Here is a 56,915-nt window from a genome sequence, read left to right as displayed (position 1 = left end):
CGGCCACGAGGACAGTGCCGCAGGCCCGGGGAGGGGATCGCGGCGCTGGTGACAGCCCCCAACGAGCGAGCCGACATGACCGAGAAAAAGACTGGAAGTCCCCTGATAGGTGCTGCTGAAAGCGTGGGTGCCTTCGAGGCCCTGCAGCGGGGTGTGTCGCGGCGCGATGCGCTCCGCCTGCTCGGCGCCGCCGGGCTGCTGGCGACCGGCGTGGGCAGTCTGCTCGGCCGTGATGGTCAGGCCTTCGCCGCAGAAGATGCGGTCACCGGCACCCCGCGTCGCGGCGGTCGGGTGCGCGCCGCGGCGGCGGGTTCGTCCACCGCCGATACCCTCGACCCGGCCCGCGGCGCCTTTTCCGGTGACTACGCGCGCCACTATTTCTTCTACAACGGCCTGACCGTGTTCGACAGCCATCTGGAGCCGCAGATGGCCCTGGCCACCAGCTTCGACACCCAGGATGCCCTGACCTGGACGATCAAGCTGCGCCAGGGCGTGCAGTTCCATAACGGCAAGACCTTCGACAGCGCCGACGTCGTCTACTCGCTGCTGCGCCACAAGGACCCGGCGGTGGGCTCCAAGGTCAAGGCGCTGGCCGACCAGTTCGCCGAGATCACCGCGGTGTCATCCGACGAGGTGCGTATCCGCCTGGTGTCGCCGAATTCTGAGTTGCCCGCCGTACTGGCCATCTCGCCGTTCCTGATCATCGCCGATGGCACCAAGGACTTCTCCACCGCCAACGGCACCGGCCCCTTCAAGGTCAAGGAATTCAAGCCGGGGGTGCGCACCGTCGGCACGCGCAACGAAAACTACTGGAAGTCCGGCAAGCCCTATCTGGACGAGATCGAGCTGATCGGCATCGGCGACGAACCCTCGCGGGTCAATGCGCTGCTGGCCGGTGACGTCCAGCTGACCGTCTCGGTGGATCCGCGCTCCGCCGACCGCCTCAAGCAGAGCGGCAAACTCAAGATCGTGGCCAACACCTCGGGTGGCTACACCGATCTGATCATGCGCATCCCTAATCGGCCGTTCAACGATCCCAATGTTGTCGAGGGGATGAAGCTGCTGTTCGACCGCGAGCAGATCCTCAAGTCGGTGTTCTTGGGCTACGGCACCATCGGCAACGACCAGCCGATCATGCCCGGCACTCCCTATCACGCCGCGGACCTGCCGCAACGGCCCTATGATCCGGACAAGGCCAAGTTCCTCTTCCAGAAAGCCGGGATCGCCGGTGCGCGGATGCCGCTGGTGACCTCCACCGCCGCCGACAACGCCAACGAGATGGCCCTGGTGTTGCAGCAATCGGCACGCCAGGCCGGACTCAACCTGATGGTCAACCGGGTCAGTGCCGACGGCTACTGGGACAACCACTGGATGAAGGATCCGCTGGGCTTCGGCAATATCAACGCCCGACCCACCGCCAACATCCTGCTGTCGCAGTTCTTCAAGTCCGATGCACCCTGGAACGAATCGGGCTGGAAGAACGAGCAATTCGACCAGTTGCTGGTGGCTTCCCGTGGCGAGACCGACCTGGCTAAGCGCAAGCAGATGTACGCCGACATGCAGTTGCTGATCCACCAGCACGCCGGCATCGGCTTGCCGATCTTCACCAGTTCCATCGATGCCCATTCGCCCAAGCTTGGCGGCTACGGAATCATCCCTATCGGGGGCTTCATGGGCTACATGTTCGCCGAACACGTCTGGCTGGAGGCCTGACGCCCGGTGCCTGACGGCGAGTCGGTCCGCAGGGACAGGACTCGCCACTCCACGCTCAAGCAGGAGGTGGCTTTGGATCTTTCCGTGTTTTCCCTCATCGCCAGACGCCTCGGGGGCGGGTTGCTGACCCTGCTCATCGTCTCGTTGCTGGTGTTCTTCGTCTCGGCGCTGTTGCCGGGCGATGCCGCGCAGCAGGCCCTGGGCCAGTTCGCGCTGCCCGAGCAGGTCGCGGCGCTGCGCGCCCAGATGGGCCTCGACCAACCCGCGCTGCTGCGCTACTTCCACTGGCTGAGCGGCCTCCTGCACGGCGATCTCGGCCAGTCCCTGGCCAGCCAGATGCCCATCGCCACGATGATCGGTGACCGGCTGGGCGGCTCGCTGATGCTGGCCGGCGTCACCGCCCTGGTGTCGGTGCCCCTGGCGCTCGGCCTGGGAATCGCCTCGGCGATGAACGCCGGCGGGCGGCTGGACCGGGCGCTCAATGTCTTCACCCTGGGCATCGTCGCGGTACCGGAATTCCTGGTGGCGACCCTCGCGGTGCTGGTCTTCGCCGTGCACCTGCAGTGGACCTCGGCGCTGACCTTCGCCCACGACATCGCCGGCCCCCTGGACTTCCTGCGCGCCTATGCCTTGCCGGTGGGCACCCTTTGCTGCGTGATCGTGGCGCAGATGGCGCGCATGACTCGGGCGGCCCTGGTGGAGCAGCTGCAGAGTCCCTATGTGGAGATGGCCCGGCTCAAGGGCGTCGGTCCGGTGCGCGCCGTGCTGCGTCATGCCTTGCCCAACGCCGTGGGGCCCATCGCCAACTCCATCGCCCTAAGTCTTTCCTACCTGATGGGCGGGGTGGTGATCGTCGAGACCATCTTCAACTACCCGGGCATCGCCCAGCTGATGGTGGACGGCGTCGCCAGTCGCGACCTGCCGCTGATCCAGGCCTGCGCCATGCTGTTCTGCTGCGCCTACCTGGTGCTCATGACCCTGGCGGATCTCTGCGCCATCCTGTCCAATCCGAGGCTGAGAACGCTATGACCCGACCCGTGACTCCCGTACGTGCCGCGTCCGTCCTGCCGGTGGACGGCAAGACGCTCGACGCCCAGCTGTCGCCGCCGCGCACTCGTCGCCGCACGCGTTGGTCACTGACCGGACTGCTCGGTGGCATCCTGGTGGCCTTCTGGCTATTCCTCGCCGTGTTCGGCGCCTGGCTCGCGCCCTATGACCCAGGCGCCCTGGGCGACAGTGCGGTGCTGGCCGGCTACAGCGCCGTCCATCCGCTGGGCACCGATTACTTGGGCCGTGATGTGCTCAGCCGTATCCTCGACGGCGCCCGCTTCACCGTGGGCCTGGCGTTGATCGCGGCCGTGCTGGCCTGCGTGCTCGGCACCGGTCTCGGTCTGCTCGCGGCGCTGTCCGGGCGCTGGGTGGACGAGCCGCTGTCGCGAATGATCGATGCGCTGATCTCCCTGCCGAGCAAGATGCTGGCGCTGGTGATGGTCTCGGCTTTTGGCTCCTCGGTGCCCTTGCTGATCGTCATGGCGGTGGTGGGTTATGCCCCCGGCTGCTATCGGATCGCCCGCAGCCTGGCGATGAATCTCATCGAGCTGGAATACGTCCAGGTCGCCCGCACCCGTGGCGAAGGCCGGCTGTATATCGCCCTGCGCGAGATTCTGCCCAACATGCGCCTGCCGTTGCTCACCGACCTGGGCCTGAGATTCGTCTACATCGTGTTGCTGCTCAGTGGCATGAGCTTTCTTGGTCTTGGCGTGCAGCCGCCCAACGCCGACCTAGGCTCCCTGGTGCGGGAAAACATCGGCGGTCTGGCCGACGGCGCCCCGGCGGTGCTGATGCCGGCGCTGGCCATCGGCACCCTGACCGTGGGCGTCAACCTGCTCATCGACCGGTTCGGCGCGCGACGCCGGGGAGGGCGCTGAGATGGAACTGCTGGTAGAGGTCAAGGACCTGCGCGTGGTCGCCCAGGGCGACGACGGCAGCGAAACCCCCATCGTCAAGGACGTCGGCTTCAACCTGGCCAAGGGTGAGGTGCTGGCGCTGATCGGCGAATCCGGCTCGGGCAAGACCACCATCGCCCTGTCGCTGCTCGGCTATGCCCGTGAGGGTTGCCGACTGGCCGGCGGCTCGATCCGCGTCGGCGATACCCAGGTGCTGGAGCTGGACGCCGCTGGCCTGCGCCGCCTGCGCGGTCGCACCGTGGCCTATATCGCCCAGAGCGCCGCGGCGGCCTTCAACCCATCGCGGCGCCTGATGGAACAGATCATCGAGAGCGCCCTGATCCATGGCGTGCTGACGCGCCAGGAAGCCGAAGCGCGGGCGCTGCAACTGTTCAGGGAGCTGGCGCTGCCGGATCCCGAGCACATCGGTCAGCGCTATCCGCACCAGGTCTCGGGCGGTCAGTTGCAGCGGCTGATGGCGGCCATGGCGCTGATCACCGATCCGACCCTGGTGATCCTCGACGAACCCACCACGGCGCTGGACGTGACCACCCAGATCGAGGTGCTCCGGGTGTTCAAGCAGGTGGTCCGCGAGCGGGGCGTGACCGCCATCTACGTCTCCCACGACCTGGCGGTGGTGGCCCAGATGGCCGATCGCATCCTGGTGCTCAACGGCGGCGAGGTCTATGAGAACCGCCGCACCGAACGGCTGCTGGCCAGCGCCCGCCATCCCTATACCCGCAGCCTGCTGGCGGCGGCCCGGCCGGAGCCCCTGACGGAGCGTGGCCTGCCCACGGTCGAGACCGCGGCGCCGGTACTGGAAGTGAAGGACCTGGTGGCCGGCTATGGCCCCAGCGGCGCCGATGGCCTGCCACGTTACCGGGTGCTGGAGGGTATCGATCTGCGCATCGCCGCCGGCCAGGCCCTGGGGGTGATCGGCGAATCCGGCTCGGGCAAGTCGACCCTGGCGCGGGTCATCGCCGGCTTGCTACCACCGGCCCAGGGCAGCGTGCGCCTGGGCGGCGAACTGCTGCCACCGGGCCTGGAAGGCCGCACCCGCGAGCAATTCCGCCGGGTGCAGCTGGTCTACCAGAATGCCGACACGGCGCTCAATCCGGCCCACAGCGTGGAGCGCATCCTCACGCGCCCGCTGGAGACCTATCATGCCTTCGACAAGGCCACACGCCAGCGCAAGGTCCGCGAGTTGCTCGACCGGGTACAACTCCCGGCCAGCCTCGCCAGCCGGCGTCCGGGCGAGCTTTCCGGTGGCCAGAAGCAGCGGGTCAACCTGGCACGCGCCCTGGCCGCGGAACCCGAGCTGATCCTCTGTGACGAGGTCACCTCGGCACTGGATACCGTGGTCGGCGCGGCCATTCTCGACCTGCTCGTCGAGTTGCGCCGTGAGCTGGGGCTGGCCTATCTGTTCATCAGCCACGACATTTCCACGGTGCGCAGCCTTTGCGACGAGGTACTGGTGCTCTATGCCGGGCAGCCCGTGGAACTGGGCACCCCTACCACCCTGCAGCATCCGCCGCTGCACCCCTACACCGAATTGCTCACCGCCTCGGTACCGGCGCTTCGCCAGGGCTGGCTGGAAGAGCAACCCATCCGCACGGCGGTCCCTCTGGTCTCGTCGCCGCCCGCCAGTGGTCGGCTCTGCAGCTTCCTGCAGCGCTGCCCGGTACGGCTCGAAGGCCGCTGCGACCGGGTGCCGCCACGGCCCCAGACGCTGGCCGGCGGCAACCGCATCCTCTGTCACCATGATGGCGAGACCCTGCAGCGGCTGCAGGGCGGCGCCGTGCTGCATTCCCAAGGAGTTCGCGCATGACTTCCCGCTTCCAGCGACTCGCCGAAACCGGCCGGCCGCAGGTCAGTCTCACCGTCGACGGGCTGCCGGTCACGGCCCTGGTCGGCGATACCTTGATGGTCGCCTTGCTCGCCAACGGTCCAGCGCTGCGGCGTTCCGAGTTCGGTGACGAGCGCCGTGCCGGCTTCTGCCTGATGGGCGCCTGTCAGGATTGCTGGGTGTGGACCGCCGAGGGCGAGCGCCTGCGCGCCTGCGGCACCGAGGTCCGCGAAGGACTGCAGATCCTCACCGCGCAACCGGAGGCAGCATGGAATCTGGTCTAGCCCAACCGGGCAAAAGCACTCCGCGGGTGGTCATCGTCGGTGCCGGTCCGGCCGGCGTGCGGTGCGCCGAGACCCTGCTGGCCGCTGGCATCAGCCCGGTGGTGATCGACGAGAATCGACGCGACGGTGGCCAGATCTATCGCCGCCAGCCCGAGGGCTTCCAGCGCGCCTATGCCACCCTCTATGGCAGCGAGGCGGCCAAGGCCAAGGACCTGCACCGCACCTTCGATGGTTTGCGCGGACGCCTCGATTACCGCCCCGACACCCTGGCCTGGCACCTGCACGAGCGCACCCTCTACACGGTGCAGGGCAATCGCCAGCGGACCCTGGATTTCGACGCCCTGGTGCTCTGCACCGGCGCGAGCGACCGCCTGCTGCCGGTACCGGGCTGGAACCTGGCCGGCACCTACACCCTGGGCGGCGCCCAGATCGCCCTCAAGGCCCAGGCGGTGTCCATCGGCCGGCGGGTGATCTTCATGGGCAGCGGTCCCTTGCTCTATCTGGTCGCCAGCCAGTACCAGCAGGCCGGGGCCACGGTGGCGGCGGTGCTCGATACCGCGCCCCTGCGCCTGCGCGCCCTCGCCACGCCCAAGCTGCTGGCCCGCCCGGCTGTCGCCTGGAAGGGCGTGCAGCTCATGGCCTCGCTCAAGCGCGCCGGGGTGCCCCTGCACCTGGGCGTCACCCCGCTGGAGATCCTCGGCGATGCCGAGCAGGGCGTGCGTGGCGTGGCCTTCGCCGATGCCCGCGGACTGCGTCAGGAGGTGGTCGGCGACGCCGTGGGACTGGGCTACCACCTGCGTCCGGAAACCCAGCTGGCCGATCTGGCCCGCTGTGCCTTCGAATTCGAGCGAGCCACTGGCCAATGGGTGCTGCAACTGGATGGGGAGGGGCGAACCTCCACGCCGGGCGTCTATGCCGCGGGCGATGGTGGCCGGGTGCGCGGCGCCGACGGGGCCGAACTGGCCGGCCGACTGGCCGCCTGCGCGGTGCTGGCGGACCTCCAATTCACGCCGCCCACGGGGCTCGCCGAGCGCTGCCGCGAGGGCCTGGCGGTGCAGGAGCGCTTTCGCCTGGGCCTCGCCGAAGCCTTTCCCTGGCCGGCCAGGCAGATGGCCAGCCTGCCGGACACAGCGGTGGTCTGCCGCTGCGAAGGCATCACCGCCGGCGAGTTGCGCGCCGTGGTCCGTGAGAAGGGCGCTCGCGAGGCCAATCGCGCCAAGGCCTTCAGTCGCGTCGGCATGGGGCGCTGCCAGGGTCGCTATTGCGCCCAGGCCGGTGCAGAGATCATCGCCGCCGAATCCGGGGTGCCGGTCGAGACCGTTGGCCGCCTGCGTGGCCAGGCGCCGGTCCGGCCATTGCCGCTGGGGATCATTACCAGCGAAGAGGAGGTGTCATCATGAGCCAGAATGCCGCCAACCAGGCCGACGTCATCATCGTCGGCGCCGGCATCATGGGCAGCGCCAGCGCCTTTTTCCTGCGGCGCCGGGGCTTGTCGGTGCTCCTGCTGGAGCGTGACCAGGTCGGACGCTTCGCCAGTGGCACCAATTTCGGCAATGTCCGCCGTCAGGGCCGCTACCTGAGTCAGGTCGCACTGGCCACGCGGTCGCGGGGGATCTGGGGGCGGCTACCGGAGCTTATCGGTGACGATCTGGAATTCATTCCCGGCGGCCATCTGCGGGTGGTCTACGATCCGTCGCGCATCGCCGTGCTGCACGAGTATGCAAAGGCGCCGGAGACCGCCGCCCTGGAGCTGCAGGTGCTCGAAGGCGCGGCGCTGCACGAGAAGTTTCCTTACCTGGGCCCCGAGGTGGTGGCCGGCTCCTATGCGCCCCACGATGGCCACGCCAATCCGCGCCTGGCCGCGCCGGCGTTCGCCCGCGCCGCGGTGTGTGAAGGCGTCGATCTCCAGGAAGGGGTCGAGATCACCCAGGTCACCAAGCCGGGCGGTGACTTCCTGGTGCAGGCCGCCGATGGCCGGCGCTATCAGGCGCCACGGTTGCTGATCACCGCCGGGGCTTGGGGCAGTCGGCTGTCGAGCCAGTTCGGCGAGCCGGTGCCCATCGAGACCCACGGGCCGCAGATGGGCGTTACCGAGCCCTTGCCCTATGCCTTCAAGGAAGCGGTGGGCGTGTCTTCGCCGCTGATGAGCGAAACCATCTATTTCCGCCAGATCCCGCGGGGCAACGTCATCTTTGGCGGCTGCTTCCGCACCCGACCGGATCTGGACACCCGTCTGGCCCGCGCCGAACCCCACGGCCTGCTCAATCAGCTCACCCAGCTGCGCCGCCTGGCGCCGGCGCTGGGGCGGGTCAACGTGATCCGTACCTGGAGCGGGGTCGAGGGCTACATCGCCGACGACCTGCCGATCATGGGCCCCAGCAGCCAGGTCGAGGGGCTCTACTACGCCTTCGGCTTCTGTGGCGCCGGCTTCCAGCTCGGCCCGGGGGTAGGGGACACCATGGCCGAGCTGATCGCCACCGGCCGTACCGACACCCCCCTGGCGGCTTTCGACGTGGCCCGTTTCGCGCAACCGCGCCGGGAGAGCCTCGCCGGATGAACAGCCAGGATCTGCTGCGCACCCTGATCGGCTTCCCCACCGTTTCCGCCGACTCCAACCTGGCGCTGATCAGGCATGTACAGGGCCTGCTGGAAGGCGCCGATATCGCCTGCCGGCTGGTGCTGGACGAGAGCGGCCGCAAGGCCAATCTCTTCGCCAGCGTGGGGCCTGCCGACGTACCGGGGGTGCTGTTGTCCGGGCATACCGATGTGGTGCCAGTAGAAGGCCAGGCCTGGACCTTGCCACCCTTCGTCGGCACCCTGCAGGACGGCCGGATCTACGGGCGAGGTGCCTGCGATATGAAGGGCTTCGTCGCCTGTGCGGTGGTGGCCCTGCTGGACGCCGCTCGCGGTGAACCGCTGAAACGACCCCTGCAGCTGGCGCTCTCCCACGACGAGGAGATCGGCTGCGTCGGCGTACGGCGACTGCTGGATGTACTGGAAATGGCACCCGTGCGACCTTTTCTCTGCATCGTCGGCGAACCCACGAACATGCAGGTCGCCCTCGGCCACAAGGGCAAGGCCGCGTTGCGCGCCCACTGCCATGGTCAGGAAGGTCATTCCTCCTTGGCCCCGCTGCACGTCAACGCCATCCACCTGGCCAGCGATCTGGTCACGGCCCTGCGCACCAGCCAGCGGCGCCTAGCGGAAGAGGGCGCCCGTGACGCGGCCTACGACATTCCCTACACCACCCTGCATGTCGGCCGGATCGATGGCGGCAAGGCGCTGAATATCGTGCCCAATCTCTGCACCCTGGATTTCGAGATCCGCCATCTGCCGGCGGACGATCCCGCAAGCCTGGTCGCCGCACTGCAGGACACGGCGGACCGCCTGGTCAGGGAGGCGCGGCAGACGTCCGCCAAGGCCGCCATCGACATCGAGACGGTCAACGCCTATCCCGGACTGGATACCCATCCCAGCGTCGAGGCCGTGCGCTTCCTGCAGACCCTGGTCGAGCCCGGCACTGCCCAGCTCAAGGTGGCCTTCGGCACCGAGGGCGGCCTCTTCGCCAATCGTCTGGACACCCCGGTGGTGGTCTGCGGGCCCGGCAGCATCGAGCAGGCGCACAAGCCCGACGAATACGTCGAGATCAGCCAGCTGGAAGCCTGTGATGCCTTGCTCGGACGGTTGCGAGTGGCCTTGGGCTAAGGCCACCCCCGCCTCTCGACTAGTACCCTCGCTGCCGATCCACCAAACCCTGCATAGGCTCACCGCGCTGATGGCGCCGGATATTGTCCAACAGCACGGTGAAAGCCGTTTCCGGCACCGTCATGGCGCCCACATGCGGCGTCAGCCAGATGCGCGGATGCTGCCAGAAGGGATGGTCGGCCGCGGGCGGTTCCGGCTCCACCACGTCCAGCACCGCCTGGCTCAGCTGACCACTGTCCAGGGCCGCCAGCAGATCAGCCTCCACCAGCTGGGCGCCACGTCCCAGGTTAATCAGGCTGGCGCCACGAGGCAGGGCGGCGAACAGTTCGGCATCGAGAATTCCACGCGTCTCCCGGGTCAGCGGCAGCAAACAGATGAGAATCTCGCAGTCGGCGAGAAAGTCGGGCAGCTGATCGGGGCCGGCATGACAGCGTACCCCTGGCAGCTCATGGGGCGATCGTGACCAACCCAACAGCGCGAAGCCAAAGCTCGTCAGGCGCTCCAGCACCGCCTGGCCGATCTGGCCAAGGCCGAGCACCCCGACGCGTCTGTTCTCCGCCGTCACCAGGGCATGTTCCTGCCAGCGCCCTGCACCTTGCTGGTCGAGGTAGCGCGGCAGCTGGCGATGCAGCGCCAGGACCATGAGCGTCGCGTACTCCACCATGCCGGCGACGATGCCGGGATCGAGCATGCGCACCACCGGCAGGTCGGCAGGCAGCAGGCTCAGGTTGAACTGATCGACCCCGGCCGAGGTGGCGAACAACACCTCCAGGTTGGGAAAGCGGCTGGCGAGGTCTTCTGGTGGTTGCCAGCAGGCCAGGTAGCGGACCTCGTCGGCGTTGCCCACCTCCGGCCATTGGCGAAATTCGATATCGGGCGCGCGTTCCTGGAACAGGCGGCGCCAGGCCTGGCCGCGTTCGGGATCGGCCTTGTAGAGCAGCGTCATGGGAAGGTCTCCGGCAAAGCTCAAGGATGGCGCAAGGGGGCGGTAGTTTGTCCTGAAATCCCAGGCGTCGCCGTCATGATCGGTGGTGCGGCGGAAACTGCGCCGCATCTGGGAAAAACGGCAGCTTCTGTGTTGCGTCTCGCCGGAAACGCCATATCCCGGCCGTCTTGGCGGTCGATACTGACCCTGTCCGCGGCATGCCCGCCGCGCCTCTGGTCGTGAGGATTCGCCATGCCCCTGTTGCACTACTGCCAACCGCCCAATGACCGCCAGCTGCCGCGCGCGCTGCAACCCCTGCACAGTGATCCCCTGGCCGCCGGCCGGGAACTGCACCTGCACGACGACCGCCTGGACTATGTCATGGGCAGCGCCACCAGCCACTTCGCCGATTGCCAGCTGGATGACTTTCCCTGGGTGGAAGTGAGCATTCTCGAAGCGGGCGAATTGCAGCTGGAGTGGGCCGGTGGCGCCCTGGAGCTCAAGGCCGGCGATGCCTTTGTCCTGCCCCGGGGCCTGAGTTGCCGTTGGCGTCATAGTGGCGAGCTACGTCGCCTGTTCATGGCCTTTCCCGGCCGCGCCAGCGAAGGCGCCATGCCCCAGGCGCCCGTGCTGCTGGATCCCTCGGCTCCGCGCGAACCCTCGCCGCCACCGGCGGCCAGCGTCTTGCTCAGTCCCGAGCCCACGGCCACCGGCTGCGATCTGTTCGAAAGCGGCTGCGGCGCCTTGCGGGTAGGGATGTGGGAATGCACCGGTTACGTGCGCAAGGCAGTGACCAATCCCCATTGCGAACTGATGCTGCTCTATGCCGGCGCGGTGACCCTGACCGTCGAGGGTGAAGCGCCCTGCAGTGTCAGGGCGGGCGAGGCGGTGCTGGTGCCGGCGGCGACACCCATGGCCTGGGACAGTCGGGAGACGGTGCGCAAGCTCTATTGCATCCTGCGCTAGGAACAGCGTGCTCCGACAGCGGGGTGCTGGCGGAGCGTCGAGGTGCGAAATACTAGCCTGCCTTGATCAAGCTGCGCAGCGGCAGGGCGTTCTTGACCACCGGCGACTTGATGACGATGTAGCTGAAGTACTTTTCGATGCCGACGTTGCGGTCGAGGATGGATTCCATCAATTCCTGGTAGTGACCGATGCTGCTGCACATGAAGCGCAGCAGGTAGTCGTAGCCGCCGCTGATGAGGTGGCATTCGAGGATCTCGTCGACCCCGCGGATAAAGGACTCGAACTTCACGAAGTCGGCGCGCTTGTGGTCGGAGAGGGTGACCTCGGTGAACACCGTCACCGAGTTGGCGATCTTGGCGAGGTTGACGTGGGCCTCGTAGCCACTGATGTAGCCGGCCGCCTCCAGGCGCTTGACCCGCTGCAGGCAGGGGCTGGGGGAGAGGCCCACGGCTTCGGCGAGACTGACATTGGTCATCCGGCCATCCTTCTGCAGCTGCACCAGGATGTTGATGTCGATGCGATCCAGTTTTGTTGCGGCGTCCATCGTCGTTCCTCGCAATCGTGAACGGCAGGCTAGGCACGCAGGGCGGTCTGGTGCGCATGCACCAGGTCGGCGAGACTCGCGTACTCGCATCGCGTGCCATCCAGGGCCTGCCGCGAAAGGTTCCAGGGCCGCGAGCGATCACGGCGCAGGGTACACAGGGGAAAATCCACCAGGGCATTCCAGGGATCGTCCGGTTCACTGCCTCTGATGGGCAGCAAATTCCCACGCGCCAAGCCCAGTTCTTCCAGGGTGTTGTCCAACGCCTGGCGCAGATCGCCACCGCGGTTGGGGATCACGGCGGCGAACACCTCAGGCAAGCGCGCCGTGACCGCTGCCGCCTCGCCGTCATCGGGCGAGGCCAGCAACACCAATCGATAGAACTTGCTCAGGTACTGCAGCGCGCCCGGAGCATCCTCGAACACCGGCCAGCACGTCGTGGCGTTTCCAAAAGCCACGCTGGCATCCAGGTCGGCTTCCTGTTGCAACTCCTGCGCCAGTCGCTGGTGAATGCGCAGGTGCAGGCTGGTCTGGCTGGCAGTGGGAGCCGCCTGGCGCAGTTCGCGGGCCAGGCGGTGGTAGCTGCCGAGCAGCCAGTCGGGATGGGTGCTCAGGCCCGCCTGCGCCACAAGGGGGCGCAGGGCTTCGAGGATGCCCCCTTCACGGTCGACGAGGGTGCCGTAGCAGGAAAAGCCTAGGGCCTGGTAACGCGTGATTCTCATGGTCGGATTCCCTTGGCGCTGCCACAGCCGGGCCGGGCGGCGTTACGTTTGACCTCAGGCACCAGCCTGGGCGAGAGCCTGGCCGAACATCTGCAAGGCTTCGGCCAGTTGTGCCTCGGTGGTGACCAGAGGCGCCAGGAAGCGGATGACGTTGCGCTCCACCCCGCACTTGATCACCAGCAATCCGGCCTGACGAGCGCCCTCGATGACCTGCTGAGCGAGGGCGGCGTCCGGGCTCTTGCCATCCGCGCCGACCATCTCCACCGCCAGCATGAAGCCGCGGCCGCGGACCTCGCCGATACGCGGGTGGCGGCGTTGCAAATCGACCAGACCGCTGCGCAGCTGCTCGCCCAGGGCGATCCCACGGGCGACCAGGTCTTCCTCGTCGAAGATGTCCAGGACCGCCAGGGCCGCGGCGCAGGCCAGGGCGTTGCCGCCGTAGGTACCGCCGAGGCCACCGGGCAGGGGCGCGTCCATGATGGCGGCGCGGCCGACCACCCCGGAAAGCGGCAGGCCGCCGGCCAGGCTCTTGGCCACCGTCACCAGATCGGGCTGGACGCCGGTCTGCTGGAAGGCGAAGAGGCTGCCGGTCCGGCCGAAACCGGTCTGGATCTCGTCAGCGATGAGGACGATACCGTGCTGGTCGCACAGCGCGCGCAACCCCTGGAGGAATTCCACCGGCGCCGGACGGAATCCGCCGTCGCCCTGTACCGGTTCGATCAGGATGGCGGCCACCTGGTCGGGGGAGACCTGGGTGGCGAGCACCTCGCGCAGGCCGGCCAGGGCCTGCTGGGTGTCCACGCCGTGGAAGGGATCGGGGTAGGGCGCGTGATAGATGTCGCCGGGGAAGGGGCCGAAGTTCTGCTTGTAGGGCTGGGCGAAGCCGGTCAGGGTCACGCCCAGCAGCGTGCGGCCATGGAAGCCGCCGCGGAAGGCGATCACCCCCGGCCGCTTGGTATAGGCACGGGCGATCTTGATGGCGTTCTCCACCGCTTCGGCCCCGGAGGTCAGCAGCAGCGTCTTGTAGGCCTCACCATTGCCGATCAGGGTGTTGAGGCGGCTGGCCAGTTCCAGGTAGGGCTCGTAGGCCATCACCTGGAAGCTGGCGTGAGAGATCTCCCCGACCTGGCGGCGGACGGCCTCCACCACCCGCGGGTGATTGTGACCGACGTTGAGCACGCCGATGCCGCCGACGAAATCGAGGTAGCGGCGACCATCCACGTCCCAGACCTCGCTGCCCTGGGCGCGGGCCACCACGACGGGGTGGGCGGTGATGATGCCGCGGGGTACGCCTTGTTCGCGAAGACCCAGCAGGCGGTCGGTGGCTTTGGCAGCGGAATTCATGCGGCGATACTCCAGGCAGGGGCGAGAGTTCCAGCCTACGCAGGCCCTGGGGCCGGTAACGCTGAAGTTGCTGGCCCCGGCATCGCGATCGGCTGTTTTGCTTGGGGGCGGCGGCATTTTCGGTTGCCTGCCGCCAAAAGCGTTCATAGGCTTTTCTGAAAAGTTGCCGAGGGAAGGTCAGGCAAGGCGAAAATCAGTGAGGAAGCGGAGTTTACGAGTGGTAAATGAGCATTCCGAACTGATTTTCAACGCAGCATGGCCGAGCGCAGGCAGTTTTCAGATAAGCCTAGGCGAGGCCGCCGAGGTGCCAGGCCTTCACCTCCAGATACTCGTCCAACCCCAGGTGCGAACCTTCGCGGCCCAGGCCGGATTGCTTCACGCCGCCGAAGGGTGCGACTTCCATCGACAGGGTGCCGGTGTTGAGCGCCACCATGCCGAAATCCAGCTGTTCGCCCACCCGCCAGGCGCAGCGCAGGTCCTGGGTGTAGTAGTAGGCGGCCAGGCCGTAGGGCGTGGCGTTGGCCAGGGCCAGGGCCTCGGCCTCGTCGCGGAAGCGAAACAACGGCGCCACCGGGCCGAAGGTCTCCTCGCTGGCCAGCAGCATGTCCGCCGTGGCGCCGGTGAGCACCGTGGGGGCGACGAACTGGTCACGGCCGCTGGGCAGGCCGCCGAACAGGGCCCTGGCGCCCTGGGTCAGGGCGTCGTCGACGTGGCGGGCCACCTTGTCCACCGCCTGGCGATTGATCAGCGGACCCAGCGTCACCCCGGCGTCCAGGCCGTTGCCCACTTTGAACTTGGCGGCCTCGGCGGCCAGGCGCTCGGCGAAGCGATCGTGGATGCCGTCCTGTACCAGGATGCGGTTGGCGCAGACGCAGGTCTGGCCGGCGTTGCGGAATTTGCTCTGCAACACCCCGGCGACGGCCAGGTCCAGGTCGGCGTCGTCGAAGACGATGAAGGGGGCGTTGCCGCCCAGCTCCATGCTGGTGCGCTTCACCGTGGCCGCGCACTGCGCCAACAGCAGCTGGCCGATGCGGGTGGAGCCGGTGAACGACAGCTTGCGCACCGCGGGATTGCCGGTCAGTTCGCCGCCGATGCCGGCGGGCATCCCGGTGAGCACATTGAAGACGCCGGGCGGAAAGCCGGCGCGGTCGGCCAGCTCGGCGAGCGCCAGGGCCGAGAGCGGGGTGAGGTCCGAGGGCTTGATCACCACCGGGCAGCCGGCCGCCAGCGCCGGCGCTGCCTTGCGGGTGATCATGGCATTGGGGAAATTCCACGGGGTGATGGCGGCGGCGACGCCCACCGGTTGCCTGAGCACCAGCACGCGGCGATCGCGCGTCGGGGCGGGCAGGATATCGCCATAGGCGCGCCGGGCTTCTTCGGCGAACCATTTGACGAAGCTGGCGCCATAGGCGATCTCGCCACGGGCCTCGCCCAGGGGCTTGCCCTGTTCCAGGGTCATCAGCAGGGCGAGGTCGTTCTGGTGTTCCAGCATCAGGGCGTACCAGCGCTCCAGCAGCGCCGCGCGTTCGGCCGCCGGACGCTCGCGCCAAGCTGGCCAGGCCGCTTCCGCCGCGGCGATGGCCCGGGCGGTTTCCCCTGCCTCCAGGGCCGCTACCTGGGCGATGGTCTCGCCGGTGGCAGGGTTTTCCACGGCAAAGGTGGCACCGTTATCGGCGGTTATCCAGTGGCCGTCGACATAGGCGGATTCCTTGAACAGACGGGGGTCTTGCAGATCGAGGTGCAGCGGCATGGTGGCGCTCCCAAAGGCAGGTCAGGCCCTGAGTCTAGGGAGCGGTGGCGGCGGCGGATGCCGAATTGGCGCTGCACGAGCAGTGGCAGAACGCGTTCGGCGCGTCCTGGCCGCAGTTTGTGCGGTGGCCAATAGGCCCGCTCAGTCGGACGGTTCGCCAAACAGCGGATCACCGCGCAACGCCGCCACGGCCAGTTCGACGAAGGCCCTGACCTTAGCCGCCGCCTGGCGGCCCTGGGGATAGACCAGGTGCACCGGCAGGGGCGCCTCCTCGTGGTCCGCCAGCACGATCCTCAGGCTGCCTTCGGCCAGCGCCGGGGCGATCTGGTAATGCAGCACCCGGGTCAGACCGTGCCCCGCCTTGGCGGCGGCGATGGCGGCTTCGTTGATGTTGCACAGCAACAGCGGATCCACCACCACCCGCTGTCCGCGGGCGAAGCGCCATTCCGGCGAGGCCGAGGCGCCCTGGCAAACCAGGATGCGGTGCTCCTTGAGTGCGGCTGGAGTGGCGGGAGTACCGCGCGCCTCCAGATAGCTCGGGGCCGCGCAGACCACCCGCCGCATCTGGCCGACCTGGATGGCGGTAAGCCCCGAATCCGGCAACTGACCAATGCGCAGGGCGACATCCATGCCCTCGTCCAACAGATTCACCTGCCGGTCGACGAAAAAGGTACGGACGCGCATCTCCGGATAGAGCGCGAGAAAGTCCAACACCAGCGGCAGTACGTGTAGCTGGCCAAACAATAGCGGTGCGGTGATCGCCAGGGTGCCCGAAGGCTCGACCTGGTGCCCGGCGGCGGCCAGTTCCGCCTCGGCGATCTCGCTGAGGATGCGCCGGCAATCCTGCAGATAGCGGGCGCCGGCCTCGGTGGGCTTCACCGAGCGGGTGGTGCGCACCAGCAAGCGGGCGCCGACCAGCGCCTCCAGGCCGGCCACCAGGCGCGTCACCGCTGGAGCGCTCAGGTGCAGTTCCCGGGCCGCGCGGGCGAAGCTCTCGGTTTCGGCCACCTTCACGAACACGCGCATCGCCTGCCAACGATCCATCTGCGGGGTCTTCCTCAGGGCGCCGGAGCGAGCCGGCCAGAGGTGCATGGTAGTCGACTCGACCAGGCTGATCAGCCTAGAGGTCGAATTCCAGCGGCGCGGACCCGGCCGCGGGCCGCGCGCAACAGAGCAGCGCCTGATTGGTGCCCACCGCCGCGGCGGGTTCCTTGAGATAGGTAACAGCGCCCTTGAGCAAGCGGGTACGGCAGCTGCCACAGTGCCCCTCGCGACAACTGAACGCAGGCTCCAGCCCCTGGGCCTCGGCCAGTTCCAGCAGGCTGCCGGCCGCAGGCGTCCACCGCGCCTCCCGGCCGGACGCCGTGAAGCGCACCGGAATGGTCTCGGTGGACACCGCTGGGCGGGTTACTTCCGCCGTCGCCGTGACGGTGCGCATCGGTCCAGCCGGCCCGAAGGCTTCGGCATGGATACGATCATCCTCGATGCCATGACCCCGCAGGCCGTCATAGAGCCCCTGGGTAAAGGCAGCCGGACCACAGAGGTAGAAGTCGTAGTCGCCAAAGGGCAGCTGGCGCTCCAGCAACGCCATCTCGATGCGTCCGGCGACGTCATAGTCCACCCCGGGAAGCGCGTCGGAGGGATCGCTCAGCGCCCTGATCATCCGTATCGACTCCGGCGCCTGGGCCAGCAGCTCGGCGAGCTCCCTGTCGAAGGCCCGTTCCGCCCTGGTGCGGGCGCCATAGAACAGCGTGACGGTTCGCCGACCTTCATGGACCAGCTGCCGCAACATGGCCAGCAGTGGGGTGATGCCGATTCCGGCGGCCAGCAACACCAGGGGACGAGTGTCAGCGGGTGCCAGGGTGAAGTCGCCGGCGGGCATTCGCGCTTCGATCAAATCGCCTTCGCGCCACTGGTCGTGGAGCAGCTGAGAGACCAGACCGTCGCGCTTGACGCTGATGCGGTAGCGACCGTCCGCGGGGAGGGAGGTCAGGGTATAGGTCCGCACCAGGTAGGGCTGGCCCGGCCGAGGTGTCACTCGAATCGGCAGGAACTGACCGGCCTGATAGGGAGGCAAGCCGGCGGCGTCCACGGGTTCGAGATGGAAGGAGCGGATGGTGGTGCCCTCCTGGACGATCCGGGCGATGCGTAGCGGGCGCCAGTGGCGGCCCTGGGCCCCAGCCTCCAGGCGCCGCTCGACTTCCAGCCAGCTGCCGGTCAGCTGGCTGCTGTCCGACGCTCCTCCGGCTTGGGCCTTCCAGCGCAGCGCCAGGGCGGCGCGGCGGCGAACGATCCGCCGTGGGCGAAAGGCCCAGAGCCGCTCGGCCCCGTCGAAAGCCGCGATCTCCGGCGAGTCGAACAGCACCTCGGCGGTGCCGCTCAGCTGCAGCAGATCCCCGTGTTCGTAGTCCACGAACAGCAGCCCGGCCCGGCCGTTGGCGACGACATTGCCCAAGGTGTTGAAGAACAGATTGCCGTTGAAGTCGGGAATGGTCAGCAGGTCCTCGGCGCCGACCCGGACGAAGCCCGGCTTGCCGCCGCGATGGGAGACATCGACCCGCCGCTGGCCTTGCTGGTCGGCATAGGAAGCGACGAAAAAGGTATCGGCGCCGGCAATCAACGCGCGAGCATCGGCGTCCAGGCAAGCGAGGTTCTCCACCGATGCGACCGGGGGCGGGCCTGGCGCGTGGACGACGCTCAGATCGCGCAGCTGGATATAGCGCGGGCAATTGCCGAAGCTCTGGTCGACCGTCACGCGCAGACCCTGGGCAGTGACGCTGAGTGTGCCGTTCATGCGATTGCGGCGGCGCGTATGCAACTCGATGCCGAGCAGGCCCACGGCGGCGCCGTCGCCCAGGCCCGGGGTTGCCGGATCCTCGGCTGAGAGATGGGCGGCGATGTCCAGGGTGGTGGGCGTGGGCGAGGCGAGAAAGCCGGGCTGGCCTTCCAGGATCGTCGCCCAGGCCGCGCCCTCGGCATCGACGCTGCCCAGTATCACAAAGGGCAACTGCGCAAAGAACTGCCGATGCTGGTCAGGCATGAACGAGCGGATCACCCGCGGACCCAGGGCCGCCATGCGCTCACGGACGCCCAGGCGTTCCTGAATAAGGGTTTCACCGGCGTGCCAGGTGGGTAGGGATTCGTGCATGACCGTGACCTCCAGCTAGGCGACGCGCGATCAGGTCCTGAGGCCTGCCGCGGTCCGGGGGAAGGGCACGAAGCCCGGCAAGGCTTCCACCCGCTGCAGGAAGGCACGCACGGCCGCGTAGGGTGCCAGATCCACATTGCCTTCCGGCGCCCCGGCCAAATAGCTATAGAGGGCGATATCGGCGACGGTCGGGTAAGCGGCCGCCAGCCAGTCTCGCGAGGCCAGGTGGGCCTCCAGGCGTTCGAGCAGGAAATGGGCGCGGGCGATGACCTCGTCGGCATCCAGCTGGGCGCCGAATACCGTGATCAAGCGCGCCGCCGCCGGGCCATAGGCCAGCTCGCCGGCTGCTACTGACAGCCAGCGCTGTACGGCGGCGGCACCAGCCGGGTCCTCAGGCAGCCAGTCGCTGCGGCCCGTCTTTTTCGCCAGGTAGACGAGGATGGCGTTGGCATCGGCGACCACCGTTTCGCCGTCCCGCAGCACCGGTACCTGACCAAAGGGGTTGAGGGCGAGAAATTCAGGCGTGCGATTGGCGCCGCCCGGGATATCGACGTCGATCAGCTCGACCTCTAATCCCAACAAGGAGGCGAAGAGCACAGCACGATGGGCATGACCGGACAGCGGGGTGTGATAGAGCTGCATGAGCCGACTCCTGGCAGGCATCGGGGCCAAGGGTGGTCCCGACAGGTGCTACCAGCTTGGAATCAGAATGTTCGTGAGGGAATGGGCCTTCTGGTCACTTCAGCATTCCGCAAAATGGAATGATCGAGCTATGGGCAGGCGAGGGCGGCTGCTCCCACCATGGACCTCAGTGAGGCCCTTCGGCAGTCGCCAATCAGGCCTGATCCGTCTATCAGGCGGCAGTCTAGAGCGCCTGGGACTGGTCGGTGCCTCAAGTGGTAAAGTAGAATCAATATCATCTAAGCATCGTCGAGCAGGTAGCATCCGTCATGAATGACATGGCTCTCGCATCCTCGCGCCATCTTCATAGCCTCTATCGCGACCACAGCGGCTGGCTACAGGCTTGGTTGCGGCGGCGGCTGGGTAGCGAGTGGGATGCGGCCGATCTCAGCCAGGAAGCCTTTCTGCGGCTGGTACGCAATCCCGAGGTGCTCGGCGAACTGCAGGAGCCGCGGGCCTATCTGGTGACCATCGGCAAACGCCTGCTGATCAATTTCCAGCGCCGACGCAGCCTGGAGCAGGCGTACTTGGAGGCGCTGGCCGAGCTGCCCGAAGCCTGCGCGCCATCGCCCGAGCAACGCTGGATACTGCTGGAAACTCTACAGGCCCTCGATGAGCTGCTCGATGGTCTGCCCGCCCAGGTCCGCCAGGCCTTCCTGCTCAGTCAGCTCGAAGACCTCACCTATCGCGAGATCGCCGAGCGCCTGCACGTCTCCGAGCGCACCATCAAGAGATACATGGCGCAGGCCTATGAGCATTGCCTGCTGGCGGAGCTGTGCTGAGCAGCGGCCAAGACCGGCGGCGGACGGCGATCCGCGAGGCCGCGGGCTGGCTGGCGCTGCTGGAATCCGGCGCGGCGGGCGAGCGCGAACATCAACAGCTGCAGGAGTGGCGCCAGGCCCATGCCGAGCACGAGCGTGCCTGGCAGGCGGCCTTGGCGCTGCAACAACGCTTCGCCGCGGTGCCTTCGCGATTGGCCATGGCCAGTCTGCAACCGGCCGACCGTGGCCGGCGGACCGCCATGCGCCAGTTGCTGGGGCTGGCGGTGGTGGTACCGACCGGCTGGTGGCTGACCCAGACGTTGCCTCTGGACGCCTGGACCGCCGACCTCAGCACCGCCACCGGCGAACGCCGTACCCTTACCCTGGCCGACGGCAGCCTGCTGCAACTCAATACCGCGACCGCCGTGGACCTGGATCCAGCCCGGCGACGCCTGACCCTCGTGCAGGGCGAGCTCTCGCTGCAGGTGCCTAGCGCCGAAGCAATGACCCTCGATACCCGTTTCGGCGTCCTGACGGTGCGCCAGGCCGAGGTCTGCGTGCATCAGCATGACGAGGGGTGCGACGTACGGGTGGTCAGCGGCAGCGTGGGCGTGCGACCACTGAAGGGGCTCGGGCTGGAATTGGGCAAGGGCCAGCAATTGCGCTTGAGTGCCCTGGGAATCGGGGCTATCGAGCCCTTTTCCGCGACCCTGCTGAGCTGGCGCCAAGGGGTGCTGATCGCCCAGGACCAGCCGTTGGGCGAATTCCTGGAGGAATTCAGCCGCTATCGTCTCGGCCTGCTGCGTTGGGATCCCGCGGTTGCCAACCTCAGGGTCACCGGCAGTTTTCAACTTGCCGACACCGACCGGGTGCTGACTCTCCTGGCCGCTACGCTGCCGCTGGAGGTGCACTGGCGCACCCGCTTCTGGGTGACCCTGCAGCCGCGCACGGTCAGCGTCTGAAAAAAGCCTGTCCCCTTTTCGGTACTCGTCGGTCATTAACGGCATAGGACAACCAAAAGGAGGGGGATTCGATGGTGGCGTTGGTATTGCGTCCGTTGCTGCGCACGGGCCTGTTGGTGGCATTGAGCGGTACCCCTTGGTGGGCCGGTTCGGCGTGGGCCCAGGAGGCGGCTCGTCGGCATTACGAGATTCCCGCGGGCAGTCTCGCCCAGGCATTGACTCGCTTTGCGGCGGAATCCGGCGTCAATCTGGCGGTGGATCCGGGGCTGGTGGGCAAGCGCGACAGCGCTGGCCTCAACGGCGACTATGGTGTGGAAGAGGGCTTCAGCCGCCTGCTGGCCGGCTCGGGCCTGCGACTGCAACCGCTGGGGGAGCGCGACTTCACCCTGGCGCCAGCGCCGCAGGAGAGTGGGGTCCAGGAGCTGGCCAGTACCTCTATCGTCGCCACCAGTCTGCAGGCGGATGACACGCCCTACGCCGGTGGTCAGGTCGCGCGGCAAGGTTCCCAGGGGCTGCTGGGCAATCGCGACTTCATGGACACGCCCTTCAGCCAGACCTCCTACACTGCCCAGACCGTCCAGAATCTCCAGGCCCGCACCCTTACCGACCTGATCGCCAGCGATCCCTCGGTGCGCTCCACCAATCCGTCGGGGGGTCGTTTCGAACAGTTCACCATCCGCGGTTTCAGCCTGTTCAACAGCGATGTGGCCTACAACGGCCTCTATGGGGTGCTGCCGACCTATTCCATCGACATGGAGATGGCCGAACGGGTCGATATCCTCAAGGGGCCGAGCCAGCTGCTCAATGGCATCTCGCCCCGCGGCAGCGTCGGCGGTGGTATCAACGTGGTGCCCAAGCGGGCCACCGACCAGCCCATTACCGAGATCACCGGCAGCTACGCGTCCGACAGTCAGGTGGGCGGCGCCGTGGACATCGGCCGTCGCTTCGGCGAGGACAACCGCTTCGGCATGCGCTTCAACGGCGTCAAGCAATCTGGCGACACCACCTGGGATCACCAGCACGTCGACCGGCAGATGGGCGTGCTCGGTCTGGACTACCGCGTCGAGCGCCTGCGCCTGGGGCTGGACCTGGGCCATACCGAGCGTGATACCGACGCGCCCCAGGAGCGGGTGCTGGTAGGCGCCAACGCCCGGGTACCCGATGCCGACGACGTGCGCCACAACTATGCCCAGCGCTGGACCCGCGCCCAGACCAAGGACACCTTTGGCGCCCTGCGTGGCGAATTCGACGTCGACGATTCGCTGATGGTCTACGGCGCCGTGGGCGCGCGCCGCAGCGATCACGAGTTCCTGCGCCACAACGTCTCCATCACCAACGACGCCGGCGACTTCACCGTCCAGCCGCGGGACTTCACCCGCGACGAGAACGTGCGCACGGCCAACGTCGGTGCCCGCAAGTGGCTGCAAACCGGACCGGTCAGCCACGAGCTCAATGTCAGCGCCGACTACTTCTACATGGACTTCGAGAACGGCGGCGGGCGCTACGCCAACGGGACGAGCAATCTCTACAACCCCCGCGACCTGCCGGCGCCAGGCGTGCAGACCCGAGCCGATGCCAAGGGCTACACCGAGAACCGGTTCAGCGGCGTGGCCTTGGCCGACACCCTGGGCTTCTTCGACGACCGCCTGCTGGTCACCCTCGGCGCCCGCTGGCAGCGGGTCAAGGTGGACGACTGGTCCGATGGGGTGAAGCAAACCACCGCCTACGACGAGGAAAAGGTCTCGCCCTCGGCGGGGGTGCTGTTCAAGGCCACCGAGCGCCTGTCGCTCTATGCCAACTACATGGAAGGCCTGAGCCAGGGCAAGATCGCACCGTCCACCGCGCTGAACGAGGACGAGATCTTCCCCCCCTTCATCAGCCGCCAGGCGGAGGTGGGTGCCAAGTACGACTTCGGCGCGGTCGCCGTCACCGCCAGCGCCTTCCGCATCAAGCAACCGGCCTACGAGACCAACGCCACCAGCCGCACCTTCGGCCCCAACGGCAAGCGCGTCAACGACGGGGCAGAGCTGAGCGTGTTCGGCGAACCGCTGGCAGGCTTCCGCGTCCTAGGCGGCCTGATGTACATCGACAGCGAACTCAGGGACACCGTGGGTGGCACCTTCGACGGCAATCGCGCCCCGGCCACGCCCAAGCTCAATGCCAACTTCGGTGCCGAACTGGACATCCCGGCGGTGCCCGGCCTGACCCTGACCGGACGGGGGATCTACACCAGCTCCCAGTACCTGGACCAGGCCAACAGCAAGGAAATCGATGCCTGGCATCGCTTCGACGTGGGCGCGCGTTACGCCTTCAAGGTCGACACCACCCGCGTGACCCTGCGCGCCTCGGTGGAGAACGTGATGAACGAGCGCTACTGGGCCTCCGCCGGCGCCTCCGACGACAGCGAACCCGGCCTGACGATCTCCACGCCGCGGACCTTCGTCCTCTCCACCACCCTGGCGTTCTGAACGCGAAAAATCCCGCCGTTGCGCAAGGCTCGTTGCAGTCCTGCGCGGCGGCGGATAACGCGGATAACCAACTAGGTGCACAACTAGGCCGCATTGCGCGGTCAAGGCCTATTACTCATTGATCGGAGTGTCATGCGGATATAACTGAAGCAAAGTTTCTATCAGGATAATTGCCGAGCTATTTCGATAACGGACCCACAATGAGTTCGCGTTTCTTATCGCCCACTAATTGGTGAAAGTTGGGCGAGTTCAAAGACTCGAGTATTGACGGGAATAGCGGTTGAAGGATGAGAATGAAACTGATTATCGTTACCGAAGATAAACGTCTCGAGGTCTGACGCCATGCTTCAACCATCCCTCTGTCGTGACACAGCAACACCCGATAACGCTTTCTTTCTCGCTCGTCAGGCGCGCTTCGAATCCAAGGTCCGCAGCTATCCGCGCAAGCTGCCGCTGGCCATCGCCAAGGCCGCTGGCGTCTGGGTAACCGATGTCGAAGGCAAGATTTACCTGGATTGCCTGGCCGGGGCGGGCACCCTGGCGCTGGGGCACAACCATCCGGCGGTCACCGAGGCCATCTCAGCTTTTCTCGCCAGCGGCTTGCCGATGCACAGCCTGGACCTCACCACGCCGCTCAAGGACGCCTTCAGCGAGCGACTGCTGGGTCTGCTGCCGGGTCAGTCCGAGGACTACTGCCTGCAATTCTGCGGTCCGTCCGGTGCCGATGCGGTGGAAGCGGCATTGAAGTTGGCCAAGAAGGTCACCGGACGCAGCAACGTGGTCGCCTTTTCCGGGGGCTACCACGGCATGACCCATGGCGCCCTGGCCGTGACCGGCAATCTCGCGCCCAAGCAGGACGTAGCGGGGTTGATGCCCGGGGTGCAATTCCTGCCCTATCCCCATGAATACCGCTGCCCGCTGGGACTGGGCGGTGAGCGGGGCGCCGCGGCCCTGGCGCGCTACCTGGAGCGCTTCTTCGGCGACGTGGAAAGTGGCGTCTGCCGCCCGGCGGCGGTGATCGTCGAGGCGGTGCAGGGGGAGGGCGGCGTCAATCCGGCACCGCTGGAATGGTTGCGGACCCTGCGCCGGGTCACCCGGGAACACGGCGTTCTGCTCATCGTCGACGAGGTCCAGACCGGTTTCGGCCGCACTGGCGCGCTGTTCGCCTGCCAGCATGCCGGCATCGAGCCCGACATCCTGGTGCTGTCCAAGGCCGTAGGCGGCGGCCTGCCGCTGGCCCTGCTGGCGATTCGGCGGGAGTTCGACGCCTGGGAGCCGGGTGGCCATACCGGCACCTTCCGCGGCAACCAGTTGGCCATGGCCACGGGGCTCGCCACCCTGGAGGTCATCGAGCGCGAGAGATTGGTCAGCCACGCCGCCCAACTGGGCAGCTGGGTCAAGCGGCATCTGGAGCGGCTGCGCGAGCGCTTTCCCGCCCTCGGCAATGTCCGTGGCCTGGGCCTGATGCTGGGCCTGGAGATCGTCGACCCGAGCGGCGAAGCGGATGCACTCGGCAGCCTGCCAGCCGATCCCGCCCTGGCGGCGGCCATCCAGCGCCATTGTTTCGCCCAGGGGCTGCTGCTGGAGCGCGGCGGCCGCGACGGCAATGTAGTGCGGCTGCTGCCCCCGCTGATCCTGCAGGAAAGCCACTGCCTGGTGCTGCTCGAACGCCTGGAGGCGGCCCTCGTGGCGGCGCTGGCCGAGCCGCGTGGCTGAGCGCAGGGCACCACCAGAGTGCCACCGCACCGGATCGCCCGCAGGGACGCGCCACCTTTTGGACACTGCCATGACCTCTTTCGAATCCACTCTGCTTTCCCGCATCGTCAGTGAGCTGGCGTCTTCCCACGCCTTGATGAATTGCCTCATCAAGGAATTCGCGCTGCCGGAAAAGTGCCTGACTTATAATTGGCCGGAAGATCGCCGGGGTATAGCGCCGGCCAATTATCTGAGTTGGTTGCAAGACGGCGGCGTCCCCTTGCTGATCAACTTTCCTGGAGACCGCCAGTTCTTTCTGGTCGTCGATCGACAGGATGAACTCGGCAGCCAGCGTTATCTATCCGATATCTATGTAAGACGGGGTGACCAGGCCTGGTATTGCCCGGACTTTCCTGCCTTCATCGATTTTCTGCTGGAGGCCTGCGAAGAACTCGCCGGCGCCCACAATAACGAATTGCTGCAACAGGTCTTGCAAAGCCAGCGCCTGACCGCGGCCATCGTCGACCACGTGCAGGTCTCGCGCCATCCCGCTCCGCTCAGCGACTATCTGGCCAGCGAGCAGGGCCTGTGGTTCGGCCATCCCAATCACCCGGCGCCCAAGGCCCGGCGCTGGCCGGAGCCCTTGCCGGCCGAGGCCTATGCACCGGAACTGCACACCAGCACCCCCATGCACGTGCTGGAGGTGCCCCATGCCGGGCTGCGGGTGGCGGGCAACGGCCTCAGCGACGCCCAGGTGCTGCAGGGCTTCGTGGACCAGGCGCAGACCGCCCCGGGGCGCGTGCGCATCGTGCTGCACCCGGTCCAGGCGCAGCTGTTCCTGGGCGATCCACGGGTCCAGACCCTGCTCGCCCAGGGCGAGCTCCGCGACCTCGGCGCCAGCGGCGCGCTGGCCAGCCCCACGGCCTCCATGCGCACCTGGTACCGCGAAGGCCATGCCTTCTTCGTCAAGGGCTCGCTCAATGTGCGTATCACCAATTGCGTACGCAAGAACGCCTGGTACGAACTGGAAAGCACCCTGATCGTCGACCGCCTCATGCAGCGCTTGCAGGGGCGGGTGGCGGGCCTGGACATGGTGCGCGAGCCGGGGGCCCTGAGCTGGGCACCGCCGGCGGCGAGTGCCGAGGACGAGCGCTGGTTCCGCGAGCAGACCGGTGCCATCCTGCGCGAGAACTTCTGCCTGGAGCATGGCGCCGACTGCTGCCTGCTGGCCGGCACCCTGTTCGCCCGCGACACCCGCCTGCAGCCGCTGCTGCAGGACTTCCTCACCCGCTGCGGCGGCCAGGAGCCCAGCGATCAGGCCCGGCTCGCCTGGTTCCAGGACTATCAGCGGCTGCTGCTGGGGCCGGTGCTGCGGCTGTTCTTCGAGCACGGCGTGGTGCTGGAGCCACACCTGCAGAATTGCGTGCTGGTGCATGACAACGGCCGGCCCATCCACCTGCTGCTGCGCGACTTCGAAGGCATCAAGCTGACTGACAGCCTGGGCGCCGAGGCGCTGGACGCCCACGTCCAGCCCCGGGTGCGCCAGTCGTTGCTGTACAGCCGCGACCAGGGCTGGCGGCGCATCGCCTACTGCCTGTTCGTCAACAACCTCGCCGAAGCGGTGCTGGCGCTGAGTTGGGAGCGTCCGCACCTGGCGCCGCGCCTGTGGCGGCAGGTGGAAGCCGAGCTGATCGCCATTCGCCGGGACCTGCAACGCGCCGCCCCCGAGCTGGATGCGCTGATCGCCGGCCAACCCATTCCCTGCAAGACCAATCTCAAGGTACGCCTCGCGGCCCAGGCCGATCGCCATGCGGGTTACGTGCAGTTGCCTTGCCCCTGGGGCGCGGAGGTGCGTCATGGGTGAGCTTCCTGCCGCGGTACGCGCTGCCCTGGTGGAGGCCCAGGCGCAGTCCAGCGATCCGCTGGTGGCCTTCGTCTACGACCTCGATGCCCTGCGGCGGCACGTCGCCGCGCTGATGGCCGATTTGCCGCCAGGCGTGGAGCTGTACTACGCCATCAAGGCCAACAGCGAGGCGCCGATCTTGGCGGCCCTGGCGCCGCTGGTGCACGGCTTCGAGATCTCTTCCGGCGGCGAGATCGACCGCCTCGCCGCCTGCCCGCAGCACAAGCCGTTCGTCTTCTCCGGGCCGGGCAAGCTGGATTCCGACCTGCGCACCGCCCTGAGCGCCGGGGTCGAAGCCATCCACTTGGAGAGCCTCGGCGAGATCCAGCGCCTGCAACGGCTGGCCCGTTCCCTGGGACGGAGACAGCCGGTGTACATCCGCATCAATCCGCAATTGCCGGCCGGGCTGACCAGTACCTTGGCCATGGCGGGTACGGCGACGCCCTTCGGCTTCGACGAGGCCGACCTGCCCGCCGCGGTGGCGGCGGTGGAGGCGGCCAGTCACCTGCAGCTGCAGGGCTTCCACGTGCATGCCCTGTCGCACCAGCACTCGGTGGAGCGCCATCTGCAGCTGCTGGACTTCTATCTGGAACGCTGGCCGCACTGGCGTGGCCTGGCCCGGCGGCCGGAGACCCTGGTGCGGCTCAACGTCGGTGGCGGCATCGGGGTGGATTACCGCGAGGGCCGGCGATTCGACTGGGCGCGGCTGTGCGCCTACCTGCGCGTCCGCCTGGCCGCCCAAGCGCAGCCCCCGTTGATCCGCTTCGAGCCGGGTCGTTTCCTCGCGGCCTTCTGCGGCTACTACGCCATGGAGGTGCTGGATACCAAGACCAGCCACGGCCAGCACTTCCTGGTCTGCCGCGGCGGTACCCACCAGTTCCGTCTGCCGGTGGCCCAGGGGCACGATCACCCGGTGCTGCACCTGCCCCGCGAGGCGCGGGCGACCACGATGGGGGGCAAGGCTTGGACGGTGGTGGGCCAGCTCTGCACGCCCAAGGACATCCTCAGCCGCGGCCAGCCCCTGGGGGAGGTACGGGTGGGCGACCTGCTGGTGCTGCCCCTGGCCGGCGCCTATGGCTACAACATCTCCCACGCGGATTTTCTCTGCCATCCGCGCCCGCGCCAGCTGTTCCTCGACGGGCACGGGAGCGCCCCGACGTGAGCGTGGCGATCCCGCGGGTTTGGGTGGCGGTCAACGTGCTGCTGGGCACGGTCACCGTCAGCCTGGCCAACACGGCGCTCAATCCGGCGCTGCCGGCCTTCATCGCCGCCTTCGACCTGGGGCCGCTACTGGCCAGCTGGATCGTCGCCGGCTTCATGGTGGCCATGGGCATCACCATGCCGCTGACCGGCTTCCTGGCCGGGCGCATCGGCCGGCGGCGGCTCTATCGCCTCGGGCTGCTGGCCTTCATCGCCGGTTCGACACTGGGCGCCCTGGCCAGCTCCATCGCCGGGGTGCTGGCGGCGCGGGTGATTCAGGGGGTGGCCAGCGGCCTGATGATCCCCCTGGCGCTGGGCATCATCTTCTCCGTCTATCCCAAGGAGGAACGCGGCCGGATGACCGGCTGGTGGGGTGGGGCGGTGATGCTGGCGCCGGCGCTGGGTCCGCTGTGCGGCAGCCTGCTGCTGGAGGTGTTCGACTGGCGCGCCCTGTTCCTGCTCAACGTCCCGGTGGGCCTACTGGCCCTGGCCATGGGGCAGGTGGTGCTGCCCGGGGATGGCCCCCGTGAACACAAGCCCTTCGACCTGGCCGGCTACCTGCTGATCGCCAGTGGCCTGGGGCTGCTGCTGGTGACCCTCGGCCGGCTGCGCGACCTGGCTGCCCTGGCTGAACCCCTGAACCTGCTGGCCCTGGCCGCCGGGGTCCTGTGCCTGCTGGCCTTCGTCCGCCTGCAACTGCGGCGCCGCCATCCGCTGCTGCCATTGCGACTGTTCGCCCTGCGCGGCTACCGGGCCAGCGTCATCATCGCCGTGGTCCAGGCGGTGGGCATGTTCGAGTGCCTGGTGCTGCTGCCGCTGCTAATCCAGCTGGTGCTGGGCCACAGCGCGCTCTGGACCGGTCTGGCGCTGCTCTGCACCGCCCTGGCGGCGGCGCTGTTCGGCCAGGTCGGCGGCCGCCTGCTCGACCGCCGCGGACCCCGCGGGGTGATCGCCACCGGCCTGACCTTCAGCGGCCTCGCCACCCTGGCCCTGGGGGTGGTCGGCAGCCATGCCGGACTCGCCTGGATCTGCGCGCTGATGATGCTGCGCGGCGTCGGCTTGGGGCTGTCCTACATGCCGGCCACCACCGCCGGCCTCAACACCCTGCCGGATACCCAGGTCACCCAGGGCGCGGCCATGAACAACATCGCCCGGCGGCTGGTGTCCTCGGTGGCCGTGGTGGCCGCCTCCCTGTGGCTGGAGCTGCGCCTGGGCGGCGCGGCCGGCTGGGGTCCGCGCCAGGCCGCCACCGGTGTCGCCATCCAGGACGCCTTCATCGCCACCGGTCTGTTCATCCTGCTGGCACTGCCCTGGGCCTGGCGCTTTCCCGCCGCTCAACCCGTTTCCGTTCGGAGGTACTCATGACCGCTCAGCTTTCACTCCCCGCCCAGCCCTGGCCGTCGCCCGCCGACGCCGCCCTCTATCGCCAGGTCGAGCAGCGCGTGGTGGCGCAGCTGCTGCAGACGCTGATCTACGAAGAGGTGCTCAGCGCCCAGGTACAGCCAGTGGCGGATGGCCTGGCGCAGTATCGCCTGGCCGGTCGCGCCGCCGATGGCCAACCGGTGCAGTACCTGGGCTATGCGCCCGCCGCTGCCAGCTTCGGCCTGATCCGCCTGGACCCCCAGCGCCTGGTGCGCCAGGACGCCCAGGGGAGCCGTGCGCCGACGCTGCACGAGACCCTGGCCGAACTGCTCGACGAGCAGAGCGACGCGCCGCTGTGGCCGCGCTTCGTCCAGGAGCTGGAGCAGACGTTGCTCAAGGACCTGCAGTCGCGCCGCCAGGACTACCGTCCCGCCCGCCCGGCCCACGAACTGGACGTGGACGCGCTGGAGCGGCACTTCATGGACGCCCATGGCTATCACCCCTGCTACAAGTCGCGCATCGGCTTCTCCCTGGCCGAGAATCGCCGCTACGGACCGGAGTTCGGCGAGCCGATCCAGCTGGTCTGGCTGGCCCTGGCGCGTGACCGGGCCTCGGTAGGGCATTCCCGCCGGCTGGACTTCCCGGCTTTCATCGCCGAGGAGTTCGGCAAAGAGCGCTGGGCGGCCCTGGCCGCCGACTGGCGCGAACAGGGACGGGTGCTGGACGATTACCAGCTGATCCCTGTGCATCCCTGGCAGTGGGAGCAGCACCTGGCCGCGCTGTTCCAGCCCGAACTGGTCAGCGGCGAGCTGCTTTATTTGGGCACCTCCCTGGACCAGTACGCCGCCCAGCAGTCCATCCGCACCCTGGCCAATCGCAGTGCGCCCCAGCGGCCCTACGTCAAGCTGGCGATGTGCCTGACCAATACCTCCAGCACCCGCATCCTGGCGCGCCACACCGTGCTCAACGGCCCGCTCATCACCGACTGGCTGCAGCGCCTGATCGAAACCGACGCCACCGCCCGCGACCTGGACTTCGTGGTGCTCGGCGAGGTCGCCGGCGTCGCCTACGACAGTCGCGCGCTGCCGGTCAGCCGGGCGGGGCAGGTCTATGGCACCCTCGGTGCCGTCTGGCGCGAGAGCATCCATGCCTATCTGCGCGCGGATGAGCAGGCGGTGCCCTTCAACGGCCTGACCCAGGTGGAGAATCGCTACGGCCAGGGCGCGCCGCGGCCCTTCGTCGCCGCCTGGGTGGAGCGCCATGGCCTCGACGCCTGGCTGCGGCAACTGCTCAGGGTCACGGTGACGCCGCTCATGCACATGCTCCACGCCGAAGGCATCGGTATGGAGTCCCATGGCCAGAACATCGTGCTGATCCACCGTGACGGCTGGCCGCTGCGCATCGCCCTCAAGGACTTCCACGACGGCGTGCGCTATGCCGAGCGCCACCTGGCGCGCCCGGAACTGCGCCCGACCCTGGAGCCCTTGCCGGCGAGCCACGCGCGGATCAACCGCAACTCCTTCATCCTCACCGAAGATGTCGACGCGGTGCGGGACTTCACCTGCGACGCCTTCTTCTTTATCGCCCTGGGCGAGCTGACGGTGTTCCTGCGCCAACATTTCGCGTTGGACGAAGGCGACTTCTGGCAGGCGACCGCCACGGTCATCCTCGACTACCAGCGCGCCCATCCCCAGCACCGGGAGCGCTATGCGCTGTTCGACGTCTTCGCCCCCACCTTCGAGGTGGAGGAGCTGACCAAGCGGCGTCTGCTGGGCGATGGCGAGCGGCGTTTCAAGGCGGTGGCCAACCCGCTGCATCCTTACCGGCCCGTCGCATGCTGAGGGTCAATCGCCTCAAGGCCGCCCTGGCGGCCGGCACGCCCAGCCACGGCCTGTTCGCCTCGCTGCCCACTCCCGCCAGCATCGATCTGATCGCCGAAGCCGGCTACGACTTCGTGATCATCGACCTGGAGCACGTGCTGATCAATCCGGAAACCCTGGAGAACATGATCCGCACCGCCGAGGGCTACGACCTCACGCCGCTGGTGCGGGTGCCGGACGCCGAGCCCAAGCGCCTGCTGCGCCTGCTCGATGCTGGCGCCCAGGGGATCGTGCTGCCCTGCGTGGAAGACCCGACGGTGCTGGCTGCCGCGGTGCGCGCCTGCAAATACCACCCGGAAGGCGAGCGCAGCCTCAATGCCGGGCGGCCGGGTTCCTTCGGCAAAGCCAGCCTGGCCGACTACGTGACTCGCGCCAACGCCCAGATCCTGGTGGTCGCCATGATCGAGAGTGCCGCCGGCGTCGCCCGCGCGGCGGAGATCGCGGCGGTCCCAGGAGTGGACCTGCTGCTCGAAGGCGCGGCGGACCTGTCGCAATCCCTCGGGCGCCCCTGGCAGATCGCCGATCCCGAGGTGCAGGAGGCCTTGCGGCAGACCTGGGCCGCCGCAAGGCGCCAGGGCACGCCCTACTGCGCCATCCCCCGGCGCCCGGAGGACCTCGAGCTCTGGCGAGGCCGGGGCGTCACCACCTTCGTGCTCGGCGACGAGCGCGGCATCGCCTTTCGGGCCCTGCAGGCCCGCCTGACCGCCCATACCTGCGGAGAATCCCCATGAACGCCCATACCCTCGCCACCGACCTGATCCTGCAGGACCTGTTCGACTGCCTGCTGGCCGAAGACGTCTTCGCCCTCATGCCTGTGACCCTGGCGGCCGCGACCGCGGAACATCCCGCCGCGCTGCAGCCGGCGGCCCCGGAGGAGCGCCTCTGGGAGTGCTGCTGCGATCCCCGCGAACAGCGTTTCATCGCCGCGCGGGTGCGCCCGGGCATTACCCAGGCCTGGGTGAAGGTGCCCGGTACGCCGATCCTGGCGCGCCAGGGCGACGCCTGGAGCACCCTCACGCCCGATGCCTTCGTCACCCTGGTGTTCGCCCAGGCGGCCGCCGACCCGGAGCAGGCGCGAGGCATCGCCCTGCTGCGCGAGACCCTGGCCACCAGTCTGCGGCAGACACGGTTGTCGCTGGAACGGCCCCTGGTCCCGAGTCCGCTGCTGCAGGGCGACGGCCAGGCCGCCTTCCTGCAGCTGGAGCGCTGGGCCGCCCTGCGGGATCGCCCCTATCACCCCCTGGCCAAGGCCAAGCTGGGGCTGAGCGACGCCGACTACCAGGCCTACCAGGCCGAATTCGGGCAAGCCGTGCGCCTCGCCTGGGTCGCGGTGCGCCGCGATCAGCTGCTGTGCGGCGAGGGCGTGGCGGCCGATTCCCAGGGACCGGCGGCCGACTTGCTGACCCCGGTGGCGCTGGCCGAGTTGCAGGCCGAATTGCAGCAGCGCGGCCTGGCAGAGAGTCACCTGGCGCTGCCGGTACACCCCTGGCAACTCGCCGAGGGCCTGCCCGGTCGGCTGGACGAGGCCTTCGCCAGCGGCGTCTGCCAGCAGCTGGACTTCGGCGGCGCACGCTGCCACGCGACCTCATCGCTGAGATCCATGCTGATTGAGGAGGGCGCGGGCGTGGCCCAGCTGAAGTTGCCCATGGCGGTGCATTCCCTGGGCGCTTCGCGTTACCTGCCGGCGGTGAAGATGATCAACGGCTCGCGCAGCGAGGCGCTGCTGCGCCAGGCGCGCGCCCTGGACCCGGTGCTCGCGGAGAGACTGCACCTGTGCGACGAGTCCCGCTGGTGGGCCTTCATGCCGCCAGCGGCGACCCTGTTCGACGAGGCACCGCGGCATCTCTCGGCCATGGTGCGCGGCTATCCCGCGGCGCTGCTGGCCGAGCCGGACTGCCGCCTGCTGCCCATGGCCGCGCTCGGCACACCGCTACCGGGCAGTCGCCGGCATTTCTTCGATGACTGGTTGACCGCACGGTCGCTGGCGCCGACGCCCGCCAACGTCCAGCTGTTGCTGGGTGAGCTCTGCCACAGCTTCATCGACCTCAATCTGCGCCTGTTCCGCCTCGGCCTGCTCGGCGAGGTGCATGGGCAGAACGCGGTGCTGGTCTGGCGCGCCGGACGCATCCAGGGCCTGCTGCTACGCGACCACGACTCCCTGCGCCTGTATGTGCCCTGGCTGGAGCGCCAGGGGCTGGCCGACCCGCAATACCGGATCAAGCCTGGCCATGCCCAGACGCTCTACCACGAGCACCCGCGCGACCTGCTGTTCTGGTTCCAGACCCTGGGCATCCAGGTCAACCTCAGGGCCATCTTCGAGACCCTCGCGAGCTGCTACGATATCCCGTTGACCGCCGCCTGGACGCTGCTGCGCGAGGTGCTGGAAGAGCGCATCGCGACCCTGGACTTCGATGCCGAGGCCCGGGCGCTGCTACGGGAGACCTTGTTCGAGGCGCCGGACTGGCCGCAGAAGTGGCTGCTGCGCCCGATGATCGAGCGGGCCGGTGGGCCCGGCAGCATGCCGTTCGGCAAGGGCAGGGTGGTCAATCCCTTTCATCAGGTGAGCCATGCCCCCTAGTGTTTCCCTCTCTATGACCCGCCGCCGCCTGCTCGGGCTCGGCGGCGTTCTTGCCACCGGCCTGGCGCTGCAGCCGGGCGTGGCCCAGGCGCAGCCCGGGCGGGTGGCCAGCCTGTTCCAGGGCTCCACCGACAGCGCCGTGGCCCTGGGACTCAGGCCCTGCGGCGTGGTCGAGTCCTGGAGCGAGAAACCGGTCTATCGCTATCTACGCCCAGCGCTGGCGGGGGTGCCTTCGCTGGGCCTGGAAACCCAACCCAGCCTGGAGGACCTGGCGCTGCTGGCGCCGGAGCTGATCGTCGCCTCGCGCTTTCGCCATGGTCGGATCGCGCCCTTGCTGCAGCAGCTGTGCCCGGTGGTAATGCTGGAGGAGGTCTTCGAATTCAAGCAGACCCTGCTGGCCCTGGGCACCGCCGCGGGGCGTGAGGCAGCTGCCACGGCGCTGCTGCACGCCTGGCAGGCGCGCATCGATCACCTGCGCGCCGCGCTGCAGCGGCACTACGGAGCCCAGTGGCCGCCGACGGTGGCGGTACTGGACGTGCGCGCCGATCACCTGCGCAGCTACCTGCCCGACAGCTTCGCCGGACGGGTACTCAGCGAGCTGGGCTTCGCCTGGCCAGCAGCCAGCCAGGGCAACGCCAGCCCCTCGATCAGGCTGACCTCCCGGGAAAGCCTGCCGGTGGTGGAGGCCGACGTCTTTTTCGTCTTCCTGCGTGCCAACCAGGCCGCAGTGCAGCGCAACTACGCGAGCCTGATCGAGCACCCGCTCTGGCAGCGCCTGAGCGCACCCCGGCGCGGCCAGGTCTGGCAGGTCGATGGAGTGGCCTGGAGCCTGGGCGGCGGCATTCTCGCGGCCAATCTGCTGCTGGACGACATCGAGCGCGTCCTGGCCATCCAGGGGGCTGCATGACCGCGCCGTTCAGATTGCTGCTGCTCGCCCTGGCCTTGGCGCTGACCGCCGTGCTGAGCCTTTCGGTCGGCGCCCGCTGGATCGCGCCCGGTAGCGTAGCGGCTGCCCTGGTGCAGGACTCCTCGCTGGCGCTGGACGCCACCCTGGTCAACACCACCCGGTTGACGCGCCTGCTGGTCGCCCTGGTGGTGGGCGCCAACCTGGCGGTGGCCGGTGCCCTCATGCAGGCCATGACGCGCAATCCGCTGGCGTCGCCGGGGTTGTTCGGCATCAACGCCGGCGCTACCTTCGCCCTGGTGCTGGGCATCACCCTGCTGGGGCTCTCCAGCACGGAAAGCTGGGTGCTTTGCGCGTTGCTGGGCGCGGCGGTGGCCGGCACGCTGGTGTGGTTATTGGGCAACCAGGGCCAGGCGCGCCTCACGCCGCTGCGCATCGTGCTGGCCGGCGCCGCCCTGGCGGCGCTGTTCACCGCCTTCAGCCAGGCACTGCTGGTGATCAACCAGGAGGGCCTGGATAGCGTGCTGTTCTGGTTGGCCGGCTCGGTAGGCGAGCGCAACCTGGACACTGCCGCCCCCTTGCTGGTGTTCAGCCTGCTAGCCCTGGCCGCCGCCGTGGTCTTGGCCGGGCAGCTCGACGTACTCGTCGCCGGCGACGACCTGGCCCGCGGCCTGGGGCAGCCCATCGGGCTGATCCGCCTGCTGGCCGGGGTGCTGGTGATCTGCCTGGCCGGCAGCGCCGTGGCCCTGGCCGGCAACATCGGCTTCATCGGCCTGATGGTGCCGCATCTGGTCCGCGGGCTGTTGGCGCGATCACGCCATGAACATCGTTGGTTGATTCCGGGCTGCGCCCTGGGCGGGGCCCTGCTGCTGGTGCTGGCCGACAGCCTGGCGCGCGTGGTGATCCTGCCCCAGGAGGTGCCCGTGGGCATCATGACCGCCCTGTTCGGCGGGCCCTTCTTCATCCACCTGGCGCGCCAGGGAGGTCGCCATGGCCGCTGAAGTCGTTTGGCGGCTCGGCCGTTTCTCCCGGCGTGTGGTGCCGGCCATCCTGTGGCGGCTGACCGTCGCTGCGTTGGTGGCCCTGGCGGCCTTGCTGCTGTGCCTCTGCTTGGGCAAGGTCTGGTTGACACCCACCCAGGTGCTGGCCGCCTTTGCCGACGACGCGCATGGTGGGCTGGGCTTCATCGTCACCCAGCTGCGCCTGCCCCGAGCGCTGCTGGCGGCCCTGGTGGGTGGCGCCCTCGCGGTATCCGGCCTGTTGCTCCAGGGGCAGGTGCGCAATCCCCTGGCGTCACCGGACCTGCTGGGTATCACCAGTGGCGCCAGTGCTGGGGCGGTCTTCTATCTGGCGTTCCTGGCGGAAGGTCTGGGGCCCAATGGCCTGCCGCTGGCCGCCATGCTCGGCGCGGGCCTGGCGGCGCTGCTGGTCTATGGCCTGGCCTGGAATCACGGTGCCTCGCCCTTGCGCCTGGTGCTGGTGGGGGTAGGGGTGTCGGCCATGCTCGCGGCGGCCACCACCTTCCTGCTGGTGTTCAGCCCGCTGACCACCACGCTGTCCGCCTACGTCTGGCTGACCGGCAGCGTCTATGGCGCCAGCTGGCCGGAGGTGCGCGCCCTGGGGCTGTGGTGGCTGGCCCTGCTGTTGCCGCTGGCGACCCTGGCGCGGCACGCCGTGCTGGCACAGCTCGACGACGACCTGGCCCGTGGTCTCGGGGTGCGCCTGCAGCGGCGGCGCGCGGCCCTGCTGGCACTGGCCGTGGCCCTGGCCGGGGTGGCCATCGCTGCGGGCGGCGCCATCGCCTTCGTCGGGCTCATCGCGCCCCATATCGCCCGTCGCCTGGTACCGGGCGGTTTCGCCGGTCAGGCGCTGATGGCGGCCCTGGTGGGGGCGCTGCTGGTGATGCTCGCCGATCTCCTGGGTCGTACCCTGTTCCTGCCCCTGGATCTGCCGGCCGGCATCTTCGTCGCCGCCCTGGGGGCCCCCTTTTTCCTCTACCTGCTGATCCGGCAACGCCCCTGAAGGAGGCTTCATGGCAACCCTGGCCAGCCGCGGCCTGACCCTCGGCTACGGCACCCAGACCATCATCGAGGCCCTCGACCTCGAACTACCATCGGGCCAGGTCTCGGTCCTCATCGGCAGCAACGGCTCCGGCAAGAGCACCCTGCTCAAGGCCTGCGCCCGGCTGCTGGAGCCGCGCCAGGGCCAGGTGCTGCTCGACGGCCAGGACATCCACCGGCAGTCCACCGCCGCCCTGGCCCGGCGATTGGCGGTCCTGCCACAGACCCCGGTGGCGCCCGAGGGCATCAGTGTGCGGCAGCTGGTGAGCCTGGGCCGCTATCCCTACCAGAACTGGATGCGTCAATGGTCGGCGGACGATGCCGCGGCGGTGGACAAGGCGCTGTGCCTCACCGACCTGCTGGCGCTGGCGGAGCGGCCGGTGGACGATCTCTCCGGCGGTCAGCGTCAGCGCGCCTGGATCGCCCTGACCCTGGCCCAGGATACCGATTGCCTGCTGCTGGACGAACCCACCACCTACCTGGACCTGGCGCACCAGATCGAGGTGCTGGACCTGTTACGGCAGCTGAACCGGGAGGAGGGCAAGACCATCGTCATGGTGCTGCACGACCTCAATCTCGCCTGCCGCTACGCCGATCACCTGGTCGCCGTCCACCAGCGGCGTGCCTACGCCCAGGGCGCACCCGCGGCGGTGTTGACGCAAGCCCTGGTACGGGAGGTGTTCGCCCTGGAATGTCGGATCATCGCCGATCCCTATTTCGGCACGCCGCTGTGCATTCCCCTTGGCCGCGAGGTACCGCCATGTGCCTGAGGCCTGCCTTGGCGCCTGAACACCTGCAGGTATTGCGCGAGACCTTCGGCCTGCGCGAAGCCTGGGAGCGCGACGGGCAGCACAGCCAACCGGTCGCCGCCTGGCTGGACGCCGCGCGCTGCGCCGAGTTGCTCGACGACCTGGCGGAGCGGATGGAAGCCCCCACGCGGCGGGTCGCGGCGTCGCTGCTGACCAAGCGGCTGGGCTTCCTTATCACCGGGGTGGCCTTCCACGCCCTGTCGGCCTATGACCGGCGCCTGGACCTGACGCCTGGCAATGTCTGGATCGAGGACGGCCATGCCCAGGGACGCTGGCGATCGGCCCTGCCGCTGAGCGATACCCGGCCGCTGCCTGCCGTGGAGGATCACGCCACCGCACGGTCGCTGCTGGCCCGCACCCTGTTCGGCGAGCTGCTGCGGCCGCTCTGGGAGACCCTGGCGCAGGTTGGCCGCGTCTCGCCGCGCATCCTCTGGGAAAACGTCGCGGTGCGGCTCTATTCGCTGTACGACCGGCGCCTTGCCGAACTGGACGATCCGGCCATTCGTGCCCGCTGCGCCGAGGACTTCGCCTGGCTGCTGGCGGCCACGCCGGCGGAGCTGGGCCTGGAGACCAATCCGCTGGCGCAGTTCCGCCGGCCTGCAACGACGAATACCGTGGGGCGTCCCGTTCGCTTCCGGCGTACCTGCTGCTTCTACTATCAGGCGACGGCGCCCACCGAATACTGTTCCAACTGTCCGTTGATCCGTCCGCGGGAGGTCGCATGCCCGGCCACCTGAGCGAGCTACCCGCCGAGCTGATCGCCGGCTACGCCGAGATTTCCGCCTCGACCCTGGGCCATCTCGGACGTACGGGTTACCTGCCCGAGCTCAAGCCCGCGGTAGCCGGCACGCGCCTGCTGGGCCGGGTGGTCACGGTACGCATCCCCTTGCCCCACGGCGCCCTGTTGCGCGAGGCGCTGATCGCCAGCCGCCCGGGCGACGTCCTGGTGATCGAGGCCGTCGGCGATCCCCACTGCGCCTGCTGGGGCGAACTGCGCACCCTGGCGGCCCTGGTCAAGGGCCTGGCCGGGGTGGTGGTGAGCGGCGCCATCACCGACATCCAGGCGCTTCGCCAACTCGGTCTGCCGGTCTTCCATCGCGGCATCAGCGCCGTCACCACCCAGGGCGGCGAGGCGCTGGGCGAATTGAACGTCGAACTCCAGCTCGGCGAGACGCTCGTCTGCCCCGGTGACCTCGCCCTGGGAGACGACGACGGCCTGTTCATCCTGTCGCCCGCGCGGGCCGCAGCCTTGCTGCCACTGGCCCAGGCCAAGGAAGCCGCGGACCAGGCGCGGCGTGTGCAACTGCTGCAGCGGCTCACCGAAGGGCGCTAAGGCTACTATTCCGGCTTGGCGCCGATCTGCTCGCGCAGGAGCTGCAGATAGCGCCGCGCGCCCAGACCCTGGGGGCGGTTCTTGATCCAGATGACGTCGATCCAGCGACGGATCTGGCTGGCCATGTTGTCGAATTGCACCTGTTCGAGCAGGCCGGAGGCGATCAGCGGACGCACAAGCGGATGGGGCAGATAGGCCCAGCCCAGCCCGGCCTGCACCAGGTCCAGCGTCGCCAGATAGCTGTCGGTCAGCCAGACCCGTTGCGACAGCACGATCTGCGGATCCGAGGCATTGCGGTCGCCGCCGGCCACCACGATCTGGCGGGTATCGGCCATCAGCGTTTCGCCCAGAGGTCGATCCTGGCGGGAGGCAGGATAGCCAGGTGCCGCCACCGCCGTGAGCAACTGGCTGCCCGCCTCGGCGAAGCCTTCCTGCTCGTTGATCCCCGGACGCTCGAAGATCAGCGCCATGTCGACGCTGCCCTCGTGCAGCAGGCGGATCGCCTCGGCGCGCGCCGCCGAGCGGATCTCGATTTCCAGCGCCGGAAATTCGTCGGCCAGGGTCACCAGCGGCCGACTCCAGGCACCGGTCTGCAACTCCGGCGCCATCACCAGTACGAAGCGCCGTTCCAGCCCGGCGTGCAATTGCAGGGCATGGGCGTCGAGCAGAGTGAGCTGGCTGGCCGCCTGCCGCGCCTGGGGTTCGAGGGCACGGGCCGCAGGCGTTGGTAGCGCCTTGCGGGTGGCGCGATCGAACAGCACCAGGTCCAGTTCGGCCTCCAGCTGGGAGATCGCCATGTTCACCGCTGACGGCACCCGCCCCAGGACGCGAGCCGCCGCGGAAAAGGAGCCCTCGTCGATGACGGCGAGGAAGACCCGAAGCGTTTCGCTGGTAAAGGCCATGGTTGTCAATTTCGCTGATAACGATCGTCTTTTTGTATCAGCCAGACAGGCTTAGAGTCCAGTCAGACAACGATGGAGACAGCGAGATGAGCGAGTCGATGGCGGGCCAGGTGGCCCTGATCAGCGGTGCCGGCAGCGAAGCCGGCATCGGCATGGCGATCGCCCGCCGCCTGGGCGCGGCGGGGGCACGGTTGCTCGTCACCGCCAGCAGTGCCCGGATCGCGGAGCGGGTGGCGGAATTGCGCGCTGCCGGCTTCACCGCTGAAGGGCGGGCGCTGGATCTCACCGAGGAGGCGACCGTTGGCGAGTTCTGCCAGTGGGCCGAGGCGCGTTGGGGCCGCATCGACATCCTGATCAACAACGCCGGCATGACCATGCAGGGCAGTCCCGAGCCCCTGGTCGAGGTGGCGCGGATGACCCTGGCCGACTGGAATCTGACCCTGGCGCGCAACCTGACCACGGCCTTCCTGCTGACCCGTGCCGTATTGCCCGGCATGCAGGCGCGCGGCTATGGCCGCATCGTCCACGTCAGTTCCGCCACCGGCACCCGGGCGGGCATTCCGCAGGCAGCGGCCTACAGCGCGGCCAAGGCGGCCATGGTCGGCATGAACATGAGTCTGGCGCTGGAGGTGGCCGGGCAGGGCATCACGGTCAACGCCGTGGCGCCCGGCTGGATCGAGACCGCCTCCAGCCTGCCGGAAGAATTGCAGGCCGCGACCCGGGTGCCCGTGGGCCGCGCCGGTCGTCCCGCCGAGGTCGCCGCGGCGGTGGCCTTCCTGGCTTCGCCCGAGGCCAGCTACATCACCGGGGAATACCTGGTGGTGGACGGTGGCAACAGCCGCATCGAAAACAAGGGGGCCTGACATGCAGCCGGTCGTACTGGTCAGTGGGGTACTGGGGGGCATCGGGGGAGCGGTGCGCGAGCATTTTCTGCAGGCGGGCTGGCGGGTCTTTGGCACCGATCTCGACGGCGCGGCCCTGGCGACGCTACAGGCCGACGGCCGCCTTGCCGGTCAGCACGCCGCCGACCTGCGCCAGGCGAGCGCGAGCCGGGAGGTGGTCGCCCGCGTTCTGGACCGCCTGGGTCGACTCGACGCCCTGGTCAATTGCGCCGGCGTCTGGCGCGAAGGCCCGGCGGAAACCTTTAGCGAGGAAGACTTCGACTTGGTGCTGGACGTCAATCTCAAGGCCAGCTTCTTTCTCTGCGCCGCGGCCATTCCCGCGCTGCAGGAAACTCGCGGCGCCATCGTCAACCTGAGCAGCGATGCCGGTCGCCAGGGCAACCGCAACGCCGCCGTCTACTGCGCCAGCAAGGGCGCGGTGACCCTGATGACCAAGGCCCTGGCGCTGGATCTGGCCCCCAGCGGGGTGCGTTGCAACAGCCTCTCGCCCGGCGATGTGGCGACGCCCATGCTGAGCTTTCAGGCAGAGCGCTACGGCAATGGCGATCCCGCCGCCTATCTGCAGGAATTGCTGGAGAAGTATCCGCAAGGCGAGCAGGCGCGCTTCATCCAGCCCGAAGAGGTCGCCGAGCTGGCCTTTTTCCTGTGCCAACCCGCCGCCCGCTCCATCACCGGCGCGGACCTGGCCATCGATTGCGGCGTCTCAGCCGGGCACTGAGCCCGGGCCGATCCGCCTCCACCCCAAGAGGAATCCGACATGACCACCAGTGGTATCAGCGAAGCCGCCGTCCAGACCTTTGTCGCGGCCGAGCGCGAGCGCTTCCTGGCGCGCAATCCCAAATCCCTCGCCCTGGCCGAGCGGGCCCGGCACTCGCTGTTCGGCGGCGTGCCCATGCACTGGATGAACGACTGGTCGATGCCCAGTGCGCTGTTCGTCAGCCATGCCCAGGGTGCGCGCTTCCATGACGTCGACGGCCACGAGTACATCGACTTCTGCCTGGGCGACACCGGCAGCATGTTCGGCCATTCGCCGGCGCCCATCGCCCGGGCCCTGGCCGAGCAGGGCGCCCGCGGGCTCACCACCATGCTGCCCGGCGAGGATGCCGTGGTCGCCGGGGAGTTGCTCGCCGAGCGCTTCGGCCTGCCGTTCTGGCAGGTGGCGACCACCGCCACCGATGCCAACCGCTATGTCATCCGCTGGGCGCGCGCCATCACCAATCGCAAGATGCTGCTAGTGTTCGACGGCTGCTACCACGGCACCGTCGACGACGTCATGGTGCGCCATCAGGAGGGGCGCACCGTGCACCGCGGCGGCCTGATCGGCCAGGCGCACAACCTGGCCGAGACCAGCCGGGCCGTGCCCTTCAACGACTTGGCCGCGCTGGAGGCGGCCCTGGCGAAGGGCGACGTCGCCGCGCTGATCTGCGAACCGGCCATGACCAATATCGGCATGGTGCTGCCCGCCCCGGGCTTCATGGACCAGGTCCGCGCCCTGACCCGGCAGTACGGCACCCTGCTGATCATCGACGAGACCCATACCCTGTCCACCGGCCCCGGCGGCTGTACCCGCACCTGGAATCTGCAGCCGGATTTCATCACCTTCGGCAAACCCATCGCCGGGGGCGTACCCTGTGCGGCCTATGGCTGCAGCCACGAGATGGCCCAGGCCATGCGCCTGGCGCAGCAGCACGCCAGCGAGACCAGCCACGGCCATGGGCACAGCGGCATGGGCACCACGCTGTCAGCCAATGCCCTGGCGATGCGCTGCCTGAGAGTCAACCTGGAAGAGGTGATGACCCCGGCCGCCTACGAACGGATGCTGCCGATGGCAGCGCGACTGGCCGCCGGTCTGCGCGCGGTGATCGCCCGCCATGGCCTGGCCTGGTCGGTGACGGAGCTGGGCGCCCGCTGCGAATTCCAGTTCTGCGCCACGCCGCCCACCACCGGCGCCGAGGCGGAAGCCGCCTTCCATGACAGCCTGCAGCAGGCGCTGCACCTCTATCTGATCAACCGGGGCATCCTCATCACGCCCTTCCACAACATGACCCTGTGCTGCCCGGATCTCCAGGCGGCGGACGTCGATCTGCTGCTCGCCACCCTCGACCAGGGCCTCGGCGAACTCCTGGCGCTGCCCGGCGCCCGGGAGTGTCAGCCATGAACTTCGCCGACGCCCAGGAAGCCCGCGACTTCCTCGCCGCCCACCCCGAGGTGCGCAGCATCGAACTCATGCTGATCGATGCCAATGGCGTGCCCCGCGGCAAGCTGCTGCACCGTGACGAATTGCTGGCCATCTACGAGGAGGGCCGGCCGCTGCCCAGCTCCATCCTGGCGCTGACCCTGCAGGGGGAAGACGTCGAAGCCACCGGCCTGGTCTGGGAGGTCGCCGATGTCGATTGCTGGACCTATCCGTTGCCCGGCAGCCTGACCCTGCAACCCTGGCGCAGCACCCCGACCGGCCAGGTGCAGGTGAGCATGCACCCGACCCAGGGGCTGCCGGCTACGCCCGCCGATCCCCGGCATGCCCTGGTGCTGGTGATCGAGCGGCTGCAGGCCGACGGCTTCCAGCCGGTGATGGCGGTGGAGCTGGAGTTCTATCTGCTCGACCGCACCCGCGACGCCCAAGGCCGTCCGCAACCGGCGCTGCAGATGAATGGCGTGCGACCCGGCTCGCCGCAGGTCTATGGGGTCTACGAACTGGAGCAGCTGCAGCCCTTTCTCGATGACCTCTACGCTGCCTGTGAGGTGCAGGGCCTGCCGGTGCGCACGGCCATCTCCGAATACGCCCCCGGCCAGCTCGAACTGACCCTGCTACACCGTTTCGACGCCCTGCAGGCCATCGACGAAGGCGTTCGCTACAAGCGCCTGGTCAAGGGCGTGGCCAACCGCCACGGCCTACAGGCTTGCTTCATGGCCAAGCCCTTCGGCGACCAGGCCGGCAGTGGCCTGCACCTGCATGTCAGCCTGGCTGATACCGAGGGCAACAACCTCTATGCCAGCGAGGACCCGCAAGGCACGCCGCTGCTGCGCCATTCCATCGGCGGCATGCAGCACCGGATGCTGGATGCCCTGGCGATCTTCTGTCCCAACGCCAACTCCTACCGCCGTTTCCAGGCCAACAGCTATGCGCCGCTGGCCAAGAGCTGGGGGGTCAACAACCGCAGCGTGTCCCTGCGCGTGCCCGGCGGTCCGGCCAGCAGTCGCCATATCGAACACCGCATCTGCGGCGCCGATGCCAATCCCTATCTGGCCGCCGCGGCCATCCTCGCCGCCATCCACGAAGGCATCCGTGACGAGCGTGACCCGGGACCCGCCATCGTCGGCAATGGCTACGAGCAGGCCACCGACCTGCTGCCCACCGACTGGCTGACCGCGCTGCAGGCGCTGGAGCGCTCTGCGTGGATCAAGGAGGCGCTGGGGGAGCGGTTCATCGAGGTCTACCTCGCCATCAAGCGCGCGGAATACCGGCAATTCATGGCCGAGGTGGGGGAGCAGGACTGGCGGTGGTATCTGACCCACGCCTGAGGGGGCGCTACCTGATCAGTTCGGCTCGCCCGGCACGGCGCTGATGCGATTGACGCTGATGATGCCGCCGTTCCAGATCATCTCAACCGGCGCCGCCTGGACCACCGCACTGATCCGTCCTGGGGTCAGCAATGCCCAGCAGTGGTTGCCGGGACGCCGCACCGAGCGATAGCGCAGGCCTGGGCAGCCGGCGCGTTTGGCGGCGGCGCCAAGACTACGCGCCGCGCCGTAGTCTGCGGGGTGGTAGAGGGCATCGGTCGCTTCCAGCACCAGGGCATCGCGGAAGCCCTTTTCAGAGAAGCCCACCGAAAGATTGCGGAAGACGAACCGCTCGTATTTCAGCGCGGGCACCTTCGACCAGTACGCTTGCTGATGATAGCGAACCTCGGCAAGGGCGGTATCGGGATGGTCGGCCAGGTAGAGAACGCCAAAGCTGCCATCACTGAAGCGAGACCCTGCGGGATTTACATGGGTGAAAGGTGCCACGGCATAGGAGCAGCCAGAGATACCGAAGGGGATCTGTGCCAGGGGGATCAGCTCCAGACGCCCTAGCTCGTTCTGCAGTCGCGGGTTGGTCAGAGTCTGCAACTGGTGCAGCGCCGCGAAGTCCTCGGCATTGGCGACATCGTCGAACAGGTCGATTGGCGGAAATTTGGAGTTGATCAGGCGATGCCCCTGTAGCCGCTCATCCGCGAGCAGAGGCAGGTCTTCCAGCTTCACCATCCGGCACCGCGCAGGACGTCGATACGCCGGAAGGTCTCATAGAGCGAGATCATGTCGCCCTGGGCCATGATCTCCAGAGGCGAACGGCCATTGAAGAACTCATTGTGATTGGCCATGGCGACGAAGCCGTAGACGTTTTCCGGGTTGTCGAAGACCAGGCGTAGCGCGGAATGCATGTTCAGCACCAGGCTGACACGCTGGAGCTGATCGGCATCCAGACTCACCGCCCAGTTACCTTCCCGCTGCAACGCCCGGGTGTAGGTGCTGCGCGAGATGCGCAAGATGCGGCAACTCTGCTCACTGGAGGCCTGCCATCTATCCAGAATGTTGAGCGCTGCCCGTAGGCCGGCCGTGCTCTGGCTTTTCGAAAACTGCTCAACGGCAACGACCTGGGACATAGGACTCTCCAATCTGTAGATGCAAATATATTGAAATTGCGTCTACAGATAAAGAGGTGCGGTAAAACTGATCACCGGGTAGTCCGTGACCATTCCGGATCAGGATGCAAGGCTGGCCCGCCAGTGCCGATCGCGGGTCGAAGGCCGCCGGTGCAGGCGCTCGTCCAGCAGTGCGCCTGCCCTGGTGTGTTCACCCCCGCGCAGCAGGGCGACCAGCAGGGTGTCTTCGATGACCTCGCGCTGGGCACCACTGCCGCCGATGCGGGCAACCTCCGCGCGCACCGGCTCCAGCAGCTGGGCGCAGCCGTCATAGTCCTCGTCGGCGAAGGCCAGCAAGGCGCGGCAGAGCAGGGGGACGACCGGTCCGGCGGAAAGAGTGCCGTCGCACAGGCGGGCTTCGAGTCCGGCCACGCGTTCTTCCAGCGCCTGCCGATCCCCGGTCGCCGCGGCGATCAGGGCCATATGGACGTCAGCGAAAGCCAGTCCCGGTTGCTGGAACAGCCCGGACGCACTGGCCGCGGTGGCCTGCCAGAGGTCGGCGGGCACCTCGTGGCCATAAAGCCCCAGGCGCCAGAGAAAGGAAGCGTTGTCGCTGACCCGGTTGAGCGGACCGGCGGTGGACGCGGCTGGCGCTACGAAGCGCTGATAGAGGTCCAGCGCGCCCTGGCTGTCGCCCTGTTCGAGGGCCACCAGGGCGCCGTGCCAGGCGATATGGCCATGCAGGGTGCCATGGCGCGGGTACTCGGGCAGCCAACCAGCGATCAAGGCTTGCGCGGCCGGGCTGTCGCCGGATTCGTGCAGGACATGGGTCAGGGCATGGGCTGCATTGACGTTGTGGCGGCGTAGCTCCAGCGCCCGCTCGGTGAGCGTACGGCCCCGCACCACCTCGCCGTTCTCGCCCAGGGACCAGCCGCGGTAGGTCAGGAACCACCAGTCATCCGCGGCGAAATGACGGGCATGGCGCTCGCAGAGGTCGACCCGCGCCTGATCGTGATCGGCCCGCCCGGAAAATGCCAACAGACCGAAAGCACCCAGGGGCAAGCCCAGGATCAGGATGTCCCGCGGCCAGCGGTCGGCATGCGCCAGCGCGCCTTGCAGCGCCTGGGCGGATTCACCGGCGATCAGTCGCTGCAGGACCTGCACATGGCTGTACTCGCGCTCCGTGCCGCGCCGCTCGACCAGCCGCTGCGCCCGCACGATGGCCTCCCGGGCGGCGCCGGCCTGGTTGTCGATCAGCTGCAGCCGCGCCCGCGCTGCAAGCGCCAGGGCGAAATCAGGATCGGCGGCGATGGCCTCGTCCAGCGCCTCGGCCGCCCCCGGCCAGAGCGATAGCAGCAGATCGACACCGGCCTGGTAGCGCTCGGCGGCGTGGGCGGAAGAGGTAGAGAGGGGGAGGTCGTAGCGGTCGGTGTGAAAGGAAGGCATTTTCAACTTGGACTAGAGGAGCGGGGGTCTTCGGCAGCATGCCGAGACGGTTCATGCTGCCTAGATAGCAGGCCCGGCGCCCGAAGGGTACTGCAGCTCATTCCTGCAAGGCGTGAAAGATCCTCATATCCCCAGGCTCCTCAGAACAATGCGGCGATCGTTCACTCCCCCAGCGCCTGGCCGATGCTCATGCCGAGATCGCTATGGATCAACATGGCGGTGATCCGCGGATCCGCCTCCAGGATGCTGTAGGGCCCGGGTCCACGGGTGCCGTAGACACCTTGCCAACGCTCCATCACCTTCCACGCGGTCGCCCAGTGTCATGGTGCACCGCTCTGACTCAGCGCCCCAGCGCCCCGATGAGCGCCTGGCGAAAGGCATTCACCGCCGGCGGCAATTCGCGGCCCGCCATGCTCTGCAATTCGATCCGCCGCGCGGCCAGACCTTCGTCCAGTAGGGGCAGGGCCACCAGTTGGCCTTCGCGCAGTCGGCTACGCAGGCTCAGTTCGCTGGAGAGCGCCACGCCGCCGCCCAGGGCGGCGAAGCGATAGAGCGCCTGCATGTTGTTGCTTACCAGCACCGGCTCGAAGGAGAGTCCCTGGACGCCACAGCAGATGTCGAACAGCTGCCGCACCGTGGTATCGGGCATTGGCAGCGCCAGCGGAAAGGGCTGTAGATCGGCCAGGGTCAGCGCGGTACGGCCGGCGAGGGGATGTTCGGGCGCCACCACCGCCTCGATGGCGCCACTCAAGGTGGCGTCGACGCTGATGTCCGGCTCAGGCCTGAGGCTGAAGGTGAGGCCCAGGTCGGCATCGCCTTCCTGGACCTGGCGCGTGACCGCCGCCGGCGCGCAGACCTCCAGGGAAAAGTGGATACCGGCATAGCCCTGGCGAAAGGCAACGATGACCTCGGGCAGGAAGTCCAGCGAAAAGCCTTCGGTGGTGGCCAGACGCACCTGGCCGCGGCGCAGGTCGGCGAGGCCGCGCAGTTCGGCCGCCACCTGCTCGCTGGCCAGCTGCGCCTTGCGCGCATGCACCGCCAGACGCTCGCCGGCGGCGCTGGGCACCACCCCGCGAGCGCGACGTTCGAGCAGCGGTGTCTCCAGTTCGCGTTCCAGCTTGGCGATCTGGCGACTCACGGCACTGGCCGCGACATTGAGCCGTTGGGAGGCTTCGCTGATGGAGCCGCAGCGCACCACCTCGAGGAAATAGCGCAGGGCGGTGGACTGGATTCCGTAGGGCTGCATGGGGCCTCCTTTGCCGAAAAAGCATGGCTTGCATCTAAATATTCTGCTTGTGGCATGGGATGGCAAGACCTAGAGTCGGGTCAAGAGACCAATAACAGGCTTCAGCAAGACTTCCTTCCCCGCGCTTCGCGGACCTGCCTTTGACCAACCACCGCCCCGGAGACAGACGGCATGGGACTCAAAGGTTTCGCTTGTGGCATCGCGTTTTCCCTCTTCCTGGCCCAGGGCCAGGCTTTCGCCGGCAAGGCCAACGACACTCTGGTCTACGCCTCGGATACCGAGCCCGAGAACGTCAGCCCCTATCACAACGATGCCCGTGAAGGCGTCATCCTCGCCCACCTGGCCTGGGACACCCTGATCTACCGCGATCCCCAGACCGGTGAATACCGGCCGATGCTGGCTACCGGCTGGCAGCAGGTCGATCCGCTGACCCTCGACTTCGCTCTGCGCCAGGGCGTGACCTTCCACAACGGCGATCCCTTCACCGCCGACGACGTGGTCTTCACCTTCAACTACGTGGCCTCGCCCGAAGGCAAGGTGGTCACCCAGCAGAACGTCAACTGGATAAAGAGCGCCGAGAAGCTGGGCGAATACAAGGTTCGCCTGCACCTCAAGCAGCCGTTTCCCGCCGCGCTGGAATACCTGGCCAATCCCTTGCCCATCTATCCCGGCAAGTACTTCCAGAAGGTTGGTCTCGCGGGCTTCGCGCAAAAGCCGGTGGGTACCGGGCCCTATCGCATCGTCGCGGTCACCAGCGGCCAGGGGGTAACGCTTGAGCGCAATCCGGACTACTTCAAGGACAGTCCCCAGGGTCAGCCACGCATCGGCCACATCCAGTTCCGCGTCATCCCCGACGCCGAGACCCGGCTCGCCGAGCTAATGACTGGTGGCATCGACTGGGCCTGGCGCGTGGCGCCGGACCAGGCCGAGCAACTCAAGGCCGCGCCCAACCTCTCCGTGGAGAGCGGCGCCAGCATGAGGATCGGCTTCCTCAGCATGGACGCCCAAGGCGCCTCCAGCCCGGATTCACCCTTTGCCAAGGCCGAGGTGCGCCAGGCGGTCAACTACGCGATCAACCGCCAGGCCATCGCCAGTCAGCTCATGGGAGGCGGCAGCCAGCCGCTGCAGGTGGCCTGCTATCCGGAGCAATTCGGCTGCGATGCCAAGGCGGTGCCGGGCTATGCCTACGACCCGGCCAAGGCCAAGGCGCTGCTCAAGGCCGCCGGCTATCCCAACGGCTTCAGCACCGAGATCTTCGCCTACCGGGATCGCGACGTGGTGGAGGCGCTGATCGGTGACCTGCGCGCGGTGGGCATCGACGCCAAGCTGCGCTATCTGAAATACGCCGCCCTGCGCGACCAGCAGCGCGCCGGCAAGGTGCCCATGGCCTTTCTCGCCTGGGGCTCTTTCTCCATCGCCGACGCCTCGGCGGCCACCGGCGTGTATTTCAAGGGCAATGCCGACGACGTGGCCAAGGATCCCCAGGTGATCGACTGGCTCAAGGTGGCCGACACCGCCATGGACCCGGCCGTGCGCAAGGAGAACTACCGCAAGGCGCTGCAGCGGATCGCCGAGCAGGCCTACTGGGCACCGGTGTTCAATTATTCCATCAACTACGCCTTCACCTCGGACCTGGCCTTCCAGCCCTATCCGGACGAGTTGCCGCGATTCGCCCTGGCCCACTGGAACTGATCCGTCCCGGCGCCCCGCACGGGGGCGCCCCTAGCCGAGGAGCTGAGCATGTCCGCATACCTCCTGCGCCGCCTGGGTATCGCCCTGGCCGTGGCTTTTACCGTTTCCCTCATCAGCTTCTTCCTGCTGCACCTATCCGGCGATCTGGCCACCGCCATCGCTGGCCCCGAGGCCACCGCCGAACAGATCGAGGTGGTGCGTCATCAACACGGACTCGACAAGCCCCTGGCGACCCAGTACGTCGAGTGGGTCGGGCAGTTGCTGCGGCTGGACCTGGGGCAGTCGTTCTTCTTCCAGGAGTCGGTACGGGATCTCATCGCCAGTCGCCTGCCCATCACCCTGACCCTGGGCGCCATCGCGCTGCTGGTGGCGCTGCTCATCGCCATCCCGCTCGGGGTGCTGGCCGCGGTCAAGCGCGACACCTGGATCGACCGGCTGGCGCTGACCCTGGCGACCTTCGGCCAGGCCATGCCCAGCTTCTGGTTCGCCCTGGTGCTGATAGTCATCTTTTCGGTGACCCTGAAGTGGCTACCGGTATCTGGCAACACCACCTGGCAGCACTTCATCCTGCCGGCGGTCGCCCTGGGCTACTACGCCACCCCCTCGCTGATGCGCCTGACCCGTGCCGGGATGCTCGATGTGCTGGGCGCCGACTACATCCGCACCGCCCGGGCCAAGGGCCTGAGTCCGGCGCGGGTGCTGTTCAAGCACGCCCTGCGCAATGCGCTGATCCCGGTGGTGGCCCTGGCCGCCGTGGAGTTCGGCTTCATGCTGGGCGGCTCGGTGGTGATCGAGGCGGTGTTCTCCCTGCAGGGCATCGGCCAGCTGGCCTGGGACGCCATCGCCCGCAACGACTTCCCGGTGGTGCAGGCCATCGTCCTCTTGATCGCGTTGATCTACATCGTGCTGACGCTGCTGGCCGATCTGCTCAACGCCTTGCTCGACCCGCGCATTCGCGTGCGCTAGGAGGCCCCATGACCGTCGCCAATCCCTTCGTGCTCGACGACTATCTGCCCCCGCGTCCGACCCTGGGTCGCCAGCTGCGCCGCTGGTTCGGCCACCGCGGCTTCGCCCTCGGCGCCGTACTGCTCGTCGTCATCGTCTTCGCCGCCCTGGCCGCGCCCTGGCTGGCGCCCCACGACCCCTATGCCCAGGATGTGATGCAGCGGATGAAACCACCGGTATGGATGGCCAAGGGCACCTGGGCCCATCCGCTGGGCACCGACAAGCTCGGTCGCGACTATCTCTCTCGGCTGCTCTATGGCGCACGCATCTCGCTGTTCATCGGCCTTGCCGCGGCGCTCATCTCCGGCGCCATCGGCACCTTGCTCGGGGTGTTGGCTGGCTACTACGGCGGCAAGGTCGACGCCCTGGTGAGCTACCTGGTGACCACCCGCCTGTCCCTGCCGGTGGTGATGGTGGCCCTGGCCGCCGCCTCCCTGGTAGGTGGCTCGCTGCAGGTGGTGGTGATCCTGCTCGGCTGCCTGCTGTGGGATCGCTTCGCCGTGGTGGTGCGCGCCGCCGTGCAGCAGATCCGCGACGCCGAATACGTCGCCGCCGCCCAGGCGCTGGGCTGTTCACCCTGGCGGGTCATCGTCGGCGAGATCCTGCCCAATGTGCTGGGGGCGCTGATCGTGGTGATCACCCTGGAGATGGCCCACGCCATCCTGCTGGAGGCGACCCTGTCCTTTCTCGGCGTGGGCGTGCAGCCGCCGTTGCCGTCCTGGGGCCTGATGATCGCCGAAGGCAAGCCCTACATGTTCTTTTCGCCCTGGGTGATCGCCATCCCCGGCGGCGCCCTGATGCTGCTGGTGCTGGCCATCAACCTGGTGGGTGACGGTATCCGGGATCTGGCCGCGCCCAGCGGGCGCAACTAAGCGGAGGACTAACCATGGCACTGCTCGACGTAAGAGACCTGCGCATCGACATCCCCCTGGGGGAGGACACCCTGCACGCCGTGCGCGGCCTGGACCTGCAGGTGGAGCGGGGCGAGATGCTCTGCCTGGTGGGCGAATCCGGCTGCGGCAAGTCGCTCACCTCCCTGGCGCTGATGGACCTCCTGCCGCGCCAGGCCCGGCGCCAGGCGGCGCGGCTGATGCTGGGCGAACACGACCTGCTGACCCTGGGTGAAAGGGGCATGCGCGACCTGCGCGGCAATCGCCTGGCGATGATCTTCCAGGAACCCATGACCGCCCTCAATCCGGCCTACAGCATCGGCGACCAGCTCGCCGAGGTGCTGCGGCGCCACCGCAGGCTGGATCGCAAGGCCGCCTGGGCAGGCGCGGAGGCCATGCTGGAAAAGGTCGGCATCAGCAACGCTGGCGAGCGCCTGCGCCAGTATCCGCACCAGCTCAGCGGCGGGTTGCGCCAGCGGGTGGTGATCGCCATGGCGCTGCTGTGCGAGCCGGACCTCATCATCGCCGACGAGCCCACCACGGCGCTGGACGTCACCATCCAGGCGCAGATCCTGCACCTGCTGCGCGACCTGCAGCGGGAATTCGGTACGGCCATCGTCTTCATCACCCACGATCTGGGCCTGGTAGCGCGCATCGCCGACCGGGTGGCGGTGATGTATGCCGGCCAGATCGTCGAGCAGGCACCGGCCGCCGAACTGTTCGCCGCCCCCCGACACCCCTATACCCGTGGGCTGCTGGCGAGCATCCCGGTACCGGGCCGGACCCGTCCCGGGCAGCCGCTGGGCGCCATCCCCGGCCTGGTCCCCAGCCTAGTCGGCGAACAGCACGGCTGCGCCTTTCGCAACAGATGCCCGCAGGCGGTGGCGGCCTGCGCCGACAGCGTGCCGTTGCTGGAGGAGGGCGCGCACCTGGCGCGTTGCCACTTCGCCCTGCCCAGCGAACCCCTGCGCCGGGTCGGAGGTGTGCGATGAGCCGCGAGATCGCCCTGGAACTGTGCGACATCCGCCGCGAATTCACCCTGGGTCGCGGCCTGTTCCGCCCGCCGGCCACCCTCAAGGCGGTGGATGGCATTTCGTTACGGCTCTATCGCGGCGAGACCCTGGGTCTGGTCGGGGAATCGGGGTGCGGCAAGAGCACCCTGGCCAAGCTGCTGCTGGGGCTGCTGGCGCCTACCAGCGGCGACATCCTGGTGGGTGGTGAGCACTTGCGCGGAGTGGATCGCAAGCGCATGGCCCGGCACATCCAGCCGATCTTCCAGGACCCTTATTCATCGCTCAATCCGCGCAAGACGGTGCGCGAGATCGTGACGCTGCCGCTCAAGGTGCATGGCCTGGGCTCAGCTGCTGAACAGCAACGGCGGGTCGCCGAGATGCTCGACGTGGTGGGTTTGCCACGGCGCGCCGCCGACAGCCATCCCGGCCAGCTCAGTGGCGGCCAGCGCCAGCGGGTGGCCATCGCCCGCGCCCTGGTGATGCGCCCGGACGTGCTGATCTGCGACGAACCCACCTCGGCGCTGGACGTCTCGGTGCAGGCGCAGATCCTCAACCTGCTGCTGGAACTCAAGCGTGAATTCGGCCTGACCTATCTGCTCATCAGCCACAACCTGGCGGTGGTGGAACACCTGGCCGACCGGGTGGCGGTGATGTACCTCGGCAAGATCGTCGAGGAGCGCGAGCGGGCGGCGTTGTTCGCCCAGCCGGCGCATCCCTATACCAGGGCGCTGCTGGATGCGGTGCTCACCCCGGATCCGGCGCTGGGGCTCCCGGCGCTGGGCCTGGGTGGCAGCTTTCTCAATCCCATCTCGCCGTCCAGCGGCTGCGCCTTCCATCCCCGCTGCCCGCGCTGCTTCGGCCCCTGCGCCGAGCGCTATCCGGAACGCGAAACCATCCCCGGCGGCAGCAAGCGCTGCCACCTGCCAGAACCCGCCTGACCCCGGAGTCCGCCATGACCAGCCGTACCCATGCCCTTGAGCTTGCCGCCGCGCACTTCGACAGCGGCGCCTTCCGTGCCCGGCTCGCCACCGCCGTGGCCCATCCCACCGAAAGCCAGGAACCCGAGCGCCAGGCGGAGCTGGGCCGCTACCTGAATGAGTTCATCGCCCCCTATGTGGCCAGTCTCGGCTTCACCAGCCGGCAGCTGGACAATCCGGTCGCCGGCAAGGGACCGTTGCTGATCGCCGAGCGGATCGAGGATCCGGCGTTGCCGACCCTGCTCAGCTATGGCCACGGTGACGTGGTGCGTGGCGATGCCAGCCGCTGGCGCGAAGGCCTTGCGCCCTGGACCCTGGTGGAGCAGGGCGAGCGCTGGTACGGCCGCGGCACCGCCGACAACAAGGGCCAGCACCTGCTCAACCTGGCGGCGCTGGAACAGGTGATCGCCGCCCGCGGCGGACGCCTGGGCTACAACGTCAAGCTGCTGCTGGAGATGGGCGAGGAGATCGGCTCGGTCGGCCTGCGCACCTTCTGCCAGGAGCAGCGTCAGGCCCTGGCCGCCGACCTGTTCATCGCCTCAGACGGTCCGCGGGTTTCGGCATCCCGGCCAACGCTGTTCCTGGGTGCCCGGGGCACCTTCAATTTCGACCTGCACCTGGACCTGCGCGAAGGCGGCCATCACTCCGGCAACTGGGGCGGTCTGCTGGCCAATCCCGGCATCATTCTCGCCCATGCCCTGGCTAGCCTAGTAGATGCCCGGGGCCAGATCCAGGTCGCGGGGCTCAAGCCCACCGAGCTGCCCGCACCGGTGCGCAGGGCGTTGGCCGACATCGAGGCGGGCGGCGCGCCGGGCGATCCGGCCATCGATCCCCTCTGGGGCGAGCCCGGGCTGACCCCGGCCGAACGCGTCTATGGCTGGAACACCTTCGAACTGCTGGCGTTCATCACCGGCAATCCCGAGGCACCGGTCAATGCCATTCCCGGCAGCGCCCGTGCCCACTGCCAGATCCGCTTCGTCGCCGGCTGCGACTGCACGACCTTCATCCCGCTCATCGAGGCGCACCTGGCCGAGCAGGGTTTCGCCGCGGTGCGGGTCACCCGTGCCAAAGACGAGATCCTCCACGCCTCGCGCCTGGACCCGGAGAATCCCTGGGTGGACTGGGCGCTGACGTCCCTGACCCACACCCTGGGCGCAAAGCCCGCCTTGCTGCCCAATTTCGGCGGCGGCTTGCCCAATGACATCTTTGCCGACATTCTCGAACTGCCCACCCTCTGGGTACCTCATTCCTATCCCGCCTGCTCCCAGCACGCGCCCAACGAGCATCTCCTGGCCCCGGTCGTGCGGCAGGGGCTGCAACTCATGGCCGGGCTGTTCTGGGACCTGGGCGATCGCTGGAGCCGCAGCTGATGTCCCTTGCCAAGACTACTGCCCTGGAGTGGCTCGCCACCCAGCGCGAGCCGATGACCCGTCTCCTGCAACGCCTGGTCGATACCGATTCCAACAGCTACGACAAGGCCGGCGTGGATGCCGTCGGCGCCGTGCTCACCGCCGCCCTGGCCGAAGACGGCATTGAGGTCACCCGGACGCCGGTGGACGATTTCGGTGACGTCCTCACCGCCCAGGTGGGTCCCGCCACCGGCGCCGCGGTGCTGCTGCTGGGCCATCGCGACACCGTCTTTCCGCCGGGTACCGTGGCCAGCCGCGGCTTCACCCAGGATGTCCGCCAGGCCTATGGCCCTGGTGTCGCGGACATGAAGGGTGGCCTGGTGGCGAGTTGCTTCGCCTTGCGTGCGCTCAAGCGGGCCGGCGAGCTGCCATTCCCGGTCCGGGTGCTCTACACCGGTGACGAGGAGATCGGCTCCGGCACGGCGCGTCCGCACCTGGAGGCCGCGGCGCGTGCAGCCCGGGCGGTACTGAACTGCGAGCCCGGGCGCATCAGCGGCAACGTGGTCAAGGCGCGCAAGGGCGGTGCCAGCCTGACCCTCACGGTGAGCGGCCGCGCCGCCCACGCCGGGGTCAACCACGCCGAGGGCGCCAGCGCCGTCCAGGCCCTGGCGCTCAAGGTGGTCAAGCTGCACGCCCTGACCGACTACGAGCGCGGTATCACCACCAACGTCGGCCTCATCGAGGGTGGCACCTCCAGCAATACCGTCGCGCCCAGCGCCACCGCGCGCCTGGACGTGCGCTTCGTCGCCCTGGCGGACTGGCCCGAACTGCAGGCGCGCATCGAGGCCATCGTCGCCGAGGAAGAGCTGCCGGGAACTCGGGCCAGCGTCACCACCACCGGCCTGTTCCTGCCCATGGAAGAGCACCTGAGCCGTGACCTGCTGGCGCTCTACCAGCACGAGGCGCAGGCACTTGGCTTCAGCGTGGAGGGGGAGTTCACCGGCGGTTGCGCCGACTCCGGCTTTACCGCCAGCCTGGGTGTGCCCACCCTTTGTGGCCTGGGTCCGGTTGGCGGCAAGGTGCATACCGACGCCGAGTTTCTGGTGCTCGACACCCTGGTCCCGCGCACCCAGGCGCTGGTGGCCACCATCCTAGCTCTAGCCGCAAAGGCTTAATCCTCTTGCCGGTTTCCGAAACAGGTGCGACTCCTAGCCGGGGGAGGGCCACAATTGGCGGCTTCAGATTTTCGAAATTGCTGCGACTGCCTGCGGAATTTTCCGTGAACAATTTTAGGGATGGACTTTAATAGGTGGGAACAGCTCGAAGGCCTGCTATCGACCCAAAGCTGCCGTTGGCGTAGGGCAGCTAGCAGCCAAACGCGGACG

50 protein-coding genes are annotated in these 56,915 nt (G+C 68.1%); 36 read left to right on the top strand and 14 right to left on the bottom strand.

Annotated features, from left to right (window positions below):
- The first annotated feature begins 75 nt into the window (after window positions 1-75).
- From LRS53_RS06255 to argE, 8 genes are all read left to right on the top strand, one after another.
- Window positions 76-1,713: an ABC transporter substrate-binding protein gene (locus tag LRS53_RS06255; protein WP_231355333.1), complete on the top strand. Its 1,638-nt coding sequence runs from the start codon at window positions 76-78 to the stop codon at window positions 1,711-1,713.
- Between the two features lie 72 nt (window positions 1,714-1,785).
- Window positions 1,786-2,742: an ABC transporter permease gene (locus tag LRS53_RS06250; protein WP_160922378.1), complete on the top strand. Its 957-nt coding sequence runs from the start codon at window positions 1,786-1,788 to the stop codon at window positions 2,740-2,742.
- Entirely contained in the window at window positions 2,739-3,641 is a 903-nt protein-coding gene (locus tag LRS53_RS06245) for an ABC transporter permease (RefSeq protein WP_231355332.1), read from the top strand. The genes LRS53_RS06250 and LRS53_RS06245 overlap by 4 nt, the downstream gene beginning before the upstream one ends.
- Window position 3,642: 1 nt before the next feature.
- Window positions 3,643-5,487 (top strand): ABC transporter ATP-binding protein, encoded by a 1,845-nt coding sequence (locus tag LRS53_RS06240; protein ID WP_231355331.1) that lies wholly within the window; start codon window positions 3,643-3,645, stop codon window positions 5,485-5,487.
- Window positions 5,484-5,789, top strand: a complete 306-nt coding sequence (locus LRS53_RS06235; protein ID WP_231355330.1) for a (2Fe-2S)-binding protein — start codon at window positions 5,484-5,486, stop codon at window positions 5,787-5,789. The genes LRS53_RS06240 and LRS53_RS06235 overlap by 4 nt, the downstream gene beginning before the upstream one ends.
- A complete protein-coding gene (locus LRS53_RS06230; protein ID WP_231355329.1) occupies window positions 5,774-7,189 on the top strand; it encodes an FAD/NAD(P)-dependent oxidoreductase in 1,416 nt (471 codons plus the stop codon). The genes LRS53_RS06235 and LRS53_RS06230 overlap by 16 nt, the downstream gene beginning before the upstream one ends.
- Window positions 7,186-8,346 (top strand): NAD(P)/FAD-dependent oxidoreductase, encoded by a 1,161-nt coding sequence (locus LRS53_RS06225; protein WP_231355328.1) that lies wholly within the window; start codon window positions 7,186-7,188, stop codon window positions 8,344-8,346. Before LRS53_RS06230 ends, LRS53_RS06225 begins: the two co-directional genes overlap by 4 nt.
- Window positions 8,343-9,494 (top strand): acetylornithine deacetylase, encoded by a 1,152-nt coding sequence (gene argE, locus LRS53_RS06220; protein ID WP_231355327.1) that lies wholly within the window; start codon window positions 8,343-8,345, stop codon window positions 9,492-9,494. The genes LRS53_RS06225 and argE overlap by 4 nt, the downstream gene beginning before the upstream one ends.
- 19 nt (window positions 9,495-9,513) lie before the next feature.
- Here argE and LRS53_RS06215 read toward each other — a convergent pair whose 3' ends face one another.
- Window positions 9,514-10,440: a 2-hydroxyacid dehydrogenase gene (locus LRS53_RS06215; RefSeq protein ID WP_231355326.1), complete on the bottom strand. Its 927-nt coding sequence runs from the start codon at window positions 10,438-10,440 to the stop codon at window positions 9,514-9,516.
- A gap of 231 nt (window positions 10,441-10,671) precedes the next feature.
- On the opposite strand from LRS53_RS06215, the gene LRS53_RS06210 reads away from it, so the two are divergent.
- On the top strand, window positions 10,672-11,385 hold the full coding sequence (locus LRS53_RS06210; protein WP_231355325.1) for a cupin domain-containing protein: 714 nt from the start codon (window positions 10,672-10,674) through the stop codon (window positions 11,383-11,385).
- Window positions 11,386-11,437: 52 nt separating this feature from the next.
- Here LRS53_RS06210 and LRS53_RS06205 read toward each other — a convergent pair whose 3' ends face one another.
- The 7 genes from LRS53_RS06205 to LRS53_RS06175 form a co-directional block, all read right to left on the bottom strand.
- A complete protein-coding gene (locus LRS53_RS06205; protein ID WP_007161776.1) occupies window positions 11,438-11,929 on the bottom strand; it encodes an Lrp/AsnC family transcriptional regulator in 492 nt (163 codons plus the stop codon).
- Window positions 11,930-11,958: 29 nt separating this feature from the next.
- Window positions 11,959-12,648 (bottom strand): hypothetical protein, encoded by a 690-nt coding sequence (locus LRS53_RS06200; RefSeq protein ID WP_231355324.1) that lies wholly within the window; start codon window positions 12,646-12,648, stop codon window positions 11,959-11,961.
- 54 nt (window positions 12,649-12,702) lie between these two features.
- A complete protein-coding gene (gene gabT, locus LRS53_RS06195; RefSeq protein WP_231355323.1) occupies window positions 12,703-13,992 on the bottom strand; it encodes a 4-aminobutyrate--2-oxoglutarate transaminase in 1,290 nt (429 codons plus the stop codon).
- A gap of 286 nt (window positions 13,993-14,278) precedes the next feature.
- Complete coding sequence (locus tag LRS53_RS06190) at window positions 14,279-15,742, bottom strand: NAD-dependent succinate-semialdehyde dehydrogenase (RefSeq protein WP_231355322.1); 1,464 nt, start codon at window positions 15,740-15,742, stop codon at window positions 14,279-14,281.
- 141 nt (window positions 15,743-15,883) lie between these two features.
- Window positions 15,884-16,786, bottom strand: a complete 903-nt coding sequence (locus tag LRS53_RS06185; RefSeq protein WP_231355412.1) for a LysR family transcriptional regulator — start codon at window positions 16,784-16,786, stop codon at window positions 15,884-15,886.
- Between the two features lie 76 nt (window positions 16,787-16,862).
- Window positions 16,863-18,890 (bottom strand): 2Fe-2S iron-sulfur cluster-binding protein, encoded by a 2,028-nt coding sequence (locus LRS53_RS06180; protein ID WP_231355321.1) that lies wholly within the window; start codon window positions 18,888-18,890, stop codon window positions 16,863-16,865.
- A gap of 30 nt (window positions 18,891-18,920) precedes the next feature.
- A complete protein-coding gene (locus LRS53_RS06175; protein WP_231355320.1) occupies window positions 18,921-19,532 on the bottom strand; it encodes a glutathione S-transferase family protein in 612 nt (203 codons plus the stop codon).
- A 308-nt stretch (window positions 19,533-19,840) separates the two neighbouring features.
- Here LRS53_RS06175 and LRS53_RS06170 point away from each other — a divergent pair, with 308 nt between their 5' ends.
- The 16 genes from LRS53_RS06170 to LRS53_RS06095 all read left to right on the top strand — a co-directional run bounded on the left by LRS53_RS06170 (window position 19,841) and on the right by LRS53_RS06095 (window position 39,486).
- Complete coding sequence (locus tag LRS53_RS06170) at window positions 19,841-20,353, top strand: sigma-70 family RNA polymerase sigma factor (RefSeq protein WP_202401759.1); 513 nt, start codon at window positions 19,841-19,843, stop codon at window positions 20,351-20,353.
- Window positions 20,350-21,294 carry a FecR domain-containing protein gene (locus tag LRS53_RS06165; RefSeq protein WP_221433693.1) on the top strand — a complete coding sequence of 315 codons (945 nt, stop codon included), beginning with the start codon at window positions 20,350-20,352 and terminating at the stop codon, window positions 21,292-21,294. Before LRS53_RS06170 ends, LRS53_RS06165 begins: the two co-directional genes overlap by 4 nt.
- A 71-nt stretch (window positions 21,295-21,365) precedes the next feature.
- On the top strand, window positions 21,366-23,762 hold the full coding sequence (locus LRS53_RS06160; protein ID WP_231355319.1) for a TonB-dependent receptor: 2,397 nt from the start codon (window positions 21,366-21,368) through the stop codon (window positions 23,760-23,762).
- 342 nt (window positions 23,763-24,104) lie between these two features.
- Window positions 24,105-25,478, top strand: coding sequence for a diaminobutyrate--2-oxoglutarate transaminase (locus LRS53_RS06155; protein ID WP_231355318.1), 1,374 nt, complete (start codon window positions 24,105-24,107; stop codon window positions 25,476-25,478).
- A gap of 70 nt (window positions 25,479-25,548) precedes the next feature.
- Window positions 25,549-27,321: an IucA/IucC family protein gene (locus LRS53_RS06150; RefSeq protein ID WP_231355317.1), complete on the top strand. Its 1,773-nt coding sequence runs from the start codon at window positions 25,549-25,551 to the stop codon at window positions 27,319-27,321.
- The gene (locus tag LRS53_RS06145; RefSeq protein ID WP_231355316.1) at window positions 27,314-28,522 is read left to right on the top strand and encodes a type III PLP-dependent enzyme; all 1,209 of its coding nucleotides are present in this window, start codon (window positions 27,314-27,316) and stop codon (window positions 28,520-28,522) included. Before LRS53_RS06150 ends, LRS53_RS06145 begins: the two co-directional genes overlap by 8 nt.
- Window positions 28,519-29,925: a DHA2 family efflux MFS transporter permease subunit gene (locus tag LRS53_RS06140; protein ID WP_231355315.1), complete on the top strand. Its 1,407-nt coding sequence runs from the start codon at window positions 28,519-28,521 to the stop codon at window positions 29,923-29,925. Before LRS53_RS06145 ends, LRS53_RS06140 begins: the two co-directional genes overlap by 4 nt.
- Window positions 29,922-31,763 carry an IucA/IucC family protein gene (locus LRS53_RS06135; RefSeq protein WP_231355314.1) on the top strand — a complete coding sequence of 614 codons (1,842 nt, stop codon included), beginning with the start codon at window positions 29,922-29,924 and terminating at the stop codon, window positions 31,761-31,763. Before LRS53_RS06140 ends, LRS53_RS06135 begins: the two co-directional genes overlap by 4 nt.
- Complete coding sequence (locus LRS53_RS06130; protein ID WP_231355313.1) at window positions 31,757-32,533, top strand: HpcH/HpaI aldolase family protein; 777 nt, start codon at window positions 31,757-31,759, stop codon at window positions 32,531-32,533. Before LRS53_RS06135 ends, LRS53_RS06130 begins: the two co-directional genes overlap by 7 nt.
- Window positions 32,530-34,380 (top strand): IucA/IucC family protein, encoded by a 1,851-nt coding sequence (locus LRS53_RS06125; protein ID WP_231355312.1) that lies wholly within the window; start codon window positions 32,530-32,532, stop codon window positions 34,378-34,380. The genes LRS53_RS06130 and LRS53_RS06125 overlap by 4 nt, the downstream gene beginning before the upstream one ends.
- Window positions 34,370-35,287 (top strand): ABC transporter substrate-binding protein, encoded by a 918-nt coding sequence (locus LRS53_RS06120; RefSeq protein WP_231355311.1) that lies wholly within the window; start codon window positions 34,370-34,372, stop codon window positions 35,285-35,287. The genes LRS53_RS06125 and LRS53_RS06120 overlap by 11 nt, the downstream gene beginning before the upstream one ends.
- A complete protein-coding gene (locus tag LRS53_RS06115) occupies window positions 35,284-36,285 on the top strand; it encodes a FecCD family ABC transporter permease (RefSeq protein ID WP_231355310.1) in 1,002 nt (333 codons plus the stop codon). Before LRS53_RS06120 ends, LRS53_RS06115 begins: the two co-directional genes overlap by 4 nt.
- A complete protein-coding gene (locus LRS53_RS06110) occupies window positions 36,275-37,306 on the top strand; it encodes a FecCD family ABC transporter permease (RefSeq protein ID WP_231355309.1) in 1,032 nt (343 codons plus the stop codon). The genes LRS53_RS06115 and LRS53_RS06110 overlap by 11 nt, the downstream gene beginning before the upstream one ends.
- A 10-nt stretch (window positions 37,307-37,316) precedes the next feature.
- Entirely contained in the window at window positions 37,317-38,114 is a 798-nt protein-coding gene (locus LRS53_RS06105) for an ABC transporter ATP-binding protein (protein ID WP_231355308.1), read from the top strand.
- Complete coding sequence (locus LRS53_RS06100; protein ID WP_231355307.1) at window positions 38,105-38,890, top strand: IucA/IucC family C-terminal-domain containing protein; 786 nt, start codon at window positions 38,105-38,107, stop codon at window positions 38,888-38,890. Before LRS53_RS06105 ends, LRS53_RS06100 begins: the two co-directional genes overlap by 10 nt.
- Window positions 38,875-39,486 (top strand): RraA family protein, encoded by a 612-nt coding sequence (locus LRS53_RS06095; RefSeq protein WP_231355306.1) that lies wholly within the window; start codon window positions 38,875-38,877, stop codon window positions 39,484-39,486. Before LRS53_RS06100 ends, LRS53_RS06095 begins: the two co-directional genes overlap by 16 nt.
- Before the next feature lie 5 nt (window positions 39,487-39,491).
- Here LRS53_RS06095 and LRS53_RS06090 read toward each other — a convergent pair whose 3' ends face one another.
- Window positions 39,492-40,388 (bottom strand): LysR family transcriptional regulator, encoded by an 897-nt coding sequence (locus LRS53_RS06090; protein WP_231355305.1) that lies wholly within the window; start codon window positions 40,386-40,388, stop codon window positions 39,492-39,494.
- 86 nt (window positions 40,389-40,474) lie between these two features.
- Between LRS53_RS06090 and LRS53_RS06085 the strand changes: the two genes are divergently transcribed.
- Genes LRS53_RS06085 through LRS53_RS06070 form a run of 4 tightly spaced genes read left to right on the top strand, consistent with a single transcriptional unit; the run spans window position 40,475 to window position 44,812 of the window.
- Window positions 40,475-41,251: an SDR family NAD(P)-dependent oxidoreductase gene (locus LRS53_RS06085; RefSeq protein WP_231355304.1), complete on the top strand. Its 777-nt coding sequence runs from the start codon at window positions 40,475-40,477 to the stop codon at window positions 41,249-41,251.
- 1 nt (window position 41,252) lies between these two features.
- Window positions 41,253-42,008 (top strand): SDR family NAD(P)-dependent oxidoreductase, encoded by a 756-nt coding sequence (locus tag LRS53_RS06080; protein ID WP_231355303.1) that lies wholly within the window; start codon window positions 41,253-41,255, stop codon window positions 42,006-42,008.
- Window positions 42,009-42,047: 39 nt separating this feature from the next.
- Window positions 42,048-43,448, top strand: coding sequence for an aspartate aminotransferase family protein (locus LRS53_RS06075; protein WP_231355302.1), 1,401 nt, complete (start codon window positions 42,048-42,050; stop codon window positions 43,446-43,448).
- Window positions 43,445-44,812: a glutamine synthetase family protein gene (locus LRS53_RS06070; protein ID WP_231355301.1), complete on the top strand. Its 1,368-nt coding sequence runs from the start codon at window positions 43,445-43,447 to the stop codon at window positions 44,810-44,812. Before LRS53_RS06075 ends, LRS53_RS06070 begins: the two co-directional genes overlap by 4 nt.
- Window positions 44,813-44,827: 15 nt before the next feature.
- Here LRS53_RS06070 and LRS53_RS06065 read toward each other — a convergent pair whose 3' ends face one another.
- From LRS53_RS06065 to LRS53_RS06045, 5 genes are all read right to left on the bottom strand, one after another.
- Entirely contained in the window at window positions 44,828-45,535 is a 708-nt protein-coding gene (locus LRS53_RS06065; RefSeq protein WP_231355300.1) for an RES family NAD+ phosphorylase, read from the bottom strand.
- Window positions 45,529-45,933, bottom strand: a complete 405-nt coding sequence (locus LRS53_RS06060) for an antitoxin Xre-like helix-turn-helix domain-containing protein (RefSeq protein WP_017640167.1) — start codon at window positions 45,931-45,933, stop codon at window positions 45,529-45,531. Before LRS53_RS06060 ends, LRS53_RS06065 begins: the two co-directional genes overlap by 7 nt.
- Before the next feature lie 99 nt (window positions 45,934-46,032).
- Entirely contained in the window at window positions 46,033-47,358 is a 1,326-nt protein-coding gene (locus tag LRS53_RS06055; RefSeq protein ID WP_231355299.1) for a tetratricopeptide repeat protein, read from the bottom strand.
- 161 nt (window positions 47,359-47,519) lie between these two features.
- Window positions 47,520-47,654, bottom strand: a complete 135-nt coding sequence (locus tag LRS53_RS06050) for a hypothetical protein (RefSeq protein WP_331275292.1) — start codon at window positions 47,652-47,654, stop codon at window positions 47,520-47,522.
- Window positions 47,655-47,698: 44 nt separating this feature from the next.
- On the bottom strand, window positions 47,699-48,604 hold the full coding sequence (locus LRS53_RS06045) for a LysR family transcriptional regulator (RefSeq protein WP_231355298.1): 906 nt from the start codon (window positions 48,602-48,604) through the stop codon (window positions 47,699-47,701).
- 171 nt (window positions 48,605-48,775) lie between these two features.
- Between LRS53_RS06045 and LRS53_RS06040 the strand changes: the two genes are divergently transcribed.
- Genes LRS53_RS06040 through LRS53_RS06010 form a run of 7 tightly spaced genes read left to right on the top strand, consistent with a single transcriptional unit; the run spans window position 48,776 to window position 56,705 of the window.
- Window positions 48,776-50,296, top strand: a complete 1,521-nt coding sequence (locus LRS53_RS06040; RefSeq protein ID WP_231355297.1) for an ABC transporter substrate-binding protein — start codon at window positions 48,776-48,778, stop codon at window positions 50,294-50,296.
- A 48-nt stretch (window positions 50,297-50,344) separates the two neighbouring features.
- Window positions 50,345-51,262: an ABC transporter permease gene (locus LRS53_RS06035; protein WP_231355296.1), complete on the top strand. Its 918-nt coding sequence runs from the start codon at window positions 50,345-50,347 to the stop codon at window positions 51,260-51,262.
- 8 nt (window positions 51,263-51,270) lie between these two features.
- Window positions 51,271-52,173: an ABC transporter permease gene (locus tag LRS53_RS06030; RefSeq protein ID WP_231355295.1), complete on the top strand. Its 903-nt coding sequence runs from the start codon at window positions 51,271-51,273 to the stop codon at window positions 52,171-52,173.
- Window positions 52,174-52,187: 14 nt separating this feature from the next.
- On the top strand, window positions 52,188-53,183 hold the full coding sequence (locus tag LRS53_RS06025; protein WP_231355294.1) for an ABC transporter ATP-binding protein: 996 nt from the start codon (window positions 52,188-52,190) through the stop codon (window positions 53,181-53,183).
- Window positions 53,180-54,142, top strand: coding sequence for an ABC transporter ATP-binding protein (locus LRS53_RS06020; RefSeq protein ID WP_231355293.1), 963 nt, complete (start codon window positions 53,180-53,182; stop codon window positions 54,140-54,142). Before LRS53_RS06025 ends, LRS53_RS06020 begins: the two co-directional genes overlap by 4 nt.
- A gap of 14 nt (window positions 54,143-54,156) precedes the next feature.
- Entirely contained in the window at window positions 54,157-55,551 is a 1,395-nt protein-coding gene (locus tag LRS53_RS06015; protein ID WP_231355292.1) for a M20 family metallopeptidase, read from the top strand.
- Window positions 55,551-56,705, top strand: a complete 1,155-nt coding sequence (locus LRS53_RS06010; RefSeq protein WP_231355291.1) for a M20 family metallopeptidase — start codon at window positions 55,551-55,553, stop codon at window positions 56,703-56,705. The genes LRS53_RS06015 and LRS53_RS06010 overlap by 1 nt, the downstream gene beginning before the upstream one ends.
- Window positions 56,706-56,915 lie beyond the last annotated feature (210 nt).

This window comes from Pseudomonas sp. PLB05, assembly GCF_021106615.1.
Classification (GTDB): domain Bacteria; phylum Pseudomonadota; class Gammaproteobacteria; order Pseudomonadales; family Pseudomonadaceae; genus Chryseomonas; species Chryseomonas benzopyrenica.
This window is presented reverse-complemented; position numbering and strand designations above follow the sequence as displayed.

Coding starts and splice junctions, on each gene's coding strand:
- LRS53_RS06255 (WP_231355333.1), top strand. CDS start 76: ATGACCGAGAAAAAGACTGGAAGTCCCCTGATAGGTGCTGCTGAAAGC.
- LRS53_RS06245 (WP_231355332.1), top strand. CDS start 2,739: ATGACCCGACCCGTGACTCCCGTACGTGCCGCGTCCGTCCTGCCGGTG.
- LRS53_RS06240 (WP_231355331.1), top strand. CDS start 3,643: ATGGAACTGCTGGTAGAGGTCAAGGACCTGCGCGTGGTCGCCCAGGGC.
- LRS53_RS06235 (WP_231355330.1), top strand. CDS start 5,484: ATGACTTCCCGCTTCCAGCGACTCGCCGAAACCGGCCGGCCGCAGGTC.
- LRS53_RS06230 (WP_231355329.1), top strand. CDS start 5,774: ATGGAATCTGGTCTAGCCCAACCGGGCAAAAGCACTCCGCGGGTGGTC.
- LRS53_RS06225 (WP_231355328.1), top strand. CDS start 7,186: ATGAGCCAGAATGCCGCCAACCAGGCCGACGTCATCATCGTCGGCGCC.
- argE (WP_231355327.1), top strand. CDS start 8,343: ATGAACAGCCAGGATCTGCTGCGCACCCTGATCGGCTTCCCCACCGTT.
- LRS53_RS06215 (WP_231355326.1), bottom strand. CDS start 10,440: ATGACGCTGCTCTACAAGGCCGATCCCGAACGCGGCCAGGCCTGGCGC.
- LRS53_RS06210 (WP_231355325.1), top strand. CDS start 10,672: ATGCCCCTGTTGCACTACTGCCAACCGCCCAATGACCGCCAGCTGCCG.
- LRS53_RS06205 (WP_007161776.1), bottom strand. CDS start 11,929: ATGGACGCCGCAACAAAACTGGATCGCATCGACATCAACATCCTGGTG.
- LRS53_RS06200 (WP_231355324.1), bottom strand. CDS start 12,648: ATGAGAATCACGCGTTACCAGGCCCTAGGCTTTTCCTGCTACGGCACC.
- gabT (WP_231355323.1), bottom strand. CDS start 13,992: ATGAATTCCGCTGCCAAAGCCACCGACCGCCTGCTGGGTCTTCGCGAA.
- LRS53_RS06190 (WP_231355322.1), bottom strand. CDS start 15,742: ATGCCGCTGCACCTCGATCTGCAAGACCCCCGTCTGTTCAAGGAATCC.
- LRS53_RS06185 (WP_231355412.1), bottom strand. CDS start 16,786: ATGGATCGTTGGCAGGCGATGCGCGTGTTCGTGAAGGTGGCCGAAACC.
- LRS53_RS06180 (WP_231355321.1), bottom strand. CDS start 18,890: ATGCACGAATCCCTACCCACCTGGCACGCCGGTGAAACCCTTATTCAG.
- LRS53_RS06175 (WP_231355320.1), bottom strand. CDS start 19,532: ATGCAGCTCTATCACACCCCGCTGTCCGGTCATGCCCATCGTGCTGTG.
- LRS53_RS06170 (WP_202401759.1), top strand. CDS start 19,841: ATGAATGACATGGCTCTCGCATCCTCGCGCCATCTTCATAGCCTCTAT.
- LRS53_RS06160 (WP_231355319.1), top strand. CDS start 21,366: ATGGTGGCGTTGGTATTGCGTCCGTTGCTGCGCACGGGCCTGTTGGTG.
- LRS53_RS06155 (WP_231355318.1), top strand. CDS start 24,105: ATGCTTCAACCATCCCTCTGTCGTGACACAGCAACACCCGATAACGCT.
- LRS53_RS06150 (WP_231355317.1), top strand. CDS start 25,549: ATGACCTCTTTCGAATCCACTCTGCTTTCCCGCATCGTCAGTGAGCTG.
- LRS53_RS06145 (WP_231355316.1), top strand. CDS start 27,314: ATGGGTGAGCTTCCTGCCGCGGTACGCGCTGCCCTGGTGGAGGCCCAG.
- LRS53_RS06135 (WP_231355314.1), top strand. CDS start 29,922: ATGACCGCTCAGCTTTCACTCCCCGCCCAGCCCTGGCCGTCGCCCGCC.
- LRS53_RS06130 (WP_231355313.1), top strand. CDS start 31,757: ATGCTGAGGGTCAATCGCCTCAAGGCCGCCCTGGCGGCCGGCACGCCC.
- LRS53_RS06125 (WP_231355312.1), top strand. CDS start 32,530: ATGAACGCCCATACCCTCGCCACCGACCTGATCCTGCAGGACCTGTTC.
- LRS53_RS06120 (WP_231355311.1), top strand. CDS start 34,370: ATGCCCCCTAGTGTTTCCCTCTCTATGACCCGCCGCCGCCTGCTCGGG.
- LRS53_RS06115 (WP_231355310.1), top strand. CDS start 35,284: ATGACCGCGCCGTTCAGATTGCTGCTGCTCGCCCTGGCCTTGGCGCTG.
- LRS53_RS06110 (WP_231355309.1), top strand. CDS start 36,275: ATGGCCGCTGAAGTCGTTTGGCGGCTCGGCCGTTTCTCCCGGCGTGTG.
- LRS53_RS06105 (WP_231355308.1), top strand. CDS start 37,317: ATGGCAACCCTGGCCAGCCGCGGCCTGACCCTCGGCTACGGCACCCAG.
- LRS53_RS06100 (WP_231355307.1), top strand. CDS start 38,105: ATGTGCCTGAGGCCTGCCTTGGCGCCTGAACACCTGCAGGTATTGCGC.
- LRS53_RS06095 (WP_231355306.1), top strand. CDS start 38,875: ATGCCCGGCCACCTGAGCGAGCTACCCGCCGAGCTGATCGCCGGCTAC.
- LRS53_RS06090 (WP_231355305.1), bottom strand. CDS start 40,388: ATGGCCTTTACCAGCGAAACGCTTCGGGTCTTCCTCGCCGTCATCGAC.
- LRS53_RS06085 (WP_231355304.1), top strand. CDS start 40,475: ATGAGCGAGTCGATGGCGGGCCAGGTGGCCCTGATCAGCGGTGCCGGC.
- LRS53_RS06080 (WP_231355303.1), top strand. CDS start 41,253: ATGCAGCCGGTCGTACTGGTCAGTGGGGTACTGGGGGGCATCGGGGGA.
- LRS53_RS06075 (WP_231355302.1), top strand. CDS start 42,048: ATGACCACCAGTGGTATCAGCGAAGCCGCCGTCCAGACCTTTGTCGCG.
- LRS53_RS06070 (WP_231355301.1), top strand. CDS start 43,445: ATGAACTTCGCCGACGCCCAGGAAGCCCGCGACTTCCTCGCCGCCCAC.
- LRS53_RS06065 (WP_231355300.1), bottom strand. CDS start 45,535: ATGGTGAAGCTGGAAGACCTGCCTCTGCTCGCGGATGAGCGGCTACAG.
- LRS53_RS06060 (WP_017640167.1), bottom strand. CDS start 45,933: ATGTCCCAGGTCGTTGCCGTTGAGCAGTTTTCGAAAAGCCAGAGCACG.
- LRS53_RS06055 (WP_231355299.1), bottom strand. CDS start 47,358: ATGCCTTCCTTTCACACCGACCGCTACGACCTCCCCCTCTCTACCTCT.
- LRS53_RS06050 (WP_331275292.1), bottom strand. CDS start 47,654: ATGGAGCGTTGGCAAGGTGTCTACGGCACCCGTGGACCCGGGCCCTAC.
- LRS53_RS06045 (WP_231355298.1), bottom strand. CDS start 48,604: ATGCAGCCCTACGGAATCCAGTCCACCGCCCTGCGCTATTTCCTCGAG.
- LRS53_RS06040 (WP_231355297.1), top strand. CDS start 48,776: ATGGGACTCAAAGGTTTCGCTTGTGGCATCGCGTTTTCCCTCTTCCTG.
- LRS53_RS06035 (WP_231355296.1), top strand. CDS start 50,345: ATGTCCGCATACCTCCTGCGCCGCCTGGGTATCGCCCTGGCCGTGGCT.
- LRS53_RS06030 (WP_231355295.1), top strand. CDS start 51,271: ATGACCGTCGCCAATCCCTTCGTGCTCGACGACTATCTGCCCCCGCGT.
- LRS53_RS06025 (WP_231355294.1), top strand. CDS start 52,188: ATGGCACTGCTCGACGTAAGAGACCTGCGCATCGACATCCCCCTGGGG.
- LRS53_RS06020 (WP_231355293.1), top strand. CDS start 53,180: ATGAGCCGCGAGATCGCCCTGGAACTGTGCGACATCCGCCGCGAATTC.
- LRS53_RS06015 (WP_231355292.1), top strand. CDS start 54,157: ATGACCAGCCGTACCCATGCCCTTGAGCTTGCCGCCGCGCACTTCGAC.
- LRS53_RS06010 (WP_231355291.1), top strand. CDS start 55,551: ATGTCCCTTGCCAAGACTACTGCCCTGGAGTGGCTCGCCACCCAGCGC.